This is a genomic window from Streptomyces sp. NPDC003042 (assembly GCF_053591315.1).
On sequence record NZ_JBSFTP010000014.1, the window covers coordinates 1 to 56343 of the forward strand.

Annotated in this window: 54 protein-coding genes, 2 tRNA genes and 1 pseudogene (1 of these 57 only partly in view); 13 read left to right on the forward strand and 44 right to left on the reverse strand. The window is 71.3% G+C overall.

Annotation, left to right across the window (positions count from 1 at the left end):
• Window positions 1-138 precede the first annotated feature (138 nt).
• The 15 genes from nusB to ACWDYJ_RS10640 form a co-directional block, all read right to left on the reverse strand.
• Window positions 139-567, reverse strand: coding sequence for a transcription antitermination factor NusB (nusB, locus tag ACWDYJ_RS10570; protein ID WP_451565128.1), 429 nt, complete (start codon window positions 565-567; stop codon window positions 139-141).
• A 2-nt stretch (window positions 568-569) separates the two neighbouring features.
• On the reverse strand, window positions 570-1136 hold the full coding sequence (efp, locus tag ACWDYJ_RS10575) for an elongation factor P (RefSeq protein WP_451565129.1): 567 nt from the start codon (window positions 1134-1136) through the stop codon (window positions 570-572).
• Between the two features lie 60 nt (window positions 1137-1196).
• Window positions 1197-2303, reverse strand: a complete 1107-nt coding sequence (locus ACWDYJ_RS10580) for an aminopeptidase P family protein (protein ID WP_451565130.1) — start codon at window positions 2301-2303, stop codon at window positions 1197-1199.
• An 88-nt stretch (window positions 2304-2391) separates the two neighbouring features.
• Window positions 2392-3174 carry an AAA family ATPase gene (locus ACWDYJ_RS10585; RefSeq protein ID WP_451565131.1) on the reverse strand — a complete coding sequence of 261 codons (783 nt, stop codon included), beginning with the start codon at window positions 3172-3174 and terminating at the stop codon, window positions 2392-2394.
• Between the two features lie 92 nt (window positions 3175-3266).
• Entirely contained in the window at window positions 3267-3707 is a 441-nt protein-coding gene (aroQ, locus tag ACWDYJ_RS10590) for a type II 3-dehydroquinate dehydratase (protein ID WP_451565132.1), read from the reverse strand.
• The gene (gene aroB, locus ACWDYJ_RS10595) at window positions 3704-4795 is read right to left on the reverse strand and encodes a 3-dehydroquinate synthase (protein ID WP_451565133.1); all 1092 of its coding nucleotides are present in this window, start codon (window positions 4793-4795) and stop codon (window positions 3704-3706) included. The genes aroQ and aroB overlap by 4 nt, the downstream gene beginning before the upstream one ends.
• Window positions 4792-5310 (reverse strand): shikimate kinase, encoded by a 519-nt coding sequence (locus ACWDYJ_RS10600; protein WP_451565134.1) that lies wholly within the window; start codon window positions 5308-5310, stop codon window positions 4792-4794. The genes aroB and ACWDYJ_RS10600 overlap by 4 nt, the downstream gene beginning before the upstream one ends.
• Window positions 5307-6491: a chorismate synthase gene (aroC, locus tag ACWDYJ_RS10605; RefSeq protein ID WP_451565135.1), complete on the reverse strand. Its 1185-nt coding sequence runs from the start codon at window positions 6489-6491 to the stop codon at window positions 5307-5309. The genes ACWDYJ_RS10600 and aroC overlap by 4 nt, the downstream gene beginning before the upstream one ends.
• Window positions 6492-6604: 113 nt before the next feature.
• On the reverse strand, window positions 6605-6838 hold the full coding sequence (locus ACWDYJ_RS10610) for a hypothetical protein (RefSeq protein ID WP_451565136.1): 234 nt from the start codon (window positions 6836-6838) through the stop codon (window positions 6605-6607).
• 64 nt (window positions 6839-6902) lie between these two features.
• Window positions 6903-7727: a shikimate dehydrogenase gene (locus ACWDYJ_RS10615; protein ID WP_451565137.1), complete on the reverse strand. Its 825-nt coding sequence runs from the start codon at window positions 7725-7727 to the stop codon at window positions 6903-6905.
• 7 nt (window positions 7728-7734) lie between these two features.
• The gene (gene mltG, locus ACWDYJ_RS10620) at window positions 7735-9447 is read right to left on the reverse strand and encodes an endolytic transglycosylase MltG (protein ID WP_451565138.1); all 1713 of its coding nucleotides are present in this window, start codon (window positions 9445-9447) and stop codon (window positions 7735-7737) included.
• A 126-nt stretch (window positions 9448-9573) separates the two neighbouring features.
• Window positions 9574-10044 carry a Holliday junction resolvase RuvX gene (gene ruvX, locus ACWDYJ_RS10625; RefSeq protein WP_451565139.1) on the reverse strand — a complete coding sequence of 157 codons (471 nt, stop codon included), beginning with the start codon at window positions 10042-10044 and terminating at the stop codon, window positions 9574-9576.
• A 2-nt stretch (window positions 10045-10046) separates the two neighbouring features.
• A complete protein-coding gene (alaS, locus tag ACWDYJ_RS10630; protein ID WP_451565140.1) occupies window positions 10047-12716 on the reverse strand; it encodes an alanine--tRNA ligase in 2670 nt (889 codons plus the stop codon).
• On the reverse strand, window positions 12716-13069 hold the full coding sequence (locus ACWDYJ_RS10635) for a DUF6167 family protein (protein ID WP_451565141.1): 354 nt from the start codon (window positions 13067-13069) through the stop codon (window positions 12716-12718). Before ACWDYJ_RS10635 ends, alaS begins: the two co-directional genes overlap by 1 nt.
• An 8-nt stretch (window positions 13070-13077) precedes the next feature.
• Entirely contained in the window at window positions 13078-13521 is a 444-nt protein-coding gene (locus tag ACWDYJ_RS10640; RefSeq protein ID WP_451565142.1) for a DUF948 domain-containing protein, read from the reverse strand.
• 159 nt (window positions 13522-13680) lie between these two features.
• On the opposite strand from ACWDYJ_RS10640, the gene ACWDYJ_RS10645 reads away from it, so the two are divergent.
• Entirely contained in the window at window positions 13681-15885 is a 2205-nt protein-coding gene (locus ACWDYJ_RS10645; protein ID WP_451565143.1) for an ATP-binding protein, read from the forward strand.
• Window positions 15886-15968: 83 nt separating this feature from the next.
• Here ACWDYJ_RS10645 and rpsD read toward each other — a convergent pair whose 3' ends face one another.
• On the reverse strand, window positions 15969-16580 hold the full coding sequence (gene rpsD / locus ACWDYJ_RS10650; protein WP_008740451.1) for a 30S ribosomal protein S4: 612 nt from the start codon (window positions 16578-16580) through the stop codon (window positions 15969-15971).
• Window positions 16581-16635: 55 nt separating this feature from the next.
• Between rpsD and ACWDYJ_RS10655 the strand changes: the two genes are divergently transcribed.
• A complete protein-coding gene (locus ACWDYJ_RS10655; RefSeq protein ID WP_451565144.1) occupies window positions 16636-17544 on the forward strand; it encodes a DUF2470 domain-containing protein in 909 nt (302 codons plus the stop codon).
• Between the two features lie 46 nt (window positions 17545-17590).
• Here ACWDYJ_RS10655 and ACWDYJ_RS10660 read toward each other — a convergent pair whose 3' ends face one another.
• The 4 genes from ACWDYJ_RS10660 to ACWDYJ_RS10675 form a co-directional block, all read right to left on the reverse strand.
• The gene (locus ACWDYJ_RS10660; protein ID WP_451565145.1) at window positions 17591-18943 is read right to left on the reverse strand and encodes a replication-associated recombination protein A; all 1353 of its coding nucleotides are present in this window, start codon (window positions 18941-18943) and stop codon (window positions 17591-17593) included.
• Window positions 18944-18984: 41 nt separating this feature from the next.
• Window positions 18985-19602, reverse strand: a complete 618-nt coding sequence (locus tag ACWDYJ_RS10665; protein ID WP_451565146.1) for a vitamin K epoxide reductase family protein — start codon at window positions 19600-19602, stop codon at window positions 18985-18987.
• Between the two features lie 155 nt (window positions 19603-19757).
• Window positions 19758-21020 (reverse strand): histidine--tRNA ligase, encoded by a 1263-nt coding sequence (gene hisS / locus ACWDYJ_RS10670; protein WP_451565147.1) that lies wholly within the window; start codon window positions 21018-21020, stop codon window positions 19758-19760.
• Window positions 21021-21030: 10 nt separating this feature from the next.
• Window positions 21031-21753, reverse strand: coding sequence for an MBL fold metallo-hydrolase (locus ACWDYJ_RS10675; protein WP_451565148.1), 723 nt, complete (start codon window positions 21751-21753; stop codon window positions 21031-21033).
• 151 nt (window positions 21754-21904) lie between these two features.
• Here ACWDYJ_RS10675 and ACWDYJ_RS10680 point away from each other — a divergent pair, with 151 nt between their 5' ends.
• Entirely contained in the window at window positions 21905-22681 is a 777-nt protein-coding gene (locus tag ACWDYJ_RS10680; RefSeq protein WP_451565149.1) for a peptidylprolyl isomerase, read from the forward strand.
• A 186-nt stretch (window positions 22682-22867) separates the two neighbouring features.
• Entirely contained in the window at window positions 22868-24097 is a 1230-nt protein-coding gene (locus ACWDYJ_RS10685; RefSeq protein WP_451565150.1) for a DUF349 domain-containing protein, read from the forward strand.
• A 134-nt stretch (window positions 24098-24231) separates the two neighbouring features.
• Here the strand turns inward: ACWDYJ_RS10685 and ACWDYJ_RS10690 are convergent, their stop codons facing one another.
• From ACWDYJ_RS10690 to pgsA, 15 genes are all read right to left on the reverse strand, one after another.
• Window positions 24232-26655, reverse strand: coding sequence for a RelA/SpoT family protein (locus tag ACWDYJ_RS10690; RefSeq protein ID WP_451565151.1), 2424 nt, complete (start codon window positions 26653-26655; stop codon window positions 24232-24234).
• A 195-nt stretch (window positions 26656-26850) separates the two neighbouring features.
• The gene (locus ACWDYJ_RS10695) at window positions 26851-27405 is read right to left on the reverse strand and encodes an adenine phosphoribosyltransferase (protein ID WP_451565152.1); all 555 of its coding nucleotides are present in this window, start codon (window positions 27403-27405) and stop codon (window positions 26851-26853) included.
• The gene (secF, locus tag ACWDYJ_RS10700; protein WP_451565153.1) at window positions 27402-28466 is read right to left on the reverse strand and encodes a protein translocase subunit SecF; all 1065 of its coding nucleotides are present in this window, start codon (window positions 28464-28466) and stop codon (window positions 27402-27404) included. Before secF ends, ACWDYJ_RS10695 begins: the two co-directional genes overlap by 4 nt.
• Window positions 28467-28469: 3 nt before the next feature.
• On the reverse strand, window positions 28470-30269 hold the full coding sequence (gene secD / locus ACWDYJ_RS10705; protein WP_451565154.1) for a protein translocase subunit SecD: 1800 nt from the start codon (window positions 30267-30269) through the stop codon (window positions 28470-28472).
• 152 nt (window positions 30270-30421) lie between these two features.
• Window positions 30422-30922 carry a preprotein translocase subunit YajC gene (gene yajC, locus ACWDYJ_RS10710; RefSeq protein ID WP_451565155.1) on the reverse strand — a complete coding sequence of 167 codons (501 nt, stop codon included), beginning with the start codon at window positions 30920-30922 and terminating at the stop codon, window positions 30422-30424.
• 165 nt (window positions 30923-31087) lie between these two features.
• Entirely contained in the window at window positions 31088-32173 is a 1086-nt protein-coding gene (gene ruvB, locus ACWDYJ_RS10715; RefSeq protein WP_451565156.1) for a Holliday junction branch migration DNA helicase RuvB, read from the reverse strand.
• A gap of 254 nt (window positions 32174-32427) precedes the next feature.
• Entirely contained in the window at window positions 32428-33060 is a 633-nt protein-coding gene (gene ruvA, locus ACWDYJ_RS10720; RefSeq protein ID WP_451565157.1) for a Holliday junction branch migration protein RuvA, read from the reverse strand.
• Entirely contained in the window at window positions 33057-33587 is a 531-nt protein-coding gene (gene ruvC / locus ACWDYJ_RS10725; RefSeq protein ID WP_451565158.1) for a crossover junction endodeoxyribonuclease RuvC, read from the reverse strand. Before ruvC ends, ruvA begins: the two co-directional genes overlap by 4 nt.
• A 220-nt stretch (window positions 33588-33807) precedes the next feature.
• The gene (locus ACWDYJ_RS10730; RefSeq protein WP_451565159.1) at window positions 33808-34560 is read right to left on the reverse strand and encodes a YebC/PmpR family DNA-binding transcriptional regulator; all 753 of its coding nucleotides are present in this window, start codon (window positions 34558-34560) and stop codon (window positions 33808-33810) included.
• A 57-nt stretch (window positions 34561-34617) separates the two neighbouring features.
• Window positions 34618-35220, reverse strand: a complete 603-nt coding sequence (gene pdxT / locus ACWDYJ_RS10735) for a pyridoxal 5'-phosphate synthase glutaminase subunit PdxT (protein ID WP_451565160.1) — start codon at window positions 35218-35220, stop codon at window positions 34618-34620.
• Between the two features lie 7 nt (window positions 35221-35227).
• Complete coding sequence (gene pdxS / locus ACWDYJ_RS10740; RefSeq protein WP_451565161.1) at window positions 35228-36145, reverse strand: pyridoxal 5'-phosphate synthase lyase subunit PdxS; 918 nt, start codon at window positions 36143-36145, stop codon at window positions 35228-35230.
• Between the two features lie 127 nt (window positions 36146-36272).
• Window positions 36273-36812: a hypothetical protein gene (locus ACWDYJ_RS10745; RefSeq protein WP_451565162.1), complete on the reverse strand. Its 540-nt coding sequence runs from the start codon at window positions 36810-36812 to the stop codon at window positions 36273-36275.
• A 43-nt stretch (window positions 36813-36855) separates the two neighbouring features.
• Complete coding sequence (locus ACWDYJ_RS10750; protein ID WP_451565163.1) at window positions 36856-38028, reverse strand: glycosyltransferase family 4 protein; 1173 nt, start codon at window positions 38026-38028, stop codon at window positions 36856-36858.
• Window positions 38028-38930 (reverse strand): phosphatidylinositol mannoside acyltransferase, encoded by a 903-nt coding sequence (locus ACWDYJ_RS10755; RefSeq protein ID WP_451565164.1) that lies wholly within the window; start codon window positions 38928-38930, stop codon window positions 38028-38030. The genes ACWDYJ_RS10750 and ACWDYJ_RS10755 overlap by 1 nt, the downstream gene beginning before the upstream one ends.
• Window positions 38930-39595, reverse strand: coding sequence for a phosphatidylinositol phosphate synthase (gene pgsA, locus ACWDYJ_RS10760; protein WP_451565165.1), 666 nt, complete (start codon window positions 39593-39595; stop codon window positions 38930-38932). The genes ACWDYJ_RS10755 and pgsA overlap by 1 nt, the downstream gene beginning before the upstream one ends.
• 254 nt (window positions 39596-39849) lie before the next feature.
• On the opposite strand from pgsA, the gene ACWDYJ_RS10765 reads away from it, so the two are divergent.
• The 3 genes from ACWDYJ_RS10765 to ACWDYJ_RS10775 all read left to right on the forward strand — a co-directional run bounded on the left by ACWDYJ_RS10765 (window position 39850) and on the right by ACWDYJ_RS10775 (window position 44391).
• The gene (locus ACWDYJ_RS10765) at window positions 39850-42063 is read left to right on the forward strand and encodes an elongation factor G-like protein EF-G2 (RefSeq protein ID WP_451565166.1); all 2214 of its coding nucleotides are present in this window, start codon (window positions 39850-39852) and stop codon (window positions 42061-42063) included.
• 194 nt (window positions 42064-42257) lie between these two features.
• Window positions 42258-43952 carry a hypothetical protein gene (locus tag ACWDYJ_RS10770; protein ID WP_451565167.1) on the forward strand — a complete coding sequence of 565 codons (1695 nt, stop codon included), beginning with the start codon at window positions 42258-42260 and terminating at the stop codon, window positions 43950-43952.
• 37 nt (window positions 43953-43989) lie between these two features.
• Entirely contained in the window at window positions 43990-44391 is a 402-nt protein-coding gene (locus tag ACWDYJ_RS10775) for a DnaJ family domain-containing protein (RefSeq protein WP_451565168.1), read from the forward strand.
• On the opposite strand, the gene ACWDYJ_RS10780 is transcribed toward ACWDYJ_RS10775, so the two are convergent.
• Both ACWDYJ_RS10780 and thrS read right to left on the reverse strand, forming a co-directional pair.
• Window positions 44392-44952 carry an HIT family protein gene (locus ACWDYJ_RS10780; RefSeq protein ID WP_451565169.1) on the reverse strand — a complete coding sequence of 187 codons (561 nt, stop codon included), beginning with the start codon at window positions 44950-44952 and terminating at the stop codon, window positions 44392-44394.
• 85 nt (window positions 44953-45037) lie between these two features.
• A complete protein-coding gene (thrS, locus tag ACWDYJ_RS10785; RefSeq protein WP_451565170.1) occupies window positions 45038-47014 on the reverse strand; it encodes a threonine--tRNA ligase in 1977 nt (658 codons plus the stop codon).
• A gap of 200 nt (window positions 47015-47214) precedes the next feature.
• On the opposite strand from thrS, the gene ACWDYJ_RS10790 reads away from it, so the two are divergent.
• Both ACWDYJ_RS10790 and ACWDYJ_RS10795 read left to right on the forward strand, forming a co-directional pair.
• Window positions 47215-47685 (forward strand): GNAT family N-acetyltransferase, encoded by a 471-nt coding sequence (locus ACWDYJ_RS10790; RefSeq protein WP_451565171.1) that lies wholly within the window; start codon window positions 47215-47217, stop codon window positions 47683-47685.
• Window positions 47686-47746: 61 nt separating this feature from the next.
• A pseudogene (locus tag ACWDYJ_RS10795) lies at window positions 47747-47866 on the forward strand.
• A 21-nt stretch (window positions 47867-47887) separates the two neighbouring features.
• Here ACWDYJ_RS10795 and ACWDYJ_RS10800 read toward each other — a convergent pair.
• Window positions 47888-49102: a hypothetical protein gene (locus tag ACWDYJ_RS10800; protein ID WP_451565172.1), complete on the reverse strand. Its 1215-nt coding sequence runs from the start codon at window positions 49100-49102 to the stop codon at window positions 47888-47890.
• Complete coding sequence (locus ACWDYJ_RS10805; protein WP_451565173.1) at window positions 49102-49680, reverse strand: DUF4365 domain-containing protein; 579 nt, start codon at window positions 49678-49680, stop codon at window positions 49102-49104. Before ACWDYJ_RS10805 ends, ACWDYJ_RS10800 begins: the two co-directional genes overlap by 1 nt.
• 228 nt (window positions 49681-49908) lie before the next feature.
• Here ACWDYJ_RS10805 and ACWDYJ_RS10810 point away from each other — a divergent pair, with 228 nt between their 5' ends.
• Window positions 49909-50634, forward strand: coding sequence for an exonuclease domain-containing protein (locus tag ACWDYJ_RS10810; RefSeq protein ID WP_451565174.1), 726 nt, complete (start codon window positions 49909-49911; stop codon window positions 50632-50634).
• 59 nt (window positions 50635-50693) lie between these two features.
• On the opposite strand, the gene ACWDYJ_RS10815 is transcribed toward ACWDYJ_RS10810, so the two are convergent.
• Window positions 50694-50765 (reverse strand) — tRNA-Val (locus tag ACWDYJ_RS10815).
• Window positions 50766-50803: 38 nt separating this feature from the next.
• Window positions 50804-51277 (reverse strand): SRPBCC family protein, encoded by a 474-nt coding sequence (locus tag ACWDYJ_RS10820; RefSeq protein WP_451565175.1) that lies wholly within the window; start codon window positions 51275-51277, stop codon window positions 50804-50806.
• A 121-nt stretch (window positions 51278-51398) separates the two neighbouring features.
• Here ACWDYJ_RS10820 and ACWDYJ_RS10825 point away from each other — a divergent pair, with 121 nt between their 5' ends.
• Window positions 51399-53756, forward strand: a complete 2358-nt coding sequence (locus ACWDYJ_RS10825) for an SCO7613 C-terminal domain-containing membrane protein (protein WP_451565176.1) — start codon at window positions 51399-51401, stop codon at window positions 53754-53756.
• 70 nt (window positions 53757-53826) lie between these two features.
• Here the strand turns inward: ACWDYJ_RS10825 and ACWDYJ_RS10830 are convergent.
• Both ACWDYJ_RS10830 and ACWDYJ_RS10835 read right to left on the reverse strand, forming a co-directional pair.
• A tRNA-Val gene (locus ACWDYJ_RS10830) sits at window positions 53827-53898 on the reverse strand.
• A 56-nt stretch (window positions 53899-53954) separates the two neighbouring features.
• Window positions 53955-54392, reverse strand: a complete 438-nt coding sequence (locus ACWDYJ_RS10835) for a TIGR02611 family protein (protein ID WP_451565177.1) — start codon at window positions 54390-54392, stop codon at window positions 53955-53957.
• A 177-nt stretch (window positions 54393-54569) separates the two neighbouring features.
• Here ACWDYJ_RS10835 and ACWDYJ_RS10840 point away from each other — a divergent pair, with 177 nt between their 5' ends.
• Together ACWDYJ_RS10840 and ACWDYJ_RS10845 are read left to right on the forward strand one after the other, a co-directional pair.
• Window positions 54570-54983 (forward strand): SsgA family sporulation/cell division regulator, encoded by a 414-nt coding sequence (locus ACWDYJ_RS10840; protein WP_030011909.1) that lies wholly within the window; start codon window positions 54570-54572, stop codon window positions 54981-54983.
• Between the two features lie 244 nt (window positions 54984-55227).
• The gene (locus ACWDYJ_RS10845) at window positions 55228-55854 is read left to right on the forward strand and encodes a CGNR zinc finger domain-containing protein (RefSeq protein ID WP_451565178.1); all 627 of its coding nucleotides are present in this window, start codon (window positions 55228-55230) and stop codon (window positions 55852-55854) included.
• Window positions 55855-56272: 418 nt separating this feature from the next.
• Here ACWDYJ_RS10845 and ACWDYJ_RS10850 read toward each other — a convergent pair whose 3' ends face one another.
• Window positions 56273-56343, reverse strand: the 3' portion of a protein-coding gene (locus ACWDYJ_RS10850; protein WP_451565179.1) for a hypothetical protein. It continues 373 nt past the right edge of the window; only the last 71 of its 444 coding nucleotides appear in the window; the start codon falls outside the window, past its right edge; its stop codon occupies window positions 56273-56275.

Genomic DNA, 56343 nt, shown 5'->3' on the forward strand with positions numbered 1-56343 from the left:
CCTCTCGGGCTCCCGGCACCCGCCGTTTTCGTTGCGCTGCCGGGGCCGCACGGCGCGCTCGCCGCACAGCCCCGCACATGACGGAGGGGCCCAGCAGCAGCGCTGCGGGGCCCCTCCGTCTCGCCGGACCGCAGCGGGCTAGTCGCGGCGCAGGTTCGGCTTCAGGTCCTTGAAGCGGCCCAGCAGGCCGTTCACGAACGAGGGGGACTCGTCCGTCGAGAACTCCTTGGCGAGCTGGACGGCCTCGTCGATCGCCACGGCGTCCGGGGTGTCGTCCACCCAGATCAGCTCGTAGGCACCCAGCCGCAGGATGTTCCGGTCGACGACCGGCATGCGGTCGATGTCCCAGTCCACGGCGTAGGTGACGATCAGGTCGTCGATGCGGTTCACCTTGTCGGCGTAACCCTCGACAAGATCCATCGTGAAGGCGCTGACCGACGGCTGCCGGTCGTCGGACCGCGCGTGGCGGATCCAGTCCGCGAGGACCTCGCGCACGGGCACCCCGCGCTGGTCGGCCTCGAAGAGGATCTGGAAAGCGCGCTTGCGCGCATTGCTCCGGGCAGCCACGGTTAGCTGCTCACCCGGCCGAGGTAGGCGCTGGTACGGGTGTCGACCTTGACCGTCTCGCCGGTGGTGACGAAGAGCGGGACCTGGATCTCGTGGCCGGTCTCCAGCGTGGCGGGCTTGGTGCCACCGGTGGAGCGGTCGCCCTGGACACCCGGGTCGGTGTGCTCGATCTTCAGCTCGACGGCGGCCGGGAGCTCCACGTAGAGCACCTCGCCGTCGTGCTGCGCGACAGAGGCGGTGAAGCCCTCCAGCAGGAAGTTGGCGGCGTCGCCGACAGCCTTCTTGTCGACCATGAGCTGGTCGAAGGTGTTCATGTCCATGAAGACGAAGTACTCGCCGTCCATGTACGAGAACTGCATGTCGCGCCGGTCGATGGTGGCCGTCTCGACCTTCGTGCCGGCGTTGAAGGTCTTGTCGACGACCTTGCCGGAGAGCACGTGCTTGAGCTTGGTGCGCACGAAGGCCGGGCCCTTGCCGGGCTTGACGTGCTGGAACTCGACGACGGACCAGAGCTGGTCACCGTCGAGCTTGAGCACCATGCCGTTCTTGAGGTCGTTCGTGGAAGCCACGGTTGCGGATTCTCCTGCACTGGAAGACCACGGGTGCGCGCCCCTGCCCGGCAACGCGGGCTAGAGCGCGAGCAGCTCCTTGGTCGTAATGGTGAGTAGCTCGGGACCGCCGTCCGCCTCGGGGCGTACGACGAGCGTGTCATCGATCCGGACACCTCCCCGGCCCGGGAGGTGAACCCCCGGTTCGACGGTGACCGGCACGCAAGCGTCCAGTTTACCCATGGCGGTAGGTGCAAGCTGCGGGTCCTCGTCGATTTCGAGACCGACACCGTGTCCCATGGACGCCGCGAGTGCTTCACCGTACCCGGCCGAGTCCAGTACGGAGCGTGCCGCGTGGTCGACATCGCGGTAGGCGGCGCCCGGCACGAGCGCTTCCCGGCCGGCCCGCTGGGCGGCGAAGACGAGGTCGTAGAGCTCGATCTGCCAGTCGGCGGGGCTCGTGCCGATGACGAACGTCCGGCCGATCTCACACCGGTAGCCACGGTAGTTGGCGCCGAGGCAGACGGAGAGGAAGTCGCCCTCCTCCACCCGCCGGTCGGAGGGCCGGTGCCGGCCGCGGCCGGAGTGCGGGCCGGTGCCGACGGACGTGGGAAAGGCGGGTCCGTCGGCGCCGTGGTCGACGAGGCGGCGCTCCAGCTCCAGGGCGAGGTGGCGTTCCGTACGTCCGACGAGGATCGATTCCAGCAGCTCGCCGAGCGCCTGGTCGGCGATCTCGGCGGCGATCCGCAGGCAGGCGATCTCGTCCTCGTCCTTGAGCAGGCGCTGCTGCTCGACGGCGGTACCGAGGTCGGCCAGCCGCAGCCGCGGCGCCACCGACTGCAGGGCCCGGTGGCGGCCGACGGTGAGGTGGTGTTCCTCGACGGCGAGGGAGTCGGCCCGTACGGAGGCGGCCAGGTCCGCGGCGGCCACGGCCGGGTCGGCGCCGGGGGTCGGCAGTACGGACAGCCTCAGTCGCTCGTCGAGCCGTCCCTCGTCGGCTTCGCCGGTGGGTGCGCTGCCGCAGAACAGCACGTCGTCGGCGGGCCCGACCAGCAGGACGGCGCCCAGCGGGAACGCCCCGGTGAGGTAGCGCACGTTCGCCGGACGCGTGATCAGTGCGGCGGAGTTGCCCGCGGCGGCACAGCGGTCGCGGAGCAGGCCCCTGCGGGCCGCGTACACGTCTGACATGTCTTCGAGCCTACGAGCGCCGCGCGCATCCGGCCCGGCGAGCGCGTCCGGACGGGGCGGGGGACGGGGCCGGCGACCCGCCGTGCGGCTACCAGCCCCCCGGTGCGGCCAGCGCACGCGCGAGGGCCTCGTCGAGGGCGCGCGCGGTGCCCTCGACGTCGAGGTGGGAGTTGTCGATGATCGGCAGGCCGGAGCCGTACCAGCCCGCCATCCGGCCGTGGATGCGGGCGACTTCCTCGTCGGAGAGGCGACGGTTGCCGGAGCGGGCCGCGTTGCGCTCCAGGACGATGTCGAGGCCGGGCAGGAGCACCACCGGCAGCAGCCCGGCGCCCACGTGCCGTTTCCAGCCACCCAGTCCCACCACGGGCCGGTCGGGGAAGACCGCGTCGTCGAGGATGCAGGAGATGCCGTTGGCGAGGAAGTTGCGGGCTGCGAAGCCGCACGTGCGGCGGGCGAGGCGGTACTGGGCCTCGGAGTGTTCGTTCCAGCCCGCCTGCGGGTCGGCGAAGCCGGAGCAGACCCACTCCCGGACGTCGTCGAGGCTGATGTGCGCGGTCGCCACGGGGCGGGTGGCCGCCCAGTGCCGGGCCACGGTGGTCTTACCCGCGCCCGCCGGGCCGATCAGCAGGACCGCGAGCACGGCCCCGCCGGTGCCCGGCGCGGGGGGTACGGGCGCCGCGGCGACGGCGGGCGGCAGCGGGATGTGCCCGGTGGCCTCCGGCACGGGCGCCACCGGCACGGTGTGGCCGGACGGGGGCGGGGGTGAGCCCGGCCAGCCCTGCGCCGGGGGTATCGGCGGCTGCGGGGGCGCCGCCGGATGCGCTCCCGGCTGCCCCCAGCCCGGGCCTTCGCCCCCCACTCCTTGGTGCATCCGCTGCCACTCCGTCTCGTTCCGGCGACTGATGCGAGAACGTTATATGACCTCGCTGCCCCGACCGTCCACCAGCACCCCCGGACCGGACGTCAGGCGGAGATCTCCTCCGCCAGCGCGCGCAGCGCGAGCCGGTACGATCCGATGCCGAAGCCTGCCACGGTTCCGGTGGCCACGGCCGCGATGACCGAAGTGTGCCGGAACTCCTCACGGGCGTACGGGTTGGAGATGTGCACCTCGATCAGCGGCGCGGTGCGCTGCGCCGCGGCGTCCCGCATGGCGTACGAGTAGTGAGTGAAGGCACCCGGGTTGATCACGACCGGGATCTTGCCGTCCGCCGCCTCGTGCAGCCAGCGCACGAGCTCGCCCTCGTCGTTGGTCTCGCGGACCTCGACGTCGAAGCCGAGTTCGGCGCCCAGGGTGCGGCAGCTCTCCACGAGCCCGGCGTACGAGGTGGCCCCGTACACGTCGGGCTCGCGCGATCCCAGCCGGCCCAGGTTCGGGCCGTTCAGGACGAGCACCGGCCGGCTCACGCCGCGACCTCGCCGAACGCGGCGAACAGCACCGCCGGGTCGGGGCCCTCCAGTACGGTCGGCTTCGCCAGGCCGTCCAGGACGATGAAGCGCAGCAGGTCGCCGCGGGACTTCTTGTCGAGCTTCATGGTCTCCAGCAGCTTGGGCCACTGGTCGCCGCGGTAGGTCAGCGGCAGGCCGACGGACGAGAGGACCGCCTTGTGCCGGTCGGCCGTGGCGTCGTCCAGGCGTCCCGCGAGCCGGCCGAGTTCGGCCGCGAAGACCATGCCGACGGACACGGCCGCGCCGTGGCGCCACTTGTAGCGCTCGTTCTTCTCGATGGCGTGCGCGAGGGTGTGGCCGTAGTTGAGGATCTCGCGCAGTCCGGCTTCCTTGAGGTCGCTGGAGACCACGTCCGCCTTGACCTGGATCGAGCGGCAGATCAGCTCGGCGGTGTGCGGGCCCGCGGGCGTACGGGCCGCCTGCGGGTCCGCCTCGATCAGGTCGAGGATGACCGGGTCGGAGATGAATCCGGCCTTGATGATCTCGGCGAGGCCGCTGACGTAGTCGTTGACCGGCAGCGAGTCCAGAGCCGCGAGGTCGCAGAGGACGCCGGCGGGCGGGTGGAAGGAGCCCACCAGGTTCTTGCCCTCGGCGGTGTTGATGCCGGTCTTGCCTCCGACGGCCGCGTCCACCATCGCCAGGACGGTGGTCGGTACGGCGATCCAGCGCACCCCGCGCAGCCAGGTGGCCGCGACGAAGCCCGCGAGGTCGGTGGTGGCTCCGCCGCCCACGCCGACGATCACGTCGGTGCGGGTGAAGCCGGACTGGCCGAGCGCCTTCCAGCAGTAGGCGGCGACCTCGACGGTCTTGGCCTCCTCGGCGTTCGGCACCTGGATGGCGACGGCCTCGAAGCCCTGCGCCGCCAGGTCGTCCCGCAGGGCCTCACCGGTCGAGGCCAGCGCCTCGGGGTGGATCACCGCGACGCGCTGGGCACGCGTACCGATGAGGCTGCCCAGCTCGCCGAGGAGCTGCCTGCCGACCAGCACGTCGTACGCGTCGTGTCCGGCGCTGCCGCCGACGTGGATCCGCGTCACCTGGTCTGTCATACGTCCTTCAACTCCAGAGCGTCGAGGACCGCCTGGGCGACCTCTTCGGGGGTGCGGTCGTCGGTGGCCACCACGACGCGCGCGACTTCGGTGTACAGGGGGCGCCGGGCGTCCATCAGCTCGCGCCACTGACGGCGCGGGTTGACGGCGAGCAGCGGGCGGGCGGCGCCGAGGCCGACGCGTCGTACGGCCTCCTCGACGTCCATGGAAAGGTAGACGACGGGCAGGCCGGTCAGCAGCGCGCGCGTGCCCTCGTCGAGGACGGCGCCGCCGCCGAGGGCGAGGACTCCGGTGTGCTCGGCGAGGGCGGCCGCGACGGCCTGCCGTTCCAGCTCGCGGAAGTACGGCTCGCCCTCGTCGACGAACAGGTCGGAGATCTCCCGGCCCTGGGCCGCGACGATGTCGGCGTCGGTGTCCCGGTAGGGGACGCCGAGCCGGGCGGCGAGCAGGCCGCCCACGGTGGACTTGCCGGAGCCCATGGGTCCGACGAGGACGACCAGTGGTCCGCCGGTCACCGGATCTGCAGGTGGTCGAGGTACGAGCGGACGTTGCGGCGCGTCTCGGGAACCGAGTCGCCGCCGAACTTCTCGACGACGGCGTCGGCGAGCACGAGCGCGACCATGGCCTCGGCGACGATGCCCGCGGCGGGTACGGCACAGACGTCGGAGCGCTGGTGGTGCGCGACCGTGGCCTCGCCGGTGACCACGTCGACGGTGGCCAGGGCGCGCGGCACGGTCGCGATGGGCTTCATCGCCGCGCGTACGCGCAGCAGCTCGCCGGTCGTCAGACCGCCCTCGGTGCCGCCGGAGCGGCCGGTGGTCCGCTTGAGGCCCTCGGGGGTGGAGATGATCTCGTCGTGCGCCTGGGAACCGGGCACGCGGGCGAGCTCGAAGCCGTCGCCGACCTCGACGCCCTTGATGGCCTGGATGCCCATGAGCGCGGCCGCGAGGCGCGCGTCGAGGCGCCGGTCCCAGTGGACGTGCGAGCCGAGCCCGACGGGGACCCCGTAGGCGAGGACTTCGACGACGCCGCCGAGGGTGTCGCCGTCCTTGTGGGCCTGGTCGATCTCGGCCACCATCGCCTTGCTCGCGTCGGCGTCGAGGCAGCGCACCGGGTCGGCGTCGAGCTTGTCGACGTCGGCGGGGGTCGGGTGGACGCCGTAGGGCGCCTTGGCTCCGGCCAGCTCCACCACGTGCGAGACGATCTCGATGCCGGCGGTCTCCTTGATGAAGGACCGGGCGATCGCGCCGAGGGCCACGCGGGCGGCCGTCTCACGGGCGCTGGCGCGCTCCAGGATCGGGCGGGCCTCGTCGAAGCCGTACTTCTGCATCCCCGCGAGGTCGGCGTGGCCCGGGCGGGGGCGGGTCAGCGGCGCGTTACGGCCGGTCTCCTTGAGCAGCGAGGGGTCGACGGGATCGGCCGACATGACCGTTTCCCACTTCGGCCACTCGGTGTTCCCGATCATGACGGCGACGGGGGAACCCAGCGACAGGCCGTGACGCACACCGCCGAGGAAGGTGATCTCGTCCTGCTCGAACTTCATCCGGGCACCGCGGCCGTAGCCGAGCCGGCGCCGGGCCAGGTGATCTGCCACCAGCTCGGTGGTGACCGGGACGCCGGCGGGAAGGCCCTCCAGCGTCGCGACCAGTGCCGGTCCGTGCGACTCTCCTGCGGTCAGCCAACGCAACCTGCTCAACGATGCTCCTCATGCTCGCGCCTGGCACTGCGACGGCGCGATCGGGTGCGCGGCCCGGACCCGCCGTACCCGATCCTCCCATGTCCGGGCGGCTGTACCGGCGTCCGGTCCAGCTATCGGACGCCCTGTCCGTCAGGTGACTGCTCGGCGGCGCCGCCCCCGGCGGCTCGCCGACGCTCCCGGAGCCAGGTGACGGCCGTCCACACGGCGAGGGAACCGAAGATTCCGAGGACGAGGCACTTCACCCAGAGCGGCAGACTGCCGAAGGCCGTCCTGATCGCGACGAACACGATGAAGGGGATGTCCCACTTCGACGCGAGCACCTGCTCCGTGCCCGACCCGTCCATACCGCCCCCGTACATACCGCCCCCGTTCGTGCCATCCCAGTCCGGGAATGCGCAGACAGGAAGCCTAACGGTGGGCGAGCGCCCGCTCTCCGGCGGCCCTCATGGCCGCGAGCGGGCCCGGAGTGCGGCCCGTCATCCGCTCGACCTGGAGCACGGCCTGGTGGACGAGGAGATCCAGCCCGCCGACGAGCTCGCCCCCGCGCTGTGACCAGGCGGCGGCGAGCGCGGTCGGCCAGGGGTCGTACAGCACGTCGAAGAGGGTGCCCGGCGCGGCAGGAACGGCGGGGGCGAGATCGTCCGTGGCGCCGGCCGGCGTGGTGGCGATGACCAGGGGCGCGGTCAGCGCCTCGGCCGCGTCCGCCCAGTCGGCCGTACGGACGGACACGCCGAGCCGCTCGCCCCACCGGCGCATCTCGTCGGCGCGGGCGCGCGAGCGGACGTACGCGGTGACCTCGCCGGTGCAGATCCGCGCGAGGGCGGCCAGCGCCGAGGAGGCGGTGGCCCCGGCGCCGAGGATGGCGGCGGCGGGCACCTTCTCGACGCCGCGCTCGTGCAGGGCGGCGACGATCCCGGGGATGTCGGTGTTGTCGCCGAGCCGGCGGCCGTCCTCGGTGAGGACGACCGTGTTGACCGCCTCGACGGAGGCGGCGGTGTCGCTGATGCCGTCCAGCAGCGGGATGACCGCCCGCTTGAGCGGCATGGTCAGCGACAGCCCGGCCCACTCGGGGCCGAGGCCGGCGATGAACCCCGGGAGCGCGGCCTCGTCGATCTCGAACCGGTCGTAGGACCAGTCGGCGAGGCCGAGCTCCTGGTAGGCGGCGCGGTGCAGCACCGGTGAGAGGGAGTGCTCGATGGGCGAACCCAGCACCGCGGCCCTTGTGCGTGACATGCCTTGCCTATCCGCCGTTCTTGAGCTTCTGCCGAGCGTTGAACTCGTCGACCAGCTTGAGGTGTTCGTCGTAGGTCTGGGTGAAAGTGGTCTTCTCCCCGTCGACCGAAACGAAGAACATCCAGCCGCCGGCGTCCGGGTTCAGCGTCGCGTTCAGGGCGTCGTCGCCGGGGTTGCCGATCGGCCCCGGGGTGAGCCCTCTGTAGTAGTAGGTGTTGTAGAAGTGGTCGAGCGTCTTCGCCTCCTTGCTGGAGACGTTGATGTCGCTCGTGTTCTTGAGGTAGTTGATCGTCGAGTCGAACTCGAGCTTCTGGTTGGTGACGGTGTTCGTCTTCTTCAGGCGGTTGTAGATGACCTCGGACATCTTCCGGTAGTCCTCGTGGTTCTTGCCCTCCGCCTGGACGAGGCTCGCGACCGTGACCACCTGGAGCGGGTTCTCGAGGCCGAGTTCCTTGGCCTTGCCCTCGATGCCCAGCGCCGTGTACTTGTCGTTCGCGGTCTTGACCATCTGCTTGAGCACCGACTCGGGCGTGCTGGCCGTGGCGACGTCGTAGCGCGCCGGGTACAGGAAGCCTTCGAGCGGGTCCATGATCTTCTGGTTGCCGGCCGCCCAGGCCGGCAGGCCGAGGTTCTTGGCCTCGCGCTTGGCGATGTCCTGCGTGGTGCCTTCCGGCTTGCCCAGCTTCTTGTCGATCGCCCTGTAGACGTCGAAGTTGCGCGTGCCCTCGGGGATGATGATGACGTTCAGCTTCGAGGGGTCGCTCATCACCTTGACGGCGGCCGCCGCCGACATCTTCTTCTTGAGCGGGTAGACGCCCGCCTGGATGGCCGTGCCCCCGGGGGCCTTCTGAGCCGCCGAGGCGGCGTTGACGAACGCCTCCGCGCTGGCGACGACGCCGTGCTTCTTGAGGATCAGACCCATCTGGAGGAGACCCGCGCCATCGGGGATCTCGACGTCGACCGACTCGCCGGTGCCCGAGCCCGTATAGTCCTCGGCCGCGCCGAATCGCTCCTTCAGGTAGCTGTAGCCGTAGTAGCCACCGCCGCCGAGGACGCCCACGATCACCAGGGTGGCGATCAGGCAGGCCGCGCCGCTGCGCTCCTTGGACTTGCCGCCCTTCGAGCGGCCGGAGCGACGGCCTCGCCCGCCGGAGGGCCCGTCATCGTCGTCGGACCGGCCACCGCCGGCGAGCGGGGACTCCGTCTCCTCGTCGGTCGCCTCGTCGGCGTCCTGCCACTGCTCCTCGGCTTCCACGTGCCGCTGGCCCGGGGGCTGCGGCGGAGGGTAGGCCTCGGGGGTGCTGTACAGGTCAGGGGCCTCGCCGGGGTAGCCGACGGCCACGGGCTGGGCGTACGGGTCCGCGCCGGCGTACGGATCGGCCGGCGCGGGCGCGGGGACGTAGGGGCCCTGGCCGGTGTCCCAGCCCTGGCTGTCGTACGTCGGCGGCTGGGACTGCTGCGGCTGCTGCGCGTACTGGGGCTGGGGGTGCTGCTGTGCGTACCCCTGCTGCTGGGGGTACTGCTGCTGCGGGTAGTCCTGCTGCTGCGGCTGTGGGTACTGCTGCTGGTACTGCGGCTCCTGCGCGTACTGCTGCTGCTCGCCGCCGGCGTAGGGCATCTGACCCTGCTGGGTCGCCTGCCCGGTCCACCCCTGGTCCCCGTACAACGGGTCCTCCGGGTGCCAGGGTTCGGGGGCGCGGCCCCGGCCATACTCAGTCATCGGTCCCCTAGAGCCGCGAGACGGAGGCAGCGGCTTCGTTGCCGCGGCACCCGGTTCCGCCTCTGAAGTGGTGGGCGACGGCTGTTCGAATGCCGCCACATCGCGCGGAACGTTACCGTATCGCGATCAGACAACCACTTCGACGCACTCACCGGGCGGATTACCTGATACCCGTTCGGTCTCAAGAGCGTTCTGAAGGATCACCACGGCGGCCGCCTGGTCGATGACCGAGCGGCCCTTCTTGGCGTTCCTCCCCGAGGCGCGCAGCCCCTGGGCGGCGGTGACCGTGGTCATCCGCTCGTCCACCAGACGCACCGGCACGGGCTTGATCCCCCTGGCCAGCTCGTTCGCGAACGCGCGCACCTTGACCGCGGCCGGCCCCTCCCGCCCGCTGAGCGAGCGGGGAAGGCCGACCACGACTTCGAGGGGTTCGTACTCCTCGACGAGCTGCCGCAGCCGCCGGTGGGCGAACGGGATGTCCCGGCCCGGCACGGTTTCCACCGGTGTGGCGAGCACCCCGTCGGGGTCGCACGAGGCGACCCCGATCCGGGCGTCGCCGACATCGACGGCCAGACGGCGGCCACGGCGCAGTGTCATCGTCAGACCGTCTCGACGACGAGGCGCTCGACGGCGCTGATGGCCTCCGGGACGGCGGCCGGGTTCTGGCCGCCACCCTGGGCGACGTCCGGCTTGCCGCCACCGCCGCCACCGAGGGTCTTGGCGGCGGCGCGGACCAGGTCGCCGGCCTTGAGACCGCGCTCACGGGCGGCCTCGTTGGTGGCGATCACGGTCTGCGGGCGGCCGTTGGCCACGGTGAAGAGGGCCACGACGGCCGGGCGGTCGCCCCGAATGCGGCCTCGGACGTCCAGGACCAGCTTGCGCAGGTCGTCGGCGCCGGTGCCGTCCGGCACCTGGCCGACGACGAGAGCGACACCGCGGATGTCCTGGGCGTTCTCGGCGAGACCGGCGGCGGCCTGGAGGACCTTCTCCGCGCGGAACTTCTCGATCTCCTTCTCGGCGTCCTTCAGCTTGCCGAGCATGGAGGCGATCTTCTCCGGCAGCTCCTCCGGACGGCCCTTGACCAGCTCCTGGAGCTGGGCGACGACGGTGTGCTCCTTGGCGAGGAAGTTGTACGCGTCCACGCCGACCAGGGCCTCGACGCGGCGCACGCCGGAGCCGATGGAGGACTCGCCGAGCAGCTTCACCAGGCCCAGCTGGGCGGTGTTGCCGACGTGGGTACCGCCGCACAGCTCCTTGGAGAAGTCGCCGATGGTCACGACGCGCACGCGCTCGCCGTACTTCTCGCCGAACTCGGCGATGGCACCTTGCTTCTTCGCCTCGTCGATGCTCATGATCTCGGCGGTGACGTCCAGCTCGCGCGAGAGCACCTCGTTGATCTTCTGCTCCACGTCCGTGAGGACGCCGCCGGGGACGGCGTTCGGCGAGCCGAAGTCGAAGCGGAAGCGGCCGGGCGAGTTCTCGGAGCCGGCCTGGGCGGCCGTCGGGCCGAGCGCGTCGCGCAGCGCCTGGTGGGTGAGGTGGGTGGCCGAGTGGGCGCGGGCGATGGCCCGGCGGCGCTTGATGTCGATGGCGGCGTACGCGGAGGCGCCGACCGTCACCTCGCCGACCTGGACGGAGCCCTTGTGCACGGAGACACCCGGGACCGGCTGCTGGACGTCGCGGACCTCGATGACGGCGCCGGAGTCGAGCTTGATCCGGCCCTGGTCGGCGAGCTGGCCGCCACCCTCGGCGTAGAAGGGGGTGCGGTCGAGGACGACCTCGACCTCGTCGCCCTCGGAGGCGGCGGGCGCGGAGACGCCGTTGACCAGCAGGCCGACAATGGTGGACTCGCCCTGGGTGGTGGCGTAGCCGGTGAACTCGGTGACGCCGGAGCCGTCCGCGATCTCCCGGTAGGCGGACATGTCCGCGTGGCCGGTCTTCTTGGCCTTGGCGTCGGCCTTGGCGCGGTCGCGCTGCTCCTGCATCAGGCGGCGGAAGCCGGTCTCGTCCACGGCGAGGCCCTGCTCGGCGGCCATCTCCAGGGTGAGGTCGATCGGGAAGCCCCAGGTGTCGTGGAGCAGGAACGCCTTGTCGCCGGAGAGGACCGTGCCGCCGGCGGCCTTGGTCTCGCTCACAGCGGTGTCGAGGATGTTCGTGCCGCCCTTGACGGCCTTGAGGAAGGCGGCCTCTTCGGCGAGCGCGACGGTCTCGATGCGCTTGCGGTCGGTGACGAGCTCCGGGTACTGCTGCCCCATCGTGTTGATCACGACGTCGACGAGGTCCCGCACGACCGGGCCGGTGGCGCCCATGAGGCGCATGTTGCGGATGGCGCGGCGCATGATGCGGCGCAGCACGTAGCCGCGGCCCTCGTTGCCGGGGGTGACGCCGTCGCCGATGAGCATGACGGAGGTGCGGATGTGGTCGGCGACCACGCGCATGGACACGTCGGTGTCCTTCGCGGCGCCGTACCGCACACCGGTCAGCTCGGTGGCCTTGTCCATGACCACGCGCAGGGTGTCGGTCTCGTACATGTTCTGCACGCCCTGCAGGATCATGGCGAGACGTTCGAGACCCAGACCGGTGTCGATGTTCTTCGACGGCAGGTCGCCGAGGATCGGGAAGTCTTCCTTCCCGTCGCCGGCGCCGCGCTCGTACTGCATGAAGACCAGGTTCCAGATCTCCACGTAGCGCTCGTCGTTGACGGCGGGGCCGCCCTCGACACCGAACTCGGGACCGCGGTCGTAGTTGATCTCGGAGCACGGGCCGCAGGGACCCGGGACGCCCATGGACCAGAAGTTGTCCTTCTTGCCCAGGCGCTGGATGCGCTCGGCGGGGACGCCGATCTGCTCGCGCCAGATCTGCTCGGCCTCGTCGTCGTCGAGGTAGACGGTGATCCAGAGCTTCTCCGGGTCCAGGCCGAAGCCGCCGTCCGCCACGGAGCTGGTGAGCAGCTCCCAGGCGTACTTGATGGCGCCTTCCTTGAAGTAGTCGCCGAAGGAGAAGTTGCCGCACATCTGGAAGAACGTGCCGTGGCGGGTGGTCTTGCCGACCTCTTCGATGTCCGGGGTACGGACACACTTCTGCACGCTGGTGGCACGGGGGGCCGGGGGCTTGGTCTCGCCGAGGAAGTACGGCTTGAAGGGGACCATGCCCGCGTTGACCAGCAGCAGAGTCGGGTCGTCCGCGATGAGCGACGCCGAAGGGACAACGGCGTGACCGCGCTCCTCGAAGAAGCTCAGCCAGCGGCGGCGGATTTCAGCCGACTCCATCAGTGGTCCTCATTCCGGTTGTACGTAACCGCCGAGCGGCTCGGTCGGTGGTCGGTCTTGTCGTTCTCGATGGCCCGCAGCCGCCGCGGCCCGGGAAGGGCGGTGACGCTGCCTGGCCGGTCGGGATCCTGGTGCAGTCCCAGTGCGTCGTTCAACTCGTCCTCGCGCTGGGACATGCCCGCCTTGACGTCGAGGGCGAAATCCTTGAGGCGGTGACCCGCCTCCACGGCCTTGTCCGCGGCCTGCGCGGCGAGACTCTCCGGCGTCAGCTTCTTCAGCTGCCGGTTGACCTTGGTGGTGGCCCACACGCCTGCGGCGGCGCCTGCGGTGAACCAGAAGGCTCGGCGGAACATCGGCGGTCTCAGCCCTTCTGTTTCCGGCGTCGGGCCGCCGGCACGGTACGGCCGACGATCACGCTACGACGGGACGTCTTCTGCGGCGCGCTGGTCGATGTCTCCGTGGTCGTCCGGCCGAGCGCCTTGCGGACGCCGTAGCCGAAGGCCGCGACCTTGACCAGCGGCCCGCCGAAGGTGGAGGCCACGGTGGAGGACAGCGCCGAGGCGTTGGAGGTGACCTCCTGGACGTCGCTCGCGATGGCGTCGACGCGGTCGAGCTGCGTGCGCGCGGAGCGGACGGTGGTGGAGGCGTCCGCCAGGAGCGGGACGGCCTGCTCGGTCACGTCGGCCACGAGCCTGGTCGTCGCCTTGAGCACCTGGGCGAGCCTCACCAGCACCACGGCGAGGAAGGAGACCAGGATGGCCCAGAAGACGGCCACGAGGATCCCGGCCACCTCTCCACCGGACACGTTGCACCGCTCCCTGACCTAGAAACCTACGGAGAAAAAGTCTCCTCCGACCCTATCGCGCCGGAGATCCGCCGCAGTACCGGAATTCCGGGGCGGGGCGACCGCCTTCGCGGGCTCGCCTTGTACGCTGCGCATCCGCACGAGTACCCTCCGTGTCCCATGCGACAGAGACCCCTTCGAAACAGGACCTCGGGCAATCTTCCCTCGGAGCTAAGCGGGTTCATCGGGCGGGACGGCGAACTCGCCGCGCTGGCGCGGTTGCTGGAGGCCTCCCGGCTGGTCACGGTGACCGGGGTGGGCGGGGTGGGCAAGTCCCGGCTGGTCCTGGCCCTGGCCCGTGCGGCCGCCGAGGACCCCGCCGCAGGGGCGCAGGAACGCTACTTCGACGAGGTACGGCTGGCCGAGCTGTCCTGCGTACGGGACCCGGCGCTGCTGGAGTTCACGCTGGCCGAGGCGCTGGGGCTGACGGACCACACCAGCCGGCCGCCCCGGACCGTACTGGCGGAGCACCTGGCCCCGCGGCGGCTGCTGCTGGTCCTGGACGGATTCGAGCAGCTCGTCGAGGAGACCTCCGAGCTGGTACGGGAGCTGCTGCGGCGCTCCCCCGGCCTGCGGGTGCTGGCGTCGGGCCGGCGCCCGCTCGACCTGGAGGGGGAGCAGGTCTTCCCGCTGGAGCCGCTGGAGCCGGCCGACGCCCTGGCCCTGTTGGCCGCGCGGGCGACGGCCGCCGACCCGGGCTTCGCGGTGACGGCGGCGAACCGGCCCGTGCTGGCCGAGCTGTGCGCGCGGCTCGACGGGATCCCGCTGGCCCTGGAGCTGGCGGCGGGGCGGCTGCGGGCCCTGTCCGCCGCGCAGGTGCTCGCCCGGCTGGAGGACCGCTTCGGCCTGCTGACGGGCGGGACGCGCGGGGCGCTGCCCCGGCACCGCGCCCTGCGGACCACGATCGGGTGGAGTCACGAGCTGTGCGGTCCGGCGGAGCGGCTGCTGTGGGCGCGGCTGTCCGTCTTCGCCGGACAGTTCGACCTCGACGCCGCCGAGTACGTGTGCGCCGGTCCCGATCTGCCGGCGGACAGCGTGCTCGACCTGGTCGGAGAGCTGCTGTCCCAGTCCCTGCTGACCCGGGAGGACACGGCGGCGGGGGTCCGCTACCGGATGCTGGAGACCGTACGGATGTACGGGGCGGGCTGGCTGGAGTCGCTGGGTGACGCCGGACGGCTGCGGCGGCGCCACCGGGACTGGTACATGGGGCTGGCGACCTGGTGCGAGCTGGACTGGTTCAGCCCGCGCCAGCAGGAGGTGGCCGCGCTGATGGAGGCGGAGTTGCCGAATCTGCGGCTCGCCCTGGAGTGCTGCCTGGACGAACCGGACGAGCCGCACCTGGGCCAGTACCTGGCGGGCACCCTCTGGTTCTACTGGGCGGGCTGCGGGCGTCTGACCGAGGGCCGGCACTGGCTGGACCGGACCCTGGACACCCCCGGCCACGCGGAGGGCGAGGCGGAGTACGAGAGCTCGCGGCTGAAGGCGCTGTGGGTCCTCGGCTACGTGGCCGCCCTGCAGGGCGACGCGGTGGCCTCGATGAGCGCCCTGCACGAGTGCCGCAACGGTGCCGAGCGCACGGGGAACCGGGTGGCGGGGGCGTACGCGGTCCACCGGCTGGGCTGTCTGGCACTGGTGTCGGACGACATGACACGGGCCCGGGAGCTGCTGGGCACGGCGCTGGAGCGCTACCGGGAGACCGGGGAGCTGAACAGCAACGTCCTGATGTGCCAGGTGGAGCTGGCGATGGCGCTGGCCTTCCAGGGCGAACTGGCGGGCGCCGTGGCGCTGTGCGAGGAGGTCCGCGATATCTGCGAGGAGCGGGGGGAGCGCTGGACGAAGGCGTACGCCCTGTACGTCCTGGCGTACGCGGCCCTGGACGCGGGAGGGACCGCCGAGGCTCGGCGGCTGCTGACCGAGTGCGTGACGATCAACCACACGTTCCGCGATCTGGTCGGGCTGGTGCTGGCGGTGGAGCTGCTCGCCCTGGTCACGGTCACCGAGGGCCGTCCGGCGGAGGCGGCGGTGCTCCAAGGCGCGGCGGAGCCGATGTGGGAGGGGGTCGGGCTCCAGCTGTTCGGGTCGGGCTACTTCAACGCGCCGCGGCTGATGTGCCAGGAGCGGGCGGGTGAGGTGCTGGGTCCCGAGCGGTACGCGGCGCACGCGGCCGAGGGGCGAGCGCTCAGCCTGGAGGCGCTGGTCCTGCGGGCGCGGTGGGCTCCCGGGGAGCACCGCGCGGAGGCCCACGTCCCGCGGCTGGGGCGGCGGGCGGGGCTGCGCGGTACGGAGGAGCCGCGCCGGGCCGCGGCGGACGGCCCGAAGCCGTAGCGCGAGCGGGCCGGGTGACGAGAAAGCCCGCCGCCCCCCGGAGGGGACGGCGGGCTGACCAGCCAGTGAGGCCTACACCTACATCAGCGGGCGTAGTACTCGACGACGAGCTGCTCGTCGCAGATGACCGGGATTTCCTTGCGGTTCGGGTCGCGGTCCAGGCGGAAGGCCAGGGCCTTCAGGTTGACCTGCAGGTAACGGGGGGTCTCGCCCTCGCCTGCGTAGCCACCCTCACGGGCAACCTGGAACGGAACCTTCTCGCGGCTGCGCTCGCGCACGGTGATGACGTCGTCCGGACGGACGCGGAACGACGGCTTGTCGACCTTGTCGCCGTTGACCTCGATGTGACCGTGGACGACCATCTGGCGGGCCTGGTAGATGGTGCGGGCGATGCCCGAACGCAGAACCAGGGCATCCAGGCGACGCTCGAGCTCGACGACAAGCGCCTCGCCCGTCTTGCCTTCGGCCTTCTTGGCGCGGTCGTACGCGCGGGCCATCTGACGCTCAGAGATGTCGTACTGAGCGCGCAGACGCTGCTTCTCCAGCAGACGAACCTTGTAGTCCGAGTTCTGCTTGCGGCCACGGCCGTGCTCGCCCGGCGGGTAGGGGCGGGCCTCGAAGTACTTGACGGCCTTCGGGGTCAGCGCAATGCCGAGGGCACGCGACTTCTTGACCTTGGGTCGCTTCTGGTTCACGTGGAACCTACCTCCATGTAAGTTAGGTGAGGCTTACCTTAGCGAGGAGGACGTAATGTCTCGACCACATGGGATCCCCCTGCCCAGTGCGCATCGAAGTTCGGGTTCCAACGAAACGGAATCCGCTTTCGACGACGATAAGCAAGGTCAGCCGCGTCCCAGGGAAGGCGTTCGGCAGCTCACCGGAGCCGAACGCGTACGAACCCTCGTAGAGTCCAACGCCTCAGTATCCCTCACGCTCCCGGGTGCTCGCGACAGCCGAGAATCCGAGGAGTTCGGGACAGGAGTGCCGGCCGCTCGGACCGTCACCCCGGACGGGGACGTGATTCTCCTTGTTTCAGGGGAATCCGCGGCTGCCAGGGCAGCCGCTCACGCCCAGGACGACGACCTCACCGCCGTGATCGAGATCACGGACGTGGCGCCGGTGTCCGTGCCCCATCGTATCCGAGGCCGCGCATGGCTGGCGGGGTGGCTCACACCGGTGCGCGGGGACGACCGCGCGGCCTGCGCGGCGCTGCTCGCCGAGCGCCAGCCGGTGGGTGAGCTGCTCGGGATGTCGGAGTCGCTCGACTCCCCCTGCTTCGGGCGCCCCGCGTGGATGCTGCTGCGCCTGGAGGTCGGCGAGATCTCGGTGGACGACCTGTGGGGCGCCGAGCACGTGGACCCGGACGAGCTGGCCGCCGCCGAACCGGACCCGATGGTCGCCCACGAGACGGAGCTGCTCCAGCACCTGAGCTCCGCCCACGGCGAGCGGATCGCCGACCTCCGCGGGCTGCTGGGCCCCCGCGAGGCGCGGGACATGACCGCCGTCCCGCTCTCGCTGGACCGCCTGGGCCTGCGGGTGCGCTTCACCGGGGGCGACGCGGGCTCCTTCGACGCACGCTTCGACTTCCCGGAGCCGGTGACGGACATCTGCGGCCTGCGCCGGGCGATGCACACCTTGTTCTGGGCGGCCTCGCACTGATGCCGGCCGTCGGGCGGCATGCGTCGCCGCGCAGACCGCCCGCAGGTCAGGACCCGCCGCGCAGCCGCTCCCGGACCTTGTCCACCACGTCCGCGTAGCGCGCCTCGGCTCCGTACCGCGTGGGCTCGTAGTACCGCTTGCCGTGGATCTCGTCCGGCGCGTACTGCTGGGCGGCGATGCCCCCCGGCACGTCGTGCGGGTACACGTACCCCTGCGCGTGCCCCAGCTTCGCGGCGCCCTTGTAGTGCCCGTCGCGCAGGTGCGGCGGCACCGTCCCCGCCAGCCCCGCCCGTACGTCGGCCAGCGCCGCGCCGATCGCGGTCGTGGCGGTGTTCGACTTCGGGGCGAGTGCCAGCGCGATGGTGGTGTGCGACAGGGTCAGGGCGGCCTCCGGGAAGCCGATCATCGCCACCGCCTGGGCGGCGGCCACCGCGAGCGGCAGGGCCGTCGGGTCGGCGAGCCCGATGTCCTCGCTCGCGGAGATCATCAGTCGGCGCGCGATGAACCGCGGGTCCTCTCCCGCCTCGATCATCCGGGCCAGGTAGTGCAGCGCCGCGTCCACGTCCGAGCCGCGGATCGACTTGATCAGCGCGCTCGCCACGTCGTAGTGCTGGTCGCCGTCCCGGTCGTATCTGACCGCCGCCCGGTCCACCGCCTCCTCCAGCGTCTGGAGGGTGATCTCGTCCTCGCCCTTGGCGATGGCGGATCCGGCTCCCGCCTCCAGCGCGGTCAGCGCGCGCCGGGCGTCACCGCCCGCGATCCGCAGCAGGTGGGCTTCGGCGTCCTCGGGCAGGGTCACCGCGCCGCCCAGGCCGCGCTCCTCCGTGAGCGCACGCCGCAGCAGCGCGCTCAGGTCCGTGTCCGTCAGCGGTTCCAGCGTGAGCAGGAGCGAACGCGAGAGCAAGGGCGAGATGATCGAGAAGTACGGGTTCTCCGTGGTGGCCGCGATCAGGGTGACCCAGCGGTTCTCCACGGCCGGCAGCAGCGAGTCCTGCTGCGCCTTGCTGAAGCGGTGGATCTCGTCGAGGAAGAGGACGGTGTCCTTGCCGTATCCGCCGGCGGCCCGCTTGGCGCCCTCGATGACCGCCCGTACCTCCTTGACGCCCGCCGTGATCGCCGACAGCTCGACGAACCGCTTCTGCGTCGCCTGGCTGACCACGTACGCCAGGGTGGTCTTGCCGGTGCCGGGCGGTCCCCAGAGGATCACCGACGAGGCGCCGGCCGGTCCCCCGGCACCCTCCCCGACCAGCCGCCGCAGCGGCGAGCCCTGCTTCAGCAAGTGCTGCTGGCCGACCACCTCGTCAAGGGTGCGCGGACGCATCCGGACGGCGAGCGGCGAGCTCGACGGGTCCTTCTGCTGGCGGTCCTCAGCGGCGGCGGTGAAGAGATCTGGTTCCACCCCTGAAGCCTATGCGAGCCCACCGACAGTCCCGACGGGCGTCAGGAGGTCCAGAAGTCCCACCAGCGCGTCAGGATCAGCATCCCGGTGATCCCGATGTGCAGCACGGGCAGGACCCAGGTGAACTCGTCGAGGAAGCTTCGCAGCCAGCCGGGAGCGGGCAGCAGCCCCGTGCGCACGTTGTACGCGGTGACATACCAGAACATGACGATGGTGGCGACCCAGGCCAGGCAGCACCACAGGCACAGCGAGTTGATGGTGTACAGCGACTGGTAGGTCAGCCAGGCGCAGAAGACGACGCCGAAGAGGGTGCCCGCGTTCAGGGTCAGCCAGTACCAGCGGCGGAACCGGGCCCCGGCCAGCAGACTCATGCCGACGCAGATCACGATCGCGTAGGCGACCAGTCCCAGCATGGGGTTCGGGAAGCCGAAGACCGCCGCCTGGTCGCTCGTCATGATGTTGCCGCAGGAGACGATCGGGTTCAGGCTGCAGCCCGGCGTGAAGTTCGGGTCCTCCAGCAGCTTGAACTTGTCGATGGTGATCACCCAGGCGGCGAGCAGCCCCGCGGCTCCGGTGATCACCAGCAGCAGGGCCAGGGCCCGGCTGCCGCCGAACGTCGTGCTCGGGGCGGTGTCCCCGTTCGTGCCTCGTGTCGTCATACCGCCCGCTCCACATCCGCAAGGTCGACAAGCACTGGCCATTGTGCCGCATCGGGCCCCGTGACCACCGTTCGATGGGCATAAGGAAGGGGCGGGGCCGGGCGAAGCTCCGCGCAGCGGCTCCTCCCCCACCCCGCCCCCACCGGCGCGAACCGTCAGGCCAGACGGGCCCGGACCTCGTCCACCAGCTCGGCCAGGGCCACCGGGGACTGCTCCCCGGACCGCATGTCCTTCAGCTGCGCGACACCCTCGGCGAGGTCGCGCTCGCCGGCGACGATCGTGAACCGCGCACCCGACCGGTTCGCGTCCTTCATCGCACCCTTGAGGCCCTTGCCCCCGTACGAGAAGTCCGCCGCGATCCCGGCCCGCCGCAGCTCGGTGACCTTCCCGAACAGCACCCGGCGGGCCTCTTCGCCCAGCGCCACCGCGAACACCGACGTCGCCGCCGGAATGTCCAGCTCCACGCCCTCGGCCTCCAGAGCGAGCACGGTACGGTCCACGCCCAGCGCCCAGCCGACCGACGGCAGCGCCGGTCCGCCGATCATCTCGGACAGGCCGTCGTAGCGGCCGCCGCCGCCCACCGCGGACTGCGAACCCAGACCGTCGTGGACGAACTCGAAGGTGGTCCGGGTGTAGTAGTCCAGTCCGCGCACCAGCTTCTCGTCGTCCTCGAAGGCCACCCCCGCGGCGGTGATCAGCGAGCGCACCTCCTCGTGGTACGCCTTGCACGCGTCGCACAGGTAGTCCCGCAGCATCGGCGCACCGACCAGCTGCTTCTGTACGTCGGCGCGCTTGTCGTCGAGCACGCGCAGCGGGTTGATCTCGGCCCGGCGCACGGTCTCCGCGTCGAGGTCCAGCCCGCCCAGGAAGGACTGCAGCGCCTCCCGGTACACCGGACGGCACTCCTTGTCGCCCAGCGAGTTCAGCAGGATCCGGAAGTTGCGCAGGCCCAGCGAGCGGTACGCCTGGTCGGCCAGGATGATCAGCTCGGCGTCCAGCGCCGGGTCCTCGGCGCCGATCGCCTCGGCGCCGACCTGCGAGAAGTGGCGGTAGCGGCCCTTCTGCGGGCGCTCGTAGCGGTAGTAGGAACCGGAATACCAGAGCTTGACCGGCAGGTTGCCCTGCTTGTGCAGGCTGGCCTCCAGTGCCGCGCGCAGGACCGAAGCCGTGCCCTCGGGGCGCAGGGCCAGCTGGGAGCCGCCCTTGGTCTCGAAGGCGTACATCTCCTTGGAGACGATGTCGGTGGACTCGCCCACCCCGCGGGCGAAGAGGCCGACGTCTTCAAAACCGGGCGTCTCGATGTAGCCGTAACCGGAGTTGCGCAGCGGGGCGGCGATGGCCTCGCGTACCGCCAGGTACTTCACGGAGACCGGCGGGATCAGGTCGTACGTGCCCTTGGGGGCCTTGAAGGTGCTCACGAAAGTCTCGTCACATTCCTCGTCGTGGAGCGGGCGCGCCCTCACTGGGGCTCGCTCCCAGGCCTGCCGCGACTTCCCGCAGATACGGGTTGGCCGCGCGCTCGCGCCCGATGGTGGTCTGGGGACCGTGGCCGGACAGCACCACGGTCGAGTCGTCGAGCGGCAGGCACACACGGGCCAGCGACTCGAGGATCTCGGCGTGGGAGCCGCCGGGCAGGTCGGTGCGTCCGATGGAGCCGGCGAAGAGCAGATCGCCCGAGAAGAAGACGGACGGGACGTCCGCCGCCTCGGGCATCTGGAAGGTCACCGACCCCTTGGTATGCCCGGGCGCGTGCGCCACCGAGAACTCCATCCCGGCCAGCTTCAGACGGCTGCCGTCGGTCAGCTCGCGGACGTCGTCCGGCTCCCCCACGGTCAGCTCGCCCATGAGGGGCATCCCGATGGAGCGGCCGAGGGCCTTCTCCGGGTCGCTCATCATGTAGCGGTCCTCGGGGTGGATCCAGGCCGGTACGTCGTGTGCTCCGCACACCGGGACCACCGAGGCCACATGATCGATGTGGCCGTGGGTGAGGACGACCGCGACGGGCTTGAGCCGATGCTTCTTCAGCGTCTCCTCGACACCCTGGGTGGCCTGGTGGCCCGGGTCGATGATGACGCACTCCTCACCGGCGGCGGGGGCGACCAGATAGCAATTGGTCCCCCAGGCCCCGGCGGGGAACCCGGCAATCAGCACGTTCGTCCTCAATCGTCGTCCGGCGGGAGGCAGCGGATGGGAATCTGCTGCTCAGAGCCTACCGGCGCGGCTCATTACACAGCGAACCCATATACGGTACGGCCTAGCCCAGCCCGGACAGCGGTACCAGAGACGCACAAGGAGACGACCGGTGGTCACGAGCGATCAGCGTCGGCGACAGCTCGCCAGGGAGAAGTACGAGCGCCAGCAGAAGCGCCGGATGGAAGCCCGCCGCAAGTCGCGGCAGCGCTTGGCGGTGATCGGTGCGGCGGCGGCCGTGGTGATCGCCACTCTGGTCGGCCTCGTCGCCGGTGGCGTCTTCGACACCAAGGACAAGACGAACGAACCGGCCGCGGACTCCCCGTCCCCTTCGGCCACGCCCAAGCAGTCGCCGCCCGCGATGGCGATCGACGACAAGGCGAAGTACACCTTCGACCTGAAGACCAGTGCCGGTGAGATCAAGTTCGAGATGGACGCGGCGAAGACCCCGCAGACCGTGAACTCGTTCAAGTCGCTGGCCGACAAGGGCTTCTTCGACAACATGAAGTGCCACCGCCTGGTGACGGCCGGGATCTTCGTGCTCCAGTGCGGTGACCCTGAGGGAACCGGCTCGGGCGGCCCCGGCTACAACATCCCGGACGAGAACCTCGACGCCCTGGGCAAGCCGAACGAGCAGGGCCAGGTGATCTACCCGGCCGGCACGGTGGCCATGGCGAATACCGGCCAGCCCGGCAGCGGCGGCAGCCAGTTCTTCCTCGTCTACAAGGACAGCCCGCTGGCTCCCACGTACACGCCCTTCGGCAAGATCGACGCGGCCGGGATGAAGGTCCTGGAGGACGTCGCCAAGGCCGGGACGGCCGACGGAGCCCCGGACGGCGCCCCGAAGACCCCCGTGACCATCGAGAAGGGCGCCGTCACCAAGAACTGACGGAGCACGGCGGCCCTCCCCGGCCGGCCCGCCCCCGTAAGTCGATATTGCGTCGTGCGGGATGCGGACAGCCGGCCCGGAGGTCGCCTATGTTGGCGTTGTGCAGGGCGGGCGCTGCCCGCCCCAGGAAACTGTGGACGATGCCCGGGGGTGAACCCCTCGCGGGCATCAGGTGGAGGAGGCGCTGTGAGCAGCGACCCGTGGGGCCGAGTCGACGAGACCGGCACCGTGTACGTGCGTACTTCCGAGGGCGAGCAGGTCGTCGGCTCGTGGCAGGCGGGCACCCCCGAGGAGGCCCTGGCCTACTTCGAGCGCAAGTACGAGGGCTTGGTGGTCGAGATCGGCCTCCTCGAACGGCGGGTGCGGACCACCGACCTGTCCGCCAAGGACGCCCACGCGGCGATCGAGCACCTGCGCAAGCAGGTGGACGAGCACCACGCCGTGGGTGACCTCGAAGCGCTGCGCGTACGGCTCGACAAGCTGGTGTCGACCGTCGACTCGCGGCGCGAGGAGCGCAAGGTCCAGAAGGCCAAGCAGGCGGACGAGGCCCGCACGGCCAAGGACGCGCTGGTCGCCGAGGCCGAGCAGCTGGCGCAGAGCGAGCAGTGGCGCAGCGCGGGCGAGCGGCTGCGCGCCCTGGTGGACATCTGGAAGGGCCTGCCCCGGCTCGACCGCAAGTCGGACGACGAGCTGTGGCACCGCTTCTCCCACGCCCGGTCCGCTTTCTCCAAGCGCCGCAAGGCGCACTTCGCCGCGCTGGACGCGCAGCGCGAGGACGCCCGCAAGGCGAAGGAGAAGCTGGTCGCGGAGGCCGAGGCGCTGTCGAAGTCGACGGACTGGGGTCCGACGGCGGCCCGGTACCGCGAGCTGATGGACAGCTGGAAGGCGGCCGGCCGGGCGCAGCGCGAGTCGGAGGACGACCTGTGGAACCGCTTCCGCGGTGCGCAGGACGTGTTCTTCGCGGCGCGCGGCGAGGTCTTCGCGGAGCGCGACGCCGAGCAGGTCGAGAACTTGAAGGTCAAGGAGGAGCTGGCCACCGAGGCGGAGAAGCTCGTCCCGGTGACCGACCTGAAGGCGGCCCGTGCCGCGCTCCGGTCCCTCAACGAGCGCTGGGAGGCCGTCGGCCACGTGCCGCGGGACGCCCGTCCCAAGGTCGAGGGCCGGATGCACGCCGTGGAGCGGGCGATCCAGGAGGCCGAGGAGGGCGAGTGGCGCCGTTCGAACCCGGAGGCGCGGGCGCGCGCGGCCGGTCTCACGGGGCAGCTGCAGGCGGCCGTCGACAAGCTGCGTGAGCAGATCGACGCGGCGCGCGCGGCGGGGAACAACGCGAAGGCCGACAAGCTGGCCCGGGAACTGGAGGGCCGCCAGGCCCTGCTGGACCAGGCGCTGAAGGGCCTGGAGGAGTTCGGCGGCTGATCTTTGCGCCTGAAGCGGCGCCGCACTCGCGGAGGTGGTTGCCCGCCGTGGGGGTTGCTCAATCGATGGCTGAGGTGCCAAGCGCGAGGGCCCCGGTGCGGAAGATCCGTACCGGGGCCCTTCGCTGTGCCGAGTTACCGGCTGCGGGCCGAGGTCACGCGGTAGACGTCGTAGACGCCCTCCACGCCCCGTACGGCCTTCAGGACGTGTCCCAGGTGCTTCGGGTCGCCCATCTCGAAGGTGAACCGCGAGGTGGCCACCCGGTCGCGCGAGGTCTGCACGGCGGCGGAGAGGATGTTCACGTGCTGGTCCGACAGGACCCGGGTGACGTCCGACAGCAGCCGGGACCGGTCCAGCGCCTCCACCTGGATGGCGACCAGGAAGACGGAGGACTGGGTCGGCGCCCACTCCACCTCCAGCATCCGCTCGGGCTGCTGGGAGAGGGAGTCGACGTTGACGCAGTCCGCGCGGTGAACCGATACGCCGCTGCCGCGCGTGACGAAGCCGATGATCGGGTCGCCCGGCACCGGGGTGCAGCAGCGGGCCAGCTTGACCCACACGTCGTCGACGCCCTTGACGACCACGCCGGGGTCGGCGCTGCCCCGTCGCTTGCTGCGCCCGCGCGCCGGCGGGATGCTCTCCTCCAGGTCCTCGTTGGCCGCGTCCTCGCCGCCGAGGGCCTGCACCAGCTTCTGTACGACGCCCTGCGCGGCCACGTGGCCCTCGCCGATCGCCGCGTACAGGGAGGAGATGTCGGGGTAGCGCATCTCGTGCGCGAGGGTGACGAGGGAGTCGCCCGTCAGGATGCGCTGGATCGGCAGGTTCTGCTTGCGCATGGCCCGCGCGATGGCATCCTTGCCGTGCTCGATGGCCTCGTCGCGGCGCTCCTTGGAGAACCAGCCGCGGATCTTGTTGCGGGCCCGTGGGGACTTGACGAAGCCGAGCCAGTCGCGGGACGGGCCCGCCCCCTCGGCCTTGGAGGTGAAGACCTCGACCAGGTCACCGTTGTCGAGGGCCGATTCGAGCGGTACGAGCCGCCCGTTGACCCGCGCGCCGATCGTGCGGTGGCCGACCTCGGTGTGGACCGCGTACGCGAAGTCCACGGGCGTCGCGCCGGCGGGCAGCGCGATGACGTCGCCCTTGGGCGTGAAGACGAAGACCTCGTTGCGGGAGAGGTCGAAGCGCAGGGAGTCCAGGAACTCGCCCGGGTCCTCCGTCTCCTTCTGCCAGTCCAGCAACTGGCGCAGCCAGGCCATGTCGTTGACCGTGTCCTGGCCGGCGGTGCCCTTGGCGGCGTGCGGGACGTCGGTGCGGACCTTGGAGGTGCCGGCGACGGTCTGCTGCTTGTACTTCCAGTGCGCGGCGATGCCGTACTCGGCGCGGCGGTGCATGTCGAAGGTGCGGATCTGGAGCTCGACCGGCTTGCCGCTGGGCCCGATGACCGTCGTGTGCAGCGACTGGTACATGTTGAACTTGGGCATCGCGATGTAGTCCTTGAACCGGCCGGGGACCGGGTTCCAGCGCGCGTGCACCGTGCCGAGGGCGGCGTAGCAGTCCCGGACCGTGTCGACGAGGACGCGGATGCCGACCAGGTCGTAGATCTCCGCGAAGTCACGGCCTCGGACGATCATCTTCTGGTAGACGCTGTAGTAGTGCTTCGGGCGGCCCGTGACGGTGGCCTTGATGCGGGCCGCTCTCAGGTCCGCCTGCACCTCGTCGGTGACGATCGCGAGGTATTCGTCGCGCTTGGGCGCCCGCTCGGCGACCAGGCGGACGATCTCGTCGTACATCTTGGGGTAGAGGATCGCGAAGGCGAGGTCCTCCAGCTCCCACTTGATCGTGTTCATGCCGAGGCGGTGGGCCAGTGGCGCGTAGATCTCGAGGGTCTCGCGGGCCTTCTTCTCCTGCTTCTCCCGCTTGAGGTAGCGCATGGTGCGCATGTTGTGCAGGCGGTCGGCGAGCTTGATGACCAGGACGCGCGGGTCCTTGGCCATCGCCACGACCATCTTGCGCACGGTCTCGGACTCGGCGGCCTCGCCGAACTTGACCCGGTCGAGCTTGGTGACCCCGTCGACGAGGAGGGCGACGGCGTCGCCGAAGTCGCGGCGCAGCTGCTCAAGTCCGTACTCGGTGTCCTCGACGGTGTCGTGCAGCAGGCCCGCCATGAGGGTGGCCGGGTCCATCCCGAGCTCGGCGAGGATCGTCGTCACCGCGAGCGGGTGGGTGATGTACGGGTCGCCGCTCTTGCGCTTCTGGCCGCGGTGCCAGCGTTCGGCGACCTGGTACGCCTGCTCGATCTGGCGCAGCGTCGCCGTCTCGATCTTCGGGTCGTTGCTGCGGACTATGCGGAGAAGGGGTTCCAGTACCGGGTTGTACGGGGTGGAACGCTGGCCGCCGAGGCGCGCGAGCCGGGCGCGGACACGGTTGGAGGACCCGGCCGACTTCGCGGGAGCGGGCTTGACCGGCGGGGTCGGCTGGGGCGTGGCGGCGGCCGCCGCGGCCGACTCGGCCTGCGGGTCGGGCTGCGCGGCGGGCAGGGGCTGGACCTCGTCTGGCAAGAGCGCTCCTCCTGGGGGTCCCCCGGGCGGAGTCCGGGGGAGGATCCGGGGCCCCGGTCAGGTCCGGATAACCCATGGTAGCGAGGGTTGCGTCACCCTGTTCCCCCACACCTGCCCAGGTCTGCGCCGGCCCTGCCGCACGCGGAAGCGGCGGGCCCGGGAAGTCCCGGAACCCGCCGCTTCGGCACTACGGGGTCAGACCACGATCAGCGCGTCCAGCGGGGCCCCCGCGAGCGCGGCGGTCAGCCTTGCCCTGCCCGGGAGGAAGCCCAGTTCCATCAGGACGGCCACCCCTGCGACCTCGGCCCCGGCCCGCCGGATCAGCTCCAGCGACGCCTCGGCGGTACCGCCGGTGGCCAGGACGTCGTCGATGACCATGACCTTGTCACCGGCCGACAGGTCCTCGGCGTGGACCTCGATCTCCGCCGTGCCGTACTCCAGCGCGTAGGACTGCGCGAGCGTCGCGCCCGGCAGCTTCCCGGCCTTGCGTACGGGCACGAACCCGATGCCCGCCCGCACGGCGACCGGAGCCGCCAGGATGAACCCGCGCGCCTCCAGTCCGACGATCTTCGTCGCGCCGTAGCGGCAGGCCAGGTCCACCAGCGCCTCCGTCAGTGCCGTGAAGGCCTTCGGGTCGGCGAGCAGCGGGGTGATGTCCTTGAACATCACGCCCGGCACCGGGTAGTCCGGGACGTCCTTGATCCGGCTCAGCAGCAGTTCGCGGACCTCGGGCGTACAGGCGGTGGTCACCGGCGCCGCCTCCCCGGACCGGCCGGGGCCACGTCCTGCGGGGCGTCGTCGGACACGTGGTCCTCGTCCCCGTCGGCCGCCTCGCCCTTCGCCGCCGCGGCCGCCCGCTTCGCGAGCACCCGCTTGCGCAGCGCCTTCATCGCCGGCTCGCGCTCCTTCAGGTCCACGACCAGCGGGGTCGCGATGAAGATCGAGGAGTACGCACCGGCCGCGAGGCCGACGAACAGCGACAGCGAGATGTCGTTGAGCATGCCCGCGCCCAGGAAGCCGCCGCCGATGAACAGCAGGGCACCGACCGGGAGCAGCGCCACGACCGTGGTGTTGATCGAGCGGACCAGCGTGCCGTTGATGCTGCGGTTGGCGATCTCGCTGAAGGTGTAGCGGGTCTGCTTCGTGATGTCCTTCGAGCCCTCCTTGAGACCGTCGAAGACGACGACGGTGTCGTAGAGGGAGTAACCGAGGATCGTGAGCAGACCGATCACCGTGCCCGGCGTGACCTCGAAGCCCACCAGCGCGTAGATGCCGACGGTGATGGTGAGGTCGTGGATCAGGGCGATCAGCGCGGCGACGGCCATCCGCCACTCGAAGGCGATGGCGAGGTAGATCACCACGAGGACCATGAAGATGCCGAGGCCGGTCCAGGCCTTGTTCGCGATCTGCTCGCCCCAGCTGGGGCCGACCAGGTCCGCGTTGATGTCGGCCTCGGTGACCTTGAGGTCGGTGGCCAGCTGCTTCTTCACGTCGGCCGCGGAGTCGGTGTCCAGACCGGAGATCTGGATGCGCAGGCCGCCGGTGCCGAGCTCCTGGACGATCGCGTCGTGGCCCGAGACCTTCTCCGCGTCCTCCGTCGCCTGGGCGACGGAGACGGCCGTCTTCGGGGTGGTGAAGACGGCACCGCCCTTGAACTCGATGCCCATGTTGAGGCCCTGAACCGCCAGGGCCACGATCGCCGTGATGGTGATCAGGATGGAAACGCCGTACCAGAGAAAGCGCTTGCCGACGAAGTCGTAGCCGACCTCACCGCGGTACAGCCTGGCGCCGAGATCTCCCAGCTTCGACATCTCTCACGCCTCCTTTGCGTCGACGGGGGCGGGAACCGGGGCGCTGCGGCGGGACCGGCGCAGCGGCGGCTTGGCGCCGAGCCGCTGGGGGTCCAGCCCGGACCACGGGTGACCGCTGGAGAAGAACTTCGTACGCGCCATCAGCGTCATGATCGGCTTGGTGAAGAGGAACACCACGACCACGTCGAGCAGGGTGGTCAGACCCAGCGTGAAGGCGAAGCCCTGGACCTTTCCGACGGTGACGATGAAGAGCACCGCGGCGGCGAGGAACGACACGAAGTCGGAGACCAGGATCGTGCGCCGGGCACGCGGCCAGGCGCGCTCGACGGCCGGACGCAGGGTGCGGCCCTCGCGGATCTCGTCCCGGATGCGTTCGAAGTACACGATGAACGAGTCCGCCGTGATGCCGATCGCCACGATCGCGCCGCAGACGGCGGGCAGGTTCAGCGCGAAGCCGATGCCCTTTCCGAGCAGCGCCATGATCGTGTAGGTCAGGACCGCGGAGACCAGGAGGCTGACGATGGCGATGAAGGCCAGACCGCGGTAGTACACCAGCAGGTAGATCACGACGAGGACGAGGCCGATGGCGCCGGCGATCAGACCGGCCTTCAGCTGCTCACCTCCGAGCGCGGCGGTGACGGTGGTGACGCTGTCCTCGCTGAAGGAGAGCGGCAGGGCGCCGTAGGAGAGCATGTTGCCCAGGTCCTGCGCGGACTGCTGGGTGAACCCGCCGGAGATCTCCGCGTTGCCGCCGGTGAGCGCCTGGCTGACGGACGGGTCGGAGATGACCTCGCCGTCGAGCACGATCGCGAACTGGTTCTGCGGGGACTGCTTCGTCGACAGCTCACCGGTGATCTTGGCGAACTTGTCGGCGCCCGTGTCGGTGAACTGCATCGTGACGATCCAGATACCGCGCTGCGGGTCGATGATGCCCTTGGCGTCCTTCACGTCCTGGCCGTTGACCTGGGCCGGGCCGAGGACCCACTTGCCCCAGGCGTCGCCGCGCTGGCCGCAGGCGAGGATCGGGTCCTCGGGCTTGACGTTCTGGCCGACGGCGGCGCGCTGCGCCTCGTCGGTGCAGTCCAGCGCGGCGAACCGGGCCTGGAGGTCCGCGACGGCGGCGTCGGGGCCCGACGGGACCGGAGTCGGGGTCGGGCTCGGGGTCGGAGCCTTGTTGTCGTCTGCCTTCTTCGACTCGCTCGCCGAGGGCGAGGGAGTGGGGGCGGCCGGGGCCTTGAGGGCCTCGCTGAGCACGCGGCCCTGGGAAGTGGCGCTGGACGACGGAGTGGCCGAAGCGGAGGGCTTGGTGCTGCCTTCCGCCTTCGGGGGGCTGGAACCGCCCGCGGAGGGGCTCGGGGAGGTGCTCGGGGTCGCCTCGGGGGCGATCGGGGCGCCGTCGGCGAAGGCCAGCACGGGGCGGAAGAACAGCTGGGCGGTGGTACCGACCTGCTCGCGCGCCTGCTGCTCGTTCGTCCCCTTGGGGATGTTCACGATGATGTGGTCGCGGCCCTGAGTCTGGACCTCGGATTCCGAGACGCCGAGACCGTTGACGCGGCGTTCGATGATGCCGACCGCCGTGTTCATGTTGGTCTCGTTGATCGCGTCCGGCTTGCCGGGTTCGCTCTTGGCCTTGAGCGTGATGCTCGTACCGCCCGCGAGGTCGATGCCCAGGCGGGGGGTCGTCTGCTTCGTGAGGAACATCCCCGCGGTGAGCGCCACCATCGCGATCAGGATGATGGCCAGGGCGCGCCCCGGCCTCCCCTGAGCCCCCGTGGGCCGCCGGCCCTTCTTCGGTGCTGCCACCTTGTCGTTTCTCCCTGTCCAACCGTCCCGCGCCGGGTCAGCGCGGGGACGGCCACGAAATGTGTGGTGGGGACCCCTGCCCCCCGCAGAAGTTCACTGGCGGGGACCGCGGCGGCCGCCGGTCAGGCGCCACCGCGGTCCGTGGCCGAGCGCTACTTCGCGCCGGCCTCGCCGTCGGTCTTGCCGTCCTTCGGCTCGTCGCCCTTGGGCTCGTCGCTCTTGCCCAGGTCGAGCTTGGGAGCCTCGTCCTCGGTGGACGCGTCCTTCGACAGGTCCGCCTTCGGGGCCTCGGCCGGGGTCTCGGCCGAGGTCTCGATCAGCGACGAGGCGTCGTCCGGGACGACCGGCGTGTCGTCGGCCGGCTCATCGGTGATGCCGTGGACGATGCGGTTGTACTCCTCGTCGTCGAGGACGGCACCGATGGAGTTCTTGGCGAAGATCGCGTGGACGCCGGGAGCCACCTCGAGGGTGACCGTGTCCTCACCGAGCTCCTTCACCGTGGCGTACATGCCGCCGATGGTGCGGACGCCGGTGCCGGGCGTCATGTTGTTGCGCATCTGGGCAGCAGCCTGCTGCTTCTTCTTGGCGGAACGGGTCATCAGGAACATCGCCCCGATGAGCACGATGAACGGGAGGAGTGTCACGAGATTCACGGGACGGAGATCCTTCGCACGACCGCACGGGAGACGGCCTTCTTCTACGGGGGGTGGGCACGCCGACCTGAAGGGTCGGCATCGGCGGAGTCTAGGCGAGTCCGCACGGATGGAACAACGCCCAGCATGGCACCGCAGTTCCTGACCGGTCGAACCTCCGCGCCGTCAGGCCCTGAACAAGCCCTGTTGTCCACTTGATCCACTGGCTGGACCGCCGACGCCCTGCTGGGGCGGTACGAGCCCCAGATGGGCCCATGCGGCGGGCGTCGCGACCCGCCCGCGCGGCGTACGGGCCAGCAGTCCCTCCCGGACCAGGAACGGCTCGGCCACCTCCTCCACCGTCTCCCGCTCCTCGCCGACGGCCACGGCGAGGGTGGACAGCCCGACGGGGCCGCCGCCGAACAGCTTGAGCAGGGCCTCCAGCACGGCCCGGTCCAGCCGGTCGAGCCCGCGCGCGTCCACCTCGTAGACCTGGAGGGCGCTGCGGGCCACCTCGCGGTTGACCGTCCCGTCGCCCCTGACCTGGGCGTAGTCCCGGACGCGACGCAGCAGGCGGTTCGCGATGCGCGGGGTGCCGCGGGAGCGCCCGGCGATCTCGGCGGCTCCGGCGGTGTCGATCTCCACGTCGAGGAGGCGTGCGGAGCGGTGGATGACGCGCTCCAGCTCCTCGGGGACGTAGAACTCCATGTGGCCGGTGAAGCCGAAGCGGTCCCGCAGCGGCGGGGGCAGCAGGCCGGCGCGGGTGGTGGCGCCGACGAGGGTGAAGGGCGGCAGCTCCAGCGGGATGGCGGTGGCCCCGGGGCCCTTGCCGACGATCACGTCGACGCGGAAGTCCTCCATGGCCATGTAGAGCATCTCCTCGGCGGGCCGGGACATGCGGTGGATCTCGTCGAGGAAGAGGACCTCCCCCTCCTGGAGGGAGGAGAGGATCGCGGCGAGATCGCCGGCGTGCTGGATGGCGGGGCCGGAGGTGATCCGGATGGGGGCGCCCATCTCGGCGGCGATGATCATGGACAGGGTGGTCTTGCCGAGGCCGGGCGCGCCGGACAGCAGGACGTGGTCGGCGGTGGCGCCGCGCTGGCGGGCCGCCTTGAGGACGAGATCCAGCTGCTGGCGGACCTTCTCCTGGCCGACGAATTCGCCGAGGTCCTTCGGTCGCAGCGCCGCCTCGACGGCGGTGTCCTCCCCGTCTGCCGCGGGCGCGACCAGCCGGTCCGGCTCGGGGGTGGCGGTCTCGTCGTCCCAGTTCACGATGTCGGTCTGCCTTCTCGGTTCGTGCGGTGGTCTGTCGTGTCCCGCCTGCGGCCCGCCGTCCTGGGCTCTGCCCAGACCCGCGCCTCAAACGCCGGCGGGGCTGAAATTGGCTGATGCGGTCCGCCCCTGAGGTCCGGGGCGGAGCCCCGGCAAATCAGCCTCGCCAGGGGGTATCCCCAGACGGAGTCGTGGGGGGGTTTGAGGCGCGGGGTCTGGGGCGGAGCCCCAGCAGCGGCGCCGCTGGTACACGGTCAGCGGGACCGGTTCAGGGACTGGAGGGCGGCCCGCAGCAGCTGCGGAACGGGGGCGGAACCGCCGGAGGCGATGGCCGCCTCGGCCTGCGGCGTGACGGCCGCCACCGCGTCCTCCGCCTCGCGCGACGCGTAGCCGAGGCCGATCAGCGCCGCCTGGAGCTGTTCCGTCCACGGGGCGGGACCCGGCGCGGCGGCCCGCTGGGCCCCCACCAGGCCACTGGAACCCACCGGGGCACCCAGCTTGTCCTTCAGGTCCAGCAGGAGCTTCTGCGCGCCCTTCTTGCCGATGCCCGGCACCGCCATCAGCGACTTCTCGTCACCGGTGGAGACGGCCAGCCGCAGCGCGTCCGGGCTGTGCACGCCGAGCATGGCCTGCGCCAGCCTCGGCCCGACCCCGCTCGCGGTCTGGAGCAGCTCGAAGACCTGCCGTTCGTCGTCGTCCGCGAAGCCGTACAGGGTCAGCGAGTCCTCCCGTACGACCAGCGAGGTCGCCAGCCGGACCGGCTCGCCGGTCCGCAGGCCGGCGATGGTGTTCGGCGTGCAGTGCACGGCCATGCCCACGCCCCCGACCTCGATGACGGCCAGGGTGGGGGCGAGCGCGGCGACTGGGCCGCTGACGAAGGCGATCATCGGGTACGGCCTTTCGAGGCGTGCAGGGCGACCGCCCGCTGGAGGCGGTTCTGGGCGGGGGCCCGCCAGATGTGGCAGATGGCGAGGGCGAGGGCGTCGGCGGCGTCGGCGGGCTTGGGCGGCTCGGCCAGCCGCAGCAGCCGGGTGACCATCGCGCCGACCTGGGCCTTGTCGGCCCGGCCGCTGCCGGTGACGGCGGCCTTGACCTCGCTCGGGGTGTGCAGGGCGACCGGTATGCCGCGCCGGGCGGCGCACAGCATGGCTACGGCGCTCGCCTGGGCGGTGCCCATGACGGTGCTGACGTTGTGCTGGCTGAACACCCGTTCCACGGCGACGACTTCGGGCCGGTGGGCATCGAGCCATTCCTCGATGCCCTGCTCGATGGCGACGAGCCGGTGACCCAACTCGGCGTCCGAGGGCGTCCGTACGACCCCCACCGCGATCATGGTCAGGGGGCGGCCGGCGACACCCTCGACCACACCGACACCACACCGCGTCAACCCCGGGTCCACACCGAGTACCCGCACACGCCCACCCCCCTGCCCTCGATCGCCTGTGCGTGCAGGCTATCCGGCCCCACTGACAAAGCGACGGGCCGACAGGGTGTGTCCCGTCGGCCCGTCCAAAGCGGCAACCGTCAATTGAGCAACCCCGACGGCGAGCAACCACCTCCGCGAGAGCGGCCGGGGGCACCTCCCAGCGGTAGCTGGGGGAGGTTCAGCCGCAGAGGGGGGCAGTTGACGCCTTTTAGGCGTCGACCTTCTCCATGACCTCGTCCGAGACGTCGAAGTTGGCGAAGACGTTCTGGACGTCGTCGCTGTCCTCCAGCGCGTCGATGAGCTTGAAGATCTTGCGCGCGCCCTCTTCGTCCAGCTCGACCTGCATGGTCGGAACGAAGTTGGAGTCGGCCGAGTCGTAGTCGATACCGGCCTGCTGGAGGGCGGTACGGACCGCCACCATGTCGGTGGCCTCGCTGATGATCTCGAAGCTGTCACCGAGGTCGTTGACCTCTTCGGCACCGGCCTCGAGCACCGTCTCCAGGACGTCGTCCTCGGAGAGTTCACCCTTGGGCAGTACGACGACGCCCTTGCGGTTGAACAGGTACGAGACCGAGCCCGGGTCGGCCATCGAACCACCGTTGCGGGTCATGGCGACGCGGACGTCGGAGGCGGCGCGGTTGCGGTTGTCGGTGAGGCACTCGATGAGCACCGCGACACCGTTCGGACCGTAGCCCTCGTACATGATCGTCTCGTAGTCGGCGCCGCCGGCCTCAAGACCCGCTCCGCGCTTGAGCGCGGAGTCGATGTTCTTGTTGGGGACCGACTGCTTCTTGGCCTTCTGGACGGCGTCGAACAGCGTCGGGTTGCCGTCCAGGTCGGCGCCACCGGTACGGGCCGCGACCTCGATGTTCTTGATCAGCTTCGCGAAGAGCTTGCCGCGCTTGGCATCGATCACGGCCTTCTTGTGCTTCGTCGTAGCCCATTTAGAGTGGCCGGACATCCGCCTGTCTCCTTCGCGTAACCAACAGTGTTCGCCAACGATCCTACCGGGACCGCGTCACAGCCCCGCGCGCACCATGTCGACGAAGTACGCGTGGACGCGATCGTCGCCGGTCAGTTCGGGGTGGAACGAGGTGGCAAGAACGTTTCCCTGCCGCACGGCCACGGTGTGGCCGTCGTAGGTGGCGAGTACGTCGGCGCCCGCGCCGACCGACTCGACCCACGGGGCGCGGATGAAAACGCCTTCGACGGGGCCGTCGGCTATGCCCGCGAACTCGACCTTCGCCTCGAAGGACTCGTTCTGCCGGCCGAAGGCGTTGCGGCGCACGATCATGTCGATCCCGCCGAGCGTCTCCTGGTCCTCGCGGCCGTCCAGCAGCTTGTCGGCGAGCATGATCATGCCGGCGCAGGTGCCGTAGACCGGCATGCCGGCCCGCACGCGCTCGCGCAGTGGCTCCAGCATGCCGAACAGGACGGCGAGCTTCGACATGGTCGTGGACTCGCCGCCGGGGATCACCAGGGCGTCGACCTCGGCGAGCTCCTCGGGACGCCGGACCGGCCTGGCCACGGCGTCCGCCGCGGCCAGGGCGATCAGGTGCTCCCGTACGTCGCCCTGGAGGGCGAGTACCCCGATGACGGGGTTCACGGGGGTGTTCGTCATGACGGGACTACCAGCCGCGGTTGGCGTAGCGCTCGGACTCGGGGAGGGTGTCGCAGTTGATGCCGACCATGGCCTCGCCCAGGTTGCGGGAGGCGTCCGCGATGATCTTCGGGTCGTCGTAGAAGGTGGTGGCCTTCACGATGGCGGCGGCGCGCTTGGCCGGGTCGCCCGACTTGAAGATGCCGGAGCCGACGAAGACGCCCTCGGCGCCGAGCTGGCGCATCAGGGCGGCGTCGGCCGGGGTGGCGACGCCACCGGCGGAGAAGAGCACGACCGGGAGCTTGCCGAGCTCGGCGACTTCCTTGACGAGCTCGTACGGCGCGCGCAGTTCCTTGGCGGCGGCGAACAGCTCGTTGTTGTCGTAGCCGCGCAGGCGGGCGATCTCGTTCTTGATCTGGCGCAGGTGGCGGACGGCCTCGACGACGTTGCCGGTGCCGGCCTCGCCCTTGGAGCGGATCATGGCCGCGCCCTCGGCGATGCGGCGCAGGGCCTCGCCCAGGTTGGTGGCGCCACAGACGAAGGGGGTGGTGAACGCCCACTTGTCGGAGTGGTTGACCTCGTCGGCCGGGGTCAGGACCTCGGACTCGTCGATGTAGTCGACGCCGAGGGACTGCAGGACCTGGGCCTCGACGAAGTGGCCGATGCGGGACTTGGCCATGACCGGGATCGAGACCGCGTCGATGATCTCTTCGATCATGTTCGGGTCGGACATGCGGGCGACTCCGCCGTCCTTGCGGATGTCGGCGGGGACCCGCTCCAGGGCCATGACGGCCACGGCGCCGGCGTCCTCGGCGATCTTCGCCTGCTCGGCGTTGACCACGTCCATGATCACGCCGCCCTTGAGCTGCTCGGCCATGCCGCGCTTGACGCGGGAGGTGCCGATCGCCGACTCGGCGGACTGGGGGGAGGTGGGAAGCGTGCTCACGGGGTGACCTCACTCGAAGGAAGACGGGCGCTACGTGTTGCTCAGCCGAGCAAACCTCCCCGGACCAGTCCACTGCAAGGGCCAATAAGGAGCCGGTGGCTCCTTTCAAGTTGGCCACTGGGTACAACTACGGACGGGCGGCCAGGTCGGCGGGGGGCTCGTCGTCCATCTCGAAGGCGAGCGGGAACGCCGCGTGGCCGGCCAGCCTGAACCAGCGGACCTTGCGGTGCCTGCGCAGCGCGCGGGCCGCCCGCACGGAGTCGTTGAGGAACCGCCGCGCCATCGGGACCCGGCGCACCGCCGCCGCCAGGTCCTCGGCGGCCTCCACGCCGCCCGGAGCGGCCTTCAGCACCTCGACCTGGTCGACGTCGGCGAACACCGCGCGCAGCGCCTGGCTGAGCTCGCTCTCCGCGACCTCGCGGTGTTCCTCCCGGGCCTGCCGGGCGGCGTGCGCGGCCTGGTACAGCACGAGCGAGGAGGCGGGGTCGAGGGCCCCGGAGGTGGCGACCTCCAGCACCACCGAGGCCCGCCGCACGAGCTGCGCGTCGAGGGCGGCGCGGGCGGCGTCCATCCGCGTGTGCAGCCGGTCCAGGCGGCCGGCGGTCCAGCTGAGGTAGACGCCGACGACGCCGAGCGCCACGGCGATCCACACAAGGTTTTCGATCACGGGCGGCGACACTACCCTTCCCCGCCTGCCCCCGGCTCCTCCGTCAGGAGGACGAGCTGTCGCGCGAGAAGCCGAGGCGGGTGCGGAGCGGGACGCGTTCGTCGGTGGCCACAGCGGCCGCTCCGGCGGTGACGGTCTCGTAGACGGAGAGGATGTCCGCGCCGACCGTCGACCAGTCGAAGCGGCGTACGTGCGCGGAGCCGCGGGCGCTCAGTTCCGCGCGCCGCGCCGGGTCACCGAGCAGCGAGATCGCCTTGGTCGCGAGGGAGTCGGGGTCCTCGTTCACGAACAGCTCCCCCGCGCCGCCGTGGTCCAGGACCTGGGCGAAGGCGTCGAGGTCGGAGGCCAGCACCGCCGCGCCCGCGGACAGGGCCTCGACCAGGATGATCCCGAAGCTCTCGCCGCCGGTGTTGGGGGCGACGTAGACGTCCACGCTGCGCAGCAGGCGGGCCTTGTCCTCGTCGGAGACCATGCCGAGGAACTCCACGCGCGAGCGCAGTGCGGCGGGGAGCGGGGCCACCGCCTCCTCCTCGTCACCGCGGCCGGCCACGAGCAGGCGTACGTCCGGGCAGGCTTCGACGATCTTGGGGAAGGCCGCCATCAGCACCGGCAGGCCCTTGCGCGGTTCGTCGATGCGGCCGACGAAACCGAGGGTCTGGCCGCCCCAGCCGGCCTTCGGCTCGGCCTTGGCGAAGAAGTCCACGTCGACCCCGTTCGGGATGACCACCGCGTCCCCGCCCAGGTGTTCCACCAGCGTGCGCCGGGCGTACTCGCTCACCGCGATGCGCGCGCTGATCTTCTCCAGCGCCGGCTGGAGGATCGGGTACGCGGCGATCATGGCGCGTGAGCGCGGGTTCGAGGTGTGGAACGTCGCCACGATCGGGCCCTGGGCCGCCCAGCAGGACAGCAGCCCCAGCGAGGGCGAGGCCGGCTCGTGGATGTGGATCACGTCGAAGACCCCGTCGTGCAGCCACCTGCGCACCCGCGCCGCCGACAGGAAGCCGAAGTTCAGCCGGGCGACCGATCCGTTGTACGGCACCGGCACCGCCCGTCCCGCCGAGACCACGTAGGGCGGCAGCGGGGTCTCGTCGTCCGCCGGGGCCAGGACCGACACCTCGTGGCCGCGGCGGATCAAGTGTTCCGCCAGGTCACGGATGTGGAACTGGACTCCGCCCGGTACGTCCCACGAGTACGGGCACACGATGCCGATCTTCACTACGGGCGCTCCTCCAGGTCATCGATCCACAAGCGCTGCAACATGTGCCAGTCCTCCGGGTGCTCGGCGATCCCCGCGGCGAAGACGTCCGCGACCGCCTGCGTCATGGCGGCGGTCTTCTCGATCCGGGTCCCGGTCTTCGGCACTTCCACCTCGGAGTGGATCTGGCCGTACATCTGCGGCGAGTCCCCGTAGTACAGGGTCGCGGGGAGCAGCACCGCGCCCGTCTGCTGCGCCAGCAGCGCCGGCCCGGCCGGCATCCGCGCGGTCGCACCGAAGAAGTCCACTTCGACGCCGGAGGCCGAGAGGTCCCGGTCCGCGACCAGACAGACCATGCCACCGGAGCGCAGCCGGCGCGCGAGGGTCCCGAAGGCGGAGCCGCCGCTGTGCGGCAGCACCTCCATGCCCAGGCTCTCCCGGTAGGCCACGAACCGGTCGTAGAGGGTCTCGGGCTTGAGCCGCTCGGCGACCGTGGTGAACGGAACGCCGATGTGGCCGGTGGCCCAGGCCCCGGCCAGGTCCCAGTTGGCCAGGTGCGGCAGGGCGACGATGACTCCGCGCCCGGAGGCGAGGGCCTCGCGCAGGATGTGGTCGTCCTTCATCTCGACGTCCGTGCTGAACCGCTTCCGGTCCATGGCCGGCAGCCGGAAGGATTCCATCCAGTACCGCATGTAGGAGCGCATACCCGCGTGGGACAGCTCCAGCAGCCGCTCCGGCGTCGCGTCCGGCACGACGCGCGCCAGATTGGACTCCAGCCGCAGGACGCTCTTGCCGCGCCGCTTCCAGGCCACGTCGGCGATCTTGCGGCCCAGTGCCACGGCCGCCGGTTCCGGAAGTTTCTTCACACCGGCCCAGCCGAGCCCGTAGAGCCCGTCGACCAGCTTGTCCTGTGCCTTGCCCATCAGGCAGCTCCCCCCTCGGCGGCGGCAGCGGCCGCGTCGGCCTCGGCCGCCTCACGGCGTACGGTGACCACCCGCTGGATCAGCGTGACGAGCGAGCCCGCCGCCACCACCCACAGCGCGATCGGCAGCAGCACCCCGATCCACGAGGGCACCCCGAAGGTCTCCAGACCCGACAGACCGGCCGCGACGAGCGTGATCACCAGCCGCTCGGCGCGCTCGACGAGCCCGTTGACGGCGACCGGCAGCCCGATCGATTCGCCGCGGGCCTTGGTGTACGAGACCACCTGGCCGCTGGCCAGGCAGAAGATCGCCACCGCGCACAGCGCGTTGTCGTTCCCGGAGCCCGCGTACCAGAGCGCGAGCCCACCGAAGATCCCCGCGTCCGCCACCCGGTCGAGCGTGGAGTCGAGGAACGCGCCCCACCGGCTGGAGACGCCGGCCTGGCGGGCCATGTTCCCGTCCACCAGGTCGGAGAACACGAAGAGGGTGATGGTGATCGTGCCCCAGAAGAACTCGCCCCGGGGGAAGAAGACCAGCGCTCCCGCCACCACTCCGGCGGTGCCGATGAGGGTGACCGCGTCCGGGCTCACCCCCCGACGGAGGAGAAATGCGGCGAACGGCGTGAGAACACGCGTGAAGAATGCACGCGCGTACTTGTTCAGCATGGCCTTCCCGGAGGGTCGCTGGGCCGCACGGCCACCACGGCCACCGGCTGGCCCATCGTAGCCAGCGCCCAAGGCGCGAATCGCCGCGCATCCACCGGTGCGCTCCGGGCAATCCCGCCACCGGCTCCGCCGCACGCCGCGGACCTTCACGGCATGGACCCGGCGTACGACGTATGGACGCGGTGTGACGCCGGTGCAAAGCTCGAAGAACCACGATCACCCTCCTCACCGCGACACCAGGAGGCACGAGCGTCATGGGAGCCACATCACACCAAGCCGGGGCCGCCGGCAGGGCACTGACGGCCGACCGCCCCGCTTCCGTACGGAACGTCGTGCTGGTCGGCCACAGCGGCGCCGGCAAGACCACCCTCGTCGAGGCCCTGGCCCTGACCGCGGGGGCCGTCAACAGGGCCGGCCGGGTCGAGGACGGCACCTCCGTCTCCGACTACGACGAGATCGAGCACCGCCGCCAGCGCTCCATCCAGCTGTCCCTGGTACCCGTCGAATGGGCCGGAATCAAGGTCAACATCCTGGACACCCCCGGATACGCCGACTTCGTCGGAGAACTCAGGGCCGGTCTGCGCGCCGCGGACGCGGCCCTCTTCGTCGTCTCGGCCGCGGACGGCGGCGAGGGCCTCTCCGGTGCCACCCGCATGGTCTGGGACGAGTGCGAGGCCGTCGGCATGCCCCGGGCCATCGTCATCACCCATTTGGAGGCAGCCCGCTCCGACTACGCCCGGATGACCACCGTCTGCGGCGAGACCTTCGGAGCCGACGACCCCGACGCCGTCCTCCCGCTCTACCTGCCCCTGTACGGGCCCGCCGGACCCGACGGGCACTCCCCCGTCGCCGGACTCCTCGGCCTGCTCTCACGGCGCGTCTACGACTACACCTCGGGCGAGCGCGTCGAGCGCGACCCGGACCCCGCCGAACTCGCCCTCATCGACAGCGCCCGCTCCCGCCTCATCGAGGGGATCATCGCCGAGAGCGAGGACGAGAGCCTCATGGACCGCTACCTCGGCGGCGAGGAAATCGACCTCAAGACCCTCGTCGACGACCTGGAGCGGGCCGTCGCCCGCGGCACCTTCCACCCCGTCCTGATGGCCGCCCCCGCCGCCGACGGCGCCCGCCAGGGCCTCGGCACCGCGGAACTCCTCGAACTGATCACCGGCGGCTTCCCCACCCCCCTGGAACGCGCCCCCGTCGCCCTCACCGCCCCCGACGGCTCCCCCCGCCCCGCCGCCACCTGCGATCCCGACGGCCCCCTCGTCGCCGAAGTCGTCAAAACCTCCTCCGACCCCTACGTCGGCCGCGTCTCCCTCGTCCGCGTCTTCTCCGGCACCCTGCATCCCGAGGAAACGGTCCACGTCAGCGGACACGGCCTCGCCGACCGGGGCCACGAGGACCACGATGTCGACGAACGCGTCGGCGCCCTCACCTCCCCCTTCGGCAAACAGCAGCGCACCCTGGACCAGTGCATCGCCGGCGACCTCGCCTGCGTCGCCAAACTCGGCCGCGCCGAGACCGGCGACACCCTCTCCGCCAAGGACACCCCGCTCCTCATGGAGCCCTGGAGCATGCCCGAGCCGCTGCTGCCCCTCGCCATCGAGGCCCACAGCAAGGCCGACGAGGACAAGCTCTCCCAGGGCCTGGCCCGCCTCGTCGCCGAGGACCCCACCATGCGGCTGGAACAGAACCAGCACACCCGCCAGCTCGTCCTGTGGTGCCTCGGCGAAGCCCACCAGGAGGTCGCCCTGGAGCGGCTGCGCACCCGCTACGGAGTCCAGGTCGACCCCGTCCCCCACAAGGTGAGCCTGCGCGAGACCTTCGGAGCCACGGCCGCCGGCCGCGGCCGGCACGTCAAGCAGTCGGGCGGCCACGGCCAGTACGCCATCTGCGAGATCGACGTCGAACCGCTCCCGTCCGGCAGCGGCATCGAGTTCGTCGACAAGGTCGTCGGCGGCGCGGTGCCCCGCCAGTTCATCCCGTCCGTGGAGAAGGGCGTACGCGCCCAGGCCGCCCGCGGCGTCGCCGCCGGATATCCGCTGGTCGACGTACGCATCACCCTGCGCGACGGCAAGGCGCACTCGGTGGACTCCTCCGACGCCGCCTTCCAGACCGCCGGCGCCCTCGCCCTGCGCGAAGCCGCCGCCGACAGCCCCATCCACCTCCTGGAACCCGTCGCGGAACTCGACGTCCTGGTACCCGACGAGTACGTCGGCCCGGTCATGAGCGATCTCGCCGGCCGCCGGGGCCGCGTCATCGGCACCGAACAGGCCGGCGCCGCCCGGACCCGGGTGCGCGCCGAGATCCCCGAGATCGAGATCAGCCGCTACGCCGTGGAGCTGCGCTCCGTGTCGCACGGCACGGGCAGCTTCACCCGTACGTACGTCCGGCACGAGCCCATGCCGCCCCATCTCGCGGACAAGGTGCGCGAACAGGCGGAGAAGGGAAACCAATTGACATAGCACGCCCGTGACCGCCCACCCAACCCGCTTGCGGTGGGCGGTATTTCCCTGTCCCATGACCACAGGGCGAAGTGCACCGATAGGCTCTTCGGCGCGACAAATAACACGGCAGGGCATGACACCGCCCGGCGGAACACGGTAGTAGCGCGACAGAACAGCACAGCACAGCACAGCAAAAGCACAGTGGCACGGCGATGGGGGCAGCGGTGGCGGACGACGGTTTCGACTTCAGGCCCGGAGCGCAGATTCCTCTCCAGGGGGGCGGCGGCCAGACCGCGGCGACCAACGCACTCGCCTCCGCCGCGTACCGGGAAGGCGGCAAGGACACCAAGCTGTCCTCCATACTCGAGGCCAACAGCGAGCACCACCCGGCCTCGGTCAAGGCCCCCAAGATCGCGCTCTTCGAGCCCAACCTCGGCGAGGCCTTCTGTCGCGCCGTCGAGGCCCGTACCCTCGGCGCCGCCCGCAAGCCCCTCATCCAGTCCTTCGGCGCCGACCCCCAGACCGTCGTGGAGCACTGCCTGGCCGCCTCCCGCATCCGCAAGGAACGCGACCGCAAGCTGCGCCTGATCATGCTGTGCTGCGGCGTGCTGTTCCTGCCCGGCCTGCTGCTGTGGCTGGGGCTGTTCCAGCTCCGCAAGATGCTCGCCAAGAGCGAGACCAAGGGCAGTTCCTGGATCGGCACCGCCCTCCTCGTCGCCGTGGCCGCGGTCGCGGCGCTGCTGCTCTACCGGGTGGTCAACCGGAATGCCGACAGCGGCATGCTGGAGCTCTACCTGCTCGCCTCGATCATCGCCCCGGTCCTCGGCTGGTACCTGGCCCGCCGGATCTGCGAAACCACCGCCGCCGACATGCGCTCCCGCTGGGACGGCCTGCTCGGAGGCGGCGGCGGAGTCGCCGCCAAGATCCCCGAAGCGGTGCCCGGCAACCCGGACGAGAAGGCCCGCGAGGACCTGCGCCACCAGCTCGCCAAGCTGACGGCCGAGGACCGCAGCAACTCCGTCTTCTACGCCGGCACCAAGGGCATCCTCGGGATGGGCACCCGCTGGGGCAGCTGGCAGATGGCCGAGGAACTGACCCCCAGGACCGAGGGCGCGGAGATCCACCCCTTCCGCAGCTGGGACGTCATACGCGCGATCGACACCCAGTTGCGCAAGCTGGAGCGCGGCCCCCTGCACACCGGCGGCTTCCCGGCCGCCTCCATCCAGCACTGGATCGTCACCCCGATCGGCGAGGGCGCCGCCGAGGTCGCCCGCCCCACCGGCGAGAACATCGACACCTTCGTGATCAAGCCGCACGAGATCACCCGGATCTGCAACGAGCAGCAGTTCAGCGCGGGCAACCGGCACTACCTGGGCATCCAGTACCCGCTCTGGGACGGCCAGCTCGTCATCACGATGCTGGTCACCGTCACCGTGCTCTACAAGACCCTGCGCGTGGACGTCACCGCCCACGCCCTCGGCCCGGTGGCCGGCCTGTTCACCACCAAGTCCAAGCCACCGACGGTCGAGGTCCCCAAGTCCATACGCTTCTGGGAGACCGTGGAGCGCCCGCTGCCCCTGGTGGACGCCAGCGAGGTCGTACGCCTGGCCGTGCGCGCCCCGCTGACCTGGTACCCGCCGCTCCTGGACTACTTCGGCGGCAAACTGGTCCTGCCCGAGCCCTTCGGCCTGCGCCACGTCTGGGCGGGCCCGATGTGGCGCCACCGCTTCATGGCGGACGACGCCCTGCGCACGGTGGCCCCGGTCCTGCGGTCGGTGCACGAAGCGGCCTTCAAGGTGCTGGAGGAGAACGGCGTGGACACCGAGCGTTTCACCAACCGCTCCTCGATCATGAGCGGCCTCATCCAGGAGCCGGCCCCGCGCAAGGCCGACGTCTACGACGCGTAGGTACGCTGAAGTGATCCCGGATCCCGGAGGAGGAGCCATGACGGAGCGCAAACCGCCTGGTGTCAGCTTCGAGTCCTTCGTGGACCGCCAGATCAGGGAGGCCGCCGACCGCGGGGACTTCGAGAACCTGCCCGGCTACGGCAAGCCGCTGGACTCCCTCGACGCACCCTACGACGAGCTGTGGTGGATCAAGGGGAAGCTGCACCGCGAGGGATTCGCCGTACTGCCTCCGGCGCTCGCGCTGCGCAAGGAGGCCGAGGACGCGCTGGTGGCCGTCCGGGAGGCCCGCTCCGAGCGTCAGGTGCGGGCCGTCCTCACGGAGATCAACGACAAGATCCGCGCGGCACTGCGCATGCCGCCGCCCGGCCCGCCCCTCAATCTGACGGAGTTCGACGTCGAGGACGTGGTTCGGACCTGGCGCGAGAGCCGCCCGTCCTAGTCAGTCGACGGGCCAGGCGTCGGCGAGCATCTGCCGCGTGTCCGCGAGGAGTTGGGGCAGGATCCGGGTGTGCCCGACGATCGGCATGAAGTTCGTGTCCCCGCCCCAGCGGGGCACGACGTGCTGGTGCAGGTGCGCGGCGATACCGGCGCCGGCGGCGCTGCCCTGGTTCATGCCGATGTTGAAACCGTGCGCCCCGGACGCCTTGCGCAGCGCGACCATGGCCCGCTTGGTGAGGTCCGCGAGCTCGGCCGTCTCCAGGCTGTCCAGCTCCGTGTAGTCGGCGACGTGCCGGTACGGGACGACCATCAGGTGGCCGCCGTTGTAGGGGTAGAGGTTCAGCACGGCGTAGACGTGCTTGCCCCGCGCCACGACCAGGCCGTCCTGGTCGGACATCTCCGGAATCCCGCAGAAGGGACAGCCGTCCCCGGCCTCCGGGCCGGTCGGCTTGTTCTCCCCCTGGATGTAGGCCATCCGGTGGGGCGTCCACAGACGCTGGAACGCGTCCTGCGTGCCCACACCGATCTGCTGCTCCGGCTCAGTCGTCATGTGATGCAGCATATGACCTCGCCTGCGCGGACGAGGAAGGCCCCCGGAAAGTGATCACTTTCCGGGGGCCGAGCCCCGCGGGCGCGGGGAGGAGGAATCAGACCTGGACGCGGTCGGCGACGACCTTCTCCAGCTTCGCCAAGGCCTCGTCACGCGGGACGCCGTTCTCCTGCGAACCGTCGCGGTAGCGGAAGGAGACCGTGCCCGCGGCCATGTCCTCGTCGCCGACGATGATCATGAACGGGACCTTGAGCTTCTGGTGGTTGCGGATCTTCTTCTGCATGCGGTCGGAGGAGGCGTCCACCTCGACCCGCAGGCCCTTCTTCTTCGCCTCGGCGGCGAACTCCTGGAGGTACTCCACGTGCCCGTCGCCGATCGGGATGCCGACCGCCTGGACCGGGGCCAGCCACGGCGGCATGGCGCCCGCGTAGTGCTCCAGCAGTACCGCGAAGAAGCGCTCGATCGAACCGAACAGCGCGCGGTGGATCATGACCGGCCGCTGGCGCGAGCCGTCCGCTGCGGTGTACTCCAGGTCGAAACGCTCCGGCAGGTTGAAGTCGAGCTGCACGGTCGACATCTGCCAGGTCCGGCCGATGGCGTCCCGTGCCTGCACCGAGATCTTCGGACCGTAGAAGGCGGCGCCGCCCGGGTCGGGGGTCAGCGGGAGGCCCTGCTTCTCGGCGACCTGCTGGAGGACCGAGGTGGCTTCCTCCCAGACCTCGTCCGAGCCGACGAACTTCTCCGGGTCCTTGGTCGACAGCTCCAGGTAGAAGTCGGTCAGACCATAGTCGCGGAGCAGGTTCAGCACGAAGGTGAGCGTGCGGTCGAGCTCCTCCGCCATCTGCTCACGGGTGCAGTAGATGTGCGCGTCGTCCTGGGTGAAGCCCCGGGCACGGGTCAGGCCGTGCACGACGCCGGACTTCTCGTACCGGTACACGGTGCCGAACTCGAAGAGACGCAGCGGCAGTTCGCGGTAGGACCGGCCGCGCGCGTCGAAGATCAGGTTGTGCATCGGGCAGTTCATGGGCTTGAGGTAGTAGTCGGTACCACCGTCGAGCTGCATGGGGGGGTACATGCCCTCCGCGTACCAGTCCAGGTGACCGCTCTTCTCGAAAAGCTGGCCCTTGGTCGCGTGGGGGGAGTAGACGAACTCGTAGCCCTCTTCCTCGTGCCGCTTGCGGCTGTAGTCCTCCATGGTCCGGCGGATGACGCCGCCGCGGGGGTGGAAGACGGCGAGGCCGGAACCGATCTCGTCGGGGATGGAGAAGAGGTCCAGCTCGTTGCCGAGCTTGCGGTGGTCGCGCTTCTCGGCCTCGGCGAGGAAGTCGAGGTGGGCCTTCAGCTCGTCCTTCGACGGCCACGCGGTGCCGTAGATGCGCTGGAGCATCGGGTTCTTCTCGCTGCCGCGCCAGTAGGCGGCCGCGTTGCGCATGAGCTTGAACGCCGGGATGTTGCGGGTGCTCGGCAGGTGGGGACCGCGGCAGAGGTCCTTCCAGCACAGCTCGCCGGTCTTCGCGTCGAGGTTGTCGTAGATGGTCAGCTCGCCGCCGCCCACCTCGACGTTCGCGCCGTCGTCGGTGGACGCGGAGCCCTTGATGCCGATGAGCTCCAGCTTGTACGGCTCGTCCGCGAGCTCCTCGCGCGCCGCCTCGTCGGTGACCACACGGCGGGCGAACTTCTGGCCGCGCTTCTGGATCTCCTGCATCTTCTTCTCGATGACCTTGAGGTCCTCGGGAGTGAAGGGCTTGGCGACGTCGAAGTCGTAGTAGAAGCCGTTCTGGACCGGCGGGCCGATGCCCAGCTTGGCCTCGGGGAAGAGCTCCTGCACGGCCTGCGCCATGACGTGCGCGGTCGAGTGGCGCAGGATGTTCAGGCCGTCCTCGGAGGAGATCTCCACCGGCTCGACGGTCTCGCCGTCCTTCACCTCGTAGCTGAGGTCCTTGAGCTCGCCCGCGACGCGCGCGGCGATGATGGTGCGCTCACCGGCGAACAGTTCGGCCGCCGTAGTGCCCGTGGCCACCACGCGCTCGTCCCGCTCGGAATCGCGTTGGATGATCACACGGACGTCTGACACCGGTCTCTCCTGACTCAGGGGGTGCGCGAGCGAACACTGCGCGCCTGAATCGTACCGAGCCGAGTGCCCGCGCCGCTAAACGGTTACCGGCGGGGCACGCTCAGGTCCGGCCCCGGACGCCGTGGCAGGACGGGCGGACCGGGCGCGGCGGGAGCCGCGGGTAGCGTGGGGGCTTCCGCCCGCGACCCGAAGGGACCCGTATGCCGAGCGTGCTCGTACGCCCGCTGGAGCTGACCGACGAGGCCACCGCTGCCGCCGTGCACCGGATCGGCCGGGCCGCGTACGCGGTGGAGGCGGAGCTGATCGGCTTCGACGGGATCCCGGCCTTGCGCGAGAGCCTCGCGGACATGCGGGCCCGGCCGCTGAGCTGGCTCGGGGCGGTGTCCGAGGGCGGCGACATCGCCGGCTTCCTCGCCTGGGAGGAGGAGCCCGGTGGCGGCGCCAGCATCGACCGGCTCTGCGTGGACCCGGCCTGGTTCCGCCGGGGCGTCGCCTCCCTGCTGCTGCGCCACGCCCTCACGGAGGTCTTCCCGGACCGCCCGGTCGAGGTCACGACGGGCGCGCACAACACGCCCGCGGTCACCCTGTACGAACGCCTGGGCTTCGTCCGCGCCGCGGACTTCTCCCCCGCCCCGGGCCTGCGCATGGCGTCCTTCCGCCATATCCCTTAGGGGGTGTGCGGTCACACCGGTAGGCTCCGGCGCAACGGGACCGCGCGGTCCCGCAGGGTGCGGGGCCGTGGCAGAGCGGTCCATTGCGATCCTGGGCACCGGAGGTCCCTGGTGCCCAGGACCAGCGGCCGACCGCCGGACCTGGCTGTCGGCCCCGCGGGTTCGAATCCCGTCGGCCCCGCACCCGAACTCTCCGGGTCGCCTAGTCTTCCCCGTCGTCCGAGGGCAGGACGTCCGTCGGGTCGAGCGCGGCGTCCAGGGACTTCATCAGGCGGTCCCGCTCGACCTCGTCCAGCGGGACCGGGGTCACCTCCACGACCCCGGTGAGCCGCCGGAAGCCGCCACGGCGCTGGAGGCGGCCGCTGACCCGGACCGGCATGTCCACGAGGTGGGCGTGGCCCGCGATCCGGTACGACTCCTCGTCCAGCGCGGCCCGTACGTACGAGACCTCCGCGCCCGAGAGCACCCGCAGGCGTACGGTCCCCCCGCCGCCGGCGGCCGAGCGCCGCATCCGCACCACCGCTCCGGCGATCCGTACGGGGACCGTCGGCTCGTCGCGCGTGTAGCGGACGGCGGCCGCCCGCAGTACCGGCAGGTCGCCGGGCGAGAACTCCACCGGCTCGGGCCTCGCCGCGCAGCCTGCCGGGACTCCGGCCGCCGGTGCCCAGGCCAGCGTGACGCGGGCGCCCTCCGAACCCCGGACCAGCGCGATGAGCGCGTCGGCGAGTTCCCGGCTGACGCCCGCCTCCACCGCCGCGTCGAAGGCCTCCATGCCGCCGGTGGCCCGCTGGTAGTCCACCGCCTCGCGCGCCGCGTGCAGGGCGTGGTGCAGCCGGGTCACGGGGCCCCTGCCGCCGTCGACCGGAACGTACGCGGTGAGCCTGCGTCCACCGGGTGAGGGCCCCACCAGTACGCCGTCCAGGGCGCGTTCGGCCTGGCCGCGGTGGCGCGCCCCGTAGTACCCGGCGCGGGCGCGGTCGGCGAGGGCCCCGGCCAGCAGCAACCGGCGGGCCGCCGTGCGGAGTTGTTCCTGGACCGTCCAGGCGGCCTCGGCCTGGAGTCCGTAGGGCCCTTGCGGTATCTCGCGCTCCCAGCGGATCTCGTCGCTGGGCACGCTCAGCCCGAACAGCACCTCGCGCGCCGACGGCAGCGCGCTGCGCGAGAGCGCGGTGAGCGCCTCTTCCAGCAGGTCCGCGCAGTCGGGGAAGGTCCGGCTGTCGGGCACGAGCAGGCTGGTTCCGGGGTGGCCCGGCGGCGTCCAGCGCCCGTAGCGGCCGGCCGCGCCGCCGCGCCGCAGCCATCCGTGGCGGCGCAGCAGCGCCCCGAGCACCTGCGGATCGACGTGCGCGGGGTCGGGCGTGCCCGGTGTGAACTCCGGGGACGACAGTGGTTCGAGGTGCGGCGGGTGCCAGTTCATCAGGGTGTCCCTCCCGACCCGACCCGGGTCATGATCTCGCACAGCGCCCGGTCGTCGAAGATCCGCGTGGTCGGGATCCGTACGGTGGTCCGGCGCCGGCCGGTCACGGGGTGTCCGGCGAGGTTGGTCCAGTAGCAGCAGTGCCGCAGGTCGAGCCGGTCGTGCCCGGCGCTGAGCCACTGCTCCCGCTCTCGCGGTACGAGCATCACGACGAGGATCTTGTGCACGGCGACCGGCGTGCGGGCCAGCTTCACCAGGTGCTCGTTGTCGAGGGTGAAGCCGAAGGTGGCGCCGGCCGGCCGCGGCGGTGTCTGGTAGGTCGCTTTCAGCTGCACCTTGACGGTGACCTCGTCGTCGACGACGTGCTCGGGTGCGCCGTGGCTGACGTGCCAGTCGATGCCGTTGTCCGGGAAGGGCTGGGAGAGCGAGCAGCCGGCGGCGGCCGCGACGGCGTGCAGGTATCCCACCTGGAGTGTCTCCATGCAGGCGGTGGTGGCGAGTGTGCCGCGCAGCGGTCCGGTTCGTGGATCGGTCTGTCCCTGCAGCACCCCGCCCGGTTCGGGCTGTGCGAGCGCCATGGCCGGCTCCCCATGCCTGTCGGGCTCTGCCTTCGGTGGTGTGTGGGTCTGCTGTGGTGCACGGGGTGACGACCGGTCATGTGCGCGGGCCCCCAGGGAAGTTGTCTCCGCAGCCGGGGGGTCGCAAACGGCGTACGGGCCAAACAGGCCGGGTATCACGGCTTCGGGCGAGGGCGGCGCGTTGCGTGGTGTGCCGATCATCTGCCCACCGGGGACGAGGAGTTCGCCATGACGCGCTGGTACGAAGGCCCGCTGGCCTCATTCGACACGGAGACGACCGGGGTGGACGTCGAGCGGGACCGCATCGTGTCCGCCGCGCTCGTCGTGCAGGAGTGTGCGGGCGGCCGGGTCCGCTCCACTCGCTGGCTGGTCAATCCCGGCATCCCGGTGCCTCCGGGTGCCACCGAAGTACACGGACTGACCGATGAGCACCTCCAGCGCCACGGCCGGTGGCCCGCGCCGGTGGTGGAGGAGATAGCCCGCGCGCTCGGCGAGCAGCAGGTGGCGGGCCGGCCACTGGTGGTGATGAACGCGCCGTTCGATCTGACGCTGCTGGACCGGGAGTTGCGCCGGCACCGGGCGTCGTCCCTGGCGCGCTATCTGGACAGCCGGCCGCTGACGGTGCTGGATCCGCGGGTGCTGGACAAGCATCTGGACCGCTACCGCAAGGGCCGCCGCACACTGACGGACCTGTGCGCGCACTACGGGATAGAGCTGGAGGGCGCGCACGACGCGTCGGCGGACGCGCTGGCCTCGCTGGAGCTCGTACGGGCGGTCGGGCGCAGGTTCGCGGCGCGGCTGGAGCGGCTGACCCCGGCCGAACTGCACACGCTCCAGGCGGTGTGGCACGCGGCGCAGGCGCGCGGGCTGCAGGCGTGGTTCACCCGGCAGGGCACTCCGGAGTCGGTGGATCCGCACTGGCCGCTGCGTCCGGAGCTGCCGCAGGCCGCGTAGCGCGCGGGCCGGAAAGTGCGGAAGGCCGGTCCGTCGTGAGACGGACCGGCCTGTCCCGGTGGGCGATACTGGGATCGAACCAGTGACCCCTTCGGTGTGAACGAAGTGCTCTCCCGCTGAGCTAATCGCCCGGGAACGCACTGAACAATACAAGAGGCGTGGGGTCTGTTCAAACCGCTTCCGGCGGAGTCTCCAGCCGGGCCGCGAGGCCGCGCTGCCCGCCCCGCATCATGAGCGCGTGGTTGAGCCGGAACAGCGGCCGTGCGGGCAGTGCGAACCACCGCAACAGGGGCGCCCGGACCTCGACCTCCTGTTCGTAGAGCGCCCGCGTACGGGCGGCGCCGGGTCCGCCGCGCGGGCGTACGGTCCACCGCGCCCAGCCGTCGATGTCCCCGCGCAGCGCCACTTCGAGCACACCCCGGGAGGGGTCGCGGAGCAGGCCGGTGAGGGTGACGTGGAGGCCGTACGGGAGGGCCGAGCGGATCAGGGCGGCGCCGGTGTGTTCGTCGACCGGCTCGACCCGGCGGACTTGGGGCCACCAGGCGGGGTACTGCCCGGCGTCCTCCAGGACGGAATAGACGAGCGGGGGCGGGGCGTCGAGGTCCCACACGGTGCGGAAGCGGTAGTGCGTCCAGCGGTGCATGCCTTCAGTCTGGCCCGCCCGGGCCCTCCGCGTGCGCGTACCGCCGTACTCGGCGTACTCAGGCGGGATCTGAGTACGCGCGCCCATGTCCTGATGACGTGACGGGCACCACACTCCGGCTATGAACACCCCTTTGACGCCGGCCGAAGAGCTGGCGCTCATCGACGGCGAGCTGGCCCGACTCGACGCCCGTCGGCTGTACTTGATGACCCGCCGCGACTGGTTGCTGCACCTCCTGCGACAGCAGGCGCCGCCGTGGGCGGCTCCGGGAACGCCCGCGGGGGCGCCCGCGGCGGCGCGGGGAGCCTCGGCCGCGAGTGCCCAGACCGTGCTGCTGACCCTGGGCGCGGTGCTGCTGGCGATCGCCGCGCTGGCCTTCACTCTCGTCAGCTGGGGCTCCCTCGGCATCGTCGGGCGTTCGGCGGTGCTGGCCGTCGTGACGGCGGCCGCGCTCGCCGCTCCCGCCGCACTGCTGCGCCGGGGACTGCGGTCGACCGCCGAGTCGGTCGCGGCGGTCGGGCTGCTGCTGACGGTCCTGGACGCGTACGCGGTGCACGCGGTCGGCCTGCCCGACCTCGACGGTGGCGTGTACGCGGCGGGGGCGGCGGCGGTACTGGCGGGGCTGTGGGCGCTCTACGGATCGGTGCTGGCGAAGCTGCGGCTGCCGATGCTCGCGGCGGTGACGGCGGCGCAGCTGCCGCTGCCGCTGGCGGCCGCCGCCGCCGGGGCGGATCCGATGGAGGCCGGCTGGGCCCTGCTGGCGACGGCGGCCCTGGACGTGGTCCTGGCGGTCACGGTGATCCGCCGGCCGGTGCGCGTGGCGGCGTGGGTGACGGCGGCCGTGGTGGGCGGGGTCGCGCTGCTGACGGGGCTGGCGGTGTCCCTGGACGAGCCGGGGGCGGTGGATCCGGCGCTGCTGCTGGCGGCGGGCGGTGTGCTGGGTGTGGCGGCGGCCTGGCGGGAGCCGCGGGCTTCGGCGGCGGCGCTGGTCGGGGCGCTGTCGGCGGTGGCGGCGGTCGGAGCGGTGGTCCCGGTCGGGCGGGACGCCGAGGGGGCCGAGTGGTCGGTGGTGGTCCACCTGGGCGCGGCGCTGGCGCTGCTGGCGGTGGTACAGGCGACCGTGCTGCCGAAGCAGGTCCGGCGCGGGCTGTTGTGGGCCGGGGCGGGGGTGGCCGCGCTGGCGGCCTTGGCGGGAGTGCCCGCCGCGCTGGTGGTGCTGGCGTCCCGGACCGTGGTGCTGGGTGAGGTGTGGGCGGCGACGACGCCTCGGCCGTCCGGGTACGGGCCGGGGGCGGCGCTCGCGGTGACCCTGCTGCTCGTGGCGGGGGCGGGCTGGTGGCCGGCCCGGGAGCCGGCGCGCCGTGAAGCCGCGGTGGTGGCCGTGGTGGCCGTGGTGTGCGGCTGGGCGGGGCTGTTCGTGGCGCCGGTGCTGCTCGGGCTGCCGGTGGCGGCGGTACTCACGGCGCAGGTGGCGGTGACGGCGGCCGTCGGGCTGCTCGCGCTGCGGGCCCCGGCACGGGCGGTCGGCTGGACGGCCGGGGCGTGTGCGGTCGCGGGAGCCGTGAGCGTGTCCGTCGCCGCGCTGGACGGCCGCGCGGCCACCTTCGCGGTGTTCGGGGTGCTCGGCGTCGGCTGTGCGCTGGGAGCGGCGTACGGGCCCGCCGCGCGGCTGCCGGTCCGGGCGGGCGGCGCGGTCCCGGCCGTCGGGTACGCCGCGTCGATGGTGGTGGCTCTGGCCGCGCTGCTGGACCTCGCCCTGTCGTGGCGCGGGGTGGCGGTGCTGGCCGTCCCCGCGGTGGTCATGGCTCTCGCCCCCCGGCTGGGACCGGTACGGGTCCCAGCGGAGGCCGCCGCGGCGGTGACCGCGCTGATCGCCCTGGCCCTGACGGTCGGGGACGCCCCGGTGCTGGCGCTCGCCCTCGCGCTGGCCGGGGTACTCTGCGCGGCCACGGCGCTGCGCGCGGACCGGCGTCGCCTCGGCTGGGCCGCCGGGGCGCTGTTCGTGGCGGCGACGTGGGTCCGGCTGGCCGCCTCGGGGGTGGCGGAGCCCGAGGCGTACACGCTGCCGGTGTCGGTTCTGGCGCTGGCCGTGGGGTTCCTGGGCCGCCGCCGTGATCCGGCGGCCTCGTCCTGGTCGGCGTACGGGCCGGGGCTGGGGGCGACCCTGCTCCCGAGCCTGGCCGCCGCCTGGGGGGACGCGCACTGGCTGCGCCCGCTGCTGCTGGGCGTGGCGGCACTGACCGTGACCCTGCTGGGCGCGCACCGGCGGCTCCAGGCGCCGCTGCTGCTGGGCGGCGCCACCCTGGCGGCGGTGGCCCTGCACGAGCTGGCCCCGTACGTCGTGCAGGTCGTGGGCGTGCTGCCGCGCTGGCTGCCGCCGGCGCTGGCGGGCCTGCTGCTGCTGGTGGTGGGGGCGACGTACGAGAAGCGGCTGCGCGATGCCCGCAGGCTCCGGGAGGCGCTCGGCAGGCTCCGCTGACCGGGCCGGGCCGCAGGGGACACGACAAGGGCCCGGAGACTCTCACGAGTCTCCGGGCCCTTGATCCAGGTGGGCGATACTGGGTTCGAACCAGTGACCCCTTCGGTGTGAACGAAGTGCTCTCCCACTGAGCTAATCGCCCGGACGCACCGCAAACATTACCGCATGTCAGCGGTGCTCTCCGACCATGCCGGCCGGTCACTGGTTCTTGATGTTCCAGGGCAGTGCGAGGCCGTACTTCCACAGGTAGAAGCCGATCAGGACGCCCGCGACGGCCAGGCCGACGCTGGTCAGGATGATGTTGCGGCGCCGCACCTTCGGGTCGAGCGCCTTCTGCGCGGCCTCGCTCACCTTGCGCTTGGTCCAGCGCAGGGCGAGGTGGGCCCAGGCGAACTCGGTGGCCCAGATCGCCAGCCCGGCGAAGATGGCGACCCAGCCGGGGCCCGGCAGCACCAGCATGGCGACACCGGCGCCGATGACGGCCAGGCCGACGACGAAGACGCCGACCTGCCAGCTCAGGTGCAGGCTGCGGCGGGCCTTGATGAAGGCCGGCGCCTTGGACACGTGCGGCGCCTCCGTGGCGGCCGGCCCGCCGCCGACGGAATCATTGCTCTCTCGGTCACTCCCCGTATTCATGAGGAGGAATCTACCCGAGCCGGAAGCACACGTGAATGCGGCTTTGGATCCGCCGTCCGAGGGACCCAGAGGTCCGCAAAACGGTCAGAGGGGTTTACAACGGCACCGTAGGTGGCATGTCGATTTCGCCGACGTGCGAATCCCCGAGCGCACACTGAGCGAAAGGCCCTGGCGCTTATGAACACCACGGTCAGCTGCGAGCTGCACCTGCGCCTCGTTGTGTCGAGCGAGTCCTCACTGCCTGTTCCCGCGGGCCTGCGGTATGACACGGCCGACCCCTACGCCGTGCACGCCACCTTCCACACCGGCGCCGAGGAGACGGTCGAATGGGTATTCGCCCGCGACCTCCTCGCGGAGGGCCTCCACCGGCCCACCGGTACCGGCGACGTCCGGGTCTGGCCGTCCCGCAGCCACGGTCAGGGCGTCGTCTGCATCGCCCTGAGCTCACCGGAGGGAGAAGCACTGCTCGAAGCACCAGCGCGAGCACTCGAGTCGTTCCTCAAGCGGACGGACGCCGCGGTTCCACCCGGGACCGAGCACCGGCACTTCGACCTCGACAAGGAGCTCTCCCACATCCTGGCCGAAAGCTGAGCCAGGCCTACAGCCGCTCGACACCGTCCGACTCGGGGCGACGGTGCGGGTCGGACAACCACATACGGACGACGTGCCGGCGCTGTTCTCGCGGAAGCCAACCGCGGGGGCGGCGCCGGTGCGCTGTGAGGCACCCCCGCCCGGTTCATCCGCCGGGTACCCCCTTGGGAGGAACCGCTAGAGTCGGCCCCCAGCGGCGGCAGCGGCCCGTCGCCGCAGGCCCGGCCCTCAAGGGAGCGACCCCGTGCAGATCCCCCACGACACCCGTCGCGCGCTCGACGTCGTCGTCGCGCTGGTGAACACCGCGGCCGAGCCGGGCCGGCCCGACGGACTGTCGGACGTAGCGGCGCTGCGCGCCTTCGTCCGGGAGTACGCGATCAGCGATGTCGGCGAGCTCGGCGCCCGCGACCTGGCCGGCGTCCGGACCGTGCGGGGGAAGTTCGCACAGGTCTTCGCGGCACCGAACTCCCGTGCGGCGGCCGCACTGATCAACGAGCTGGTCGCCACGGCCGGCACCACCCCCCAGCTGACCGACCACGACGGTTATGACTGGCACGTGCACTACTTCGCGCCGGGCGCGTCGGTGGGCGACCACCTGGCGGCGGACGGCGGCATGGCGCTGGCCTTCATCGTGGTCTCCGGCGAGGAGGAGCGGCTGCGCCGCTGCGAGGCCCCGGACTGCCGGCGGGCCTTCGTGGACCTCTCGCGGAACCGTTCGCGCCGCTACTGCGACAGCCGGACCTGCGGAAACCGCCTGCACGTGGCGGCGTACCGGGCGCGCCGCAAGGAGGCGGACGCCCACCCGACGGGCTCAGAGCAGGAAAAGGTCGTGCACGGCGGCGAGCAGCAGCAGCATTCCGATCACTCCTAGGAAGATCATCAGCGGCGGCTGGGAGAGCGCGAAGAGACAGCCTCGCGCTTCTTGGGCGAGGGGTGCCTCGGCGGCGGGGACGGGAGTCGGGGGCTCACCCTGCGATGTGTCGAGCATGTCGGCCCGATGATCGCGCAGGGCGCCTCGAATCCCCCCTCAACACGCCGCCCGTTGTCATCAGTTCAGGTGGTTTCCCGCGACTCCTCCCCCGGTGGGCACCGAACCGCGCTAAGGCCTGGCCGGACGCCCCCCTGGACCTTGTGCTGTGACCGGAAAGGTTTGCCGGATCGCGGCCCCCGGCACGGCACCTCGCGGCGTTGTCGGACCGCGCAAGTACGTCCAGTACGAGCCGCGGTCCTCCGCCTTGCGATGCACCCCACCGGACGCCGCGACCCGGCAAACCGTTCCGGCCACAGCACTAGATGCCGTGCTTCTTGAGGATGGCCTCGATGTCGGAGAAGTCTTCCGCCGGGGCGGCCTGGGATGTCT

Coding starts and splice junctions, on each gene's coding strand:
- ACWDYJ_RS10810 (WP_451565174.1), top strand. CDS start 49,909: ATGACGCGCTGGTACGAAGGCCCGCTGGCCTCATTCGACACGGAGACG.
- ACWDYJ_RS10610 (WP_451565136.1), bottom strand. CDS start 6,838: ATGGACGGGTCGGGCACGGAGCAGGTGCTCGCGTCGAAGTGGGACATC.
- mltG (WP_451565138.1), bottom strand. CDS start 9,447: ATGACTGAGTATGGCCGGGGCCGCGCCCCCGAACCCTGGCACCCGGAG.
- ACWDYJ_RS10580 (WP_451565130.1), bottom strand. CDS start 2,303: ATGTCAGACGTGTACGCGGCCCGCAGGGGCCTGCTCCGCGACCGCTGT.
- pdxT (WP_451565160.1), bottom strand. CDS start 35,220: ATGACGAACACCCCCGTGAACCCCGTCATCGGGGTACTCGCCCTCCAG.
- ACWDYJ_RS10840 (WP_030011909.1), top strand. CDS start 54,570: ATGAACACCACGGTCAGCTGCGAGCTGCACCTGCGCCTCGTTGTGTCG.
- ACWDYJ_RS10755 (WP_451565164.1), bottom strand. CDS start 38,930: ATGGGCAAGGCACAGGACAAGCTGGTCGACGGGCTCTACGGGCTCGGC.
- ACWDYJ_RS10585 (WP_451565131.1), bottom strand. CDS start 3,174: ATGCACCAAGGAGTGGGGGGCGAAGGCCCGGGCTGGGGGCAGCCGGGA.
- ACWDYJ_RS10765 (WP_451565166.1), top strand. CDS start 39,850: ATGGGAGCCACATCACACCAAGCCGGGGCCGCCGGCAGGGCACTGACG.
- ACWDYJ_RS10805 (WP_451565173.1), bottom strand. CDS start 49,680: ATGGCGCTCGCACAGCCCGAACCGGGCGGGGTGCTGCAGGGACAGACC.
- ACWDYJ_RS10835 (WP_451565177.1), bottom strand. CDS start 54,392: ATGAATACGGGGAGTGACCGAGAGAGCAATGATTCCGTCGGCGGCGGG.
- aroB (WP_451565133.1), bottom strand. CDS start 4,795: ATGACAGACCAGGTGACGCGGATCCACGTCGGCGGCAGCGCCGGACAC.
- ACWDYJ_RS10790 (WP_451565171.1), top strand. CDS start 47,215: ATGCCGAGCGTGCTCGTACGCCCGCTGGAGCTGACCGACGAGGCCACC.
- ACWDYJ_RS10800 (WP_451565172.1), bottom strand. CDS start 49,102: ATGAACTGGCACCCGCCGCACCTCGAACCACTGTCGTCCCCGGAGTTC.
- ruvA (WP_451565157.1), bottom strand. CDS start 33,060: ATGATCGCCTTCGTCAGCGGCCCAGTCGCCGCGCTCGCCCCCACCCTG.
- pgsA (WP_451565165.1), bottom strand. CDS start 39,595: ATGCTGAACAAGTACGCGCGTGCATTCTTCACGCGTGTTCTCACGCCG.
- ACWDYJ_RS10770 (WP_451565167.1), top strand. CDS start 42,258: ATGGGGGCAGCGGTGGCGGACGACGGTTTCGACTTCAGGCCCGGAGCG.
- ACWDYJ_RS10635 (WP_451565141.1), bottom strand. CDS start 13,069: ATGTTCCGCCGAGCCTTCTGGTTCACCGCAGGCGCCGCCGCAGGCGTG.
- ACWDYJ_RS10665 (WP_451565146.1), bottom strand. CDS start 19,602: ATGACGACACGAGGCACGAACGGGGACACCGCCCCGAGCACGACGTTC.
- ACWDYJ_RS10820 (WP_451565175.1), bottom strand. CDS start 51,277: ATGCACCGCTGGACGCACTACCGCTTCCGCACCGTGTGGGACCTCGAC.
- secF (WP_451565153.1), bottom strand. CDS start 28,466: ATGTCGAAGCTGGGAGATCTCGGCGCCAGGCTGTACCGCGGTGAGGTC.
- ACWDYJ_RS10825 (WP_451565176.1), top strand. CDS start 51,399: ATGAACACCCCTTTGACGCCGGCCGAAGAGCTGGCGCTCATCGACGGC.
- alaS (WP_451565140.1), bottom strand. CDS start 12,716: ATGGAGTCGGCTGAAATCCGCCGCCGCTGGCTGAGCTTCTTCGAGGAG.
- ACWDYJ_RS10645 (WP_451565143.1), top strand. CDS start 13,681: ATGCGACAGAGACCCCTTCGAAACAGGACCTCGGGCAATCTTCCCTCG.
- ACWDYJ_RS10780 (WP_451565169.1), bottom strand. CDS start 44,952: ATGCTGCATCACATGACGACTGAGCCGGAGCAGCAGATCGGTGTGGGC.
- ACWDYJ_RS10775 (WP_451565168.1), top strand. CDS start 43,990: ATGACGGAGCGCAAACCGCCTGGTGTCAGCTTCGAGTCCTTCGTGGAC.
- ACWDYJ_RS10615 (WP_451565137.1), bottom strand. CDS start 7,727: ATGTCACGCACAAGGGCCGCGGTGCTGGGTTCGCCCATCGAGCACTCC.
- ruvX (WP_451565139.1), bottom strand. CDS start 10,044: ATGACACTGCGCCGTGGCCGCCGTCTGGCCGTCGATGTCGGCGACGCC.
- ACWDYJ_RS10730 (WP_451565159.1), bottom strand. CDS start 34,560: ATGTCCGGCCACTCTAAATGGGCTACGACGAAGCACAAGAAGGCCGTG.
- ACWDYJ_RS10655 (WP_451565144.1), top strand. CDS start 16,636: ATGTCTCGACCACATGGGATCCCCCTGCCCAGTGCGCATCGAAGTTCG.